A 57,120-nucleotide genomic window follows, 5' to 3' on the forward strand; every position below is an offset into this window, starting at 1 on the left:
ACTCCAGCGTCATGGACCTCATCACCGCCGGACTCCACAACAACGACGACTGACCCCGAACCATCGACCCAGCCGCACGGGCGGGTGCCGCGCACGCAGCGCGGCACCCGCCCCGCTTTCTGCCTTGACCCCGTTTTCCCAGCTCAGCAAGGTGATTTGACACCGCAGGGCGGACACTGACCGGCGCTCTCGCCGTGAGAATCAGCTCCCTTTCGAACCGGACGAACCGCCGTTTACCGGTGTTAGGGTTCGCTCCGGAAGATGTGAGGTGTGCCGGGAAGTCTGGTCGGCGTCCAGGCCGTGCTGTCCACGACAGGAGGACGCCGTGTCCAAGGCGAAACGCAACAAGCAGGTGATCTCCCAGGAGACCGCCCGCGCCTTCGACTTCGGCGCCTACCTCCGGACCGAGACGGTCGGTGGCATGCTGCTGCTGGCCGCGACCGTCGTCGCACTGGTGGCCGCCAACACCCCGCTGTCCGGCCTCTACGAGGCGGTCCGCGACTTCCACATCGGACCCGAGTCGCTGCACCTCGACCTCAGCATCGGCGAGTGGGCGAAAGACGGCCTGCTCGCGATCTTCTTCTTCGTCGCCGGTCTCGAACTCAAACGCGAACTCGTCGTCGGCGAGCTGGCCGACCGCAAGACCGCCACCCTGCCCGTGCTCGCAGCGCTGGGCGGCATGGTCGTCCCCGCCGTGCTCGCGTTGACGATCAGCTGGGGCACTCCGGGCAGCGCCGTCGCCTGGACCATCCCGGTCGCCACCGACATCGCGTTCGCCCTGGGTGTGCTGTCGCTGACCGGCTCGTGGATGCCGACTGCCGCGCGCGTGTTCCTGCTCAGCCTCGCCGTGGTCGACGACCTCGGCGGCATCCTCATCATCGCGGTCGTGTTCACCGACCACCTGAGCCTGATCGCGCTGCTGGCAGCCGTCGTGCTGTGCGCGGTGTACGCGTACAGCCAGCGCAAACGCTGGACCACCTCGTTCCTGTACGTTCCGCTGGCCGTGGGCGTGTGGGTCGCGGTCCACACCAGCGGGATCCACGCGACCATCGCCGGTGTCGCCCTCGGACTGCTCACCCGCGTCAAACGGGACCCGTACGAAATCGCCTCACCTTCGATGCGGCTCGAACACCGGCTCCAGCCCTGGTCGGCAGGCGTCGTCGTGCCGGTCTTCGCCGTGTTCGCCGCGGGCGTGCCGGTCGACGGCGAAGCGCTCGGCGAGCTCACCCACGACCGCATCGCGATCGGCATCATCGTCGGCCTGGTGGTGGGCAAGTTCCTCGGCATCTTCGGCTTCTCCTACGTGGCCGTGAAACTCGGGCTCGGTACCCGGCCGACAGGGGTCGAGTGGAGCGACGTGGCCGCACTGGCACTGCTCGGCGGGGTCGGATTCACCGTCAGCCTGCTGATCGCCGAACTCGCGCTCTCCGGGGCCACCGCGGAACGCGCCAAGGCTGCCGTGCTGATCGCTTCGGCGCTCGCCTCACTGCTGGCGGCCGGATTGCTGTTGCTCAAGTCGAAGCTCAAACAGGCCGAAGCCGGTGGGAAGACCGAGCAACAGGCCCGGTAGCGGTGTCGTGTCGTCGGCGTGTGAGGTCACTCGCCGATAACACACCGCGAGTCATTCGGTGTGGAAGTTCCGCACGTGACAGGATGCCGGTGTGAACGAGTCGGCAAACAGCGCACGGAAGAACCGCGAGGACGACCGTGACGGCGCCACCAGGTCGGCCGTCACCTCGATCCCGCTGTCCGAGGAGAGCACCACCGAGGGCAGCGATCAGTCCATCGGTGGGCTCGTCCGTGACGCCACAACCCATCTGTCCACGTTGGTCCGCGCCGAGGTCGAACTCGCGAAGACCGAGATCACCGGCGAGGTGAAGAAGGGCGTCAAAGGCAGCGTCTTCTTCATCCTGGCGCTCGCGGTGCTCGCGTTCAGCCTCTTCTTCCTCTTCTTCACCCTGGCCGAAGGGCTCGCCCAGCTCGGCCTGTGGCGCTGGGCCGCATTCGGCATCGTCTTCCTGGTGATGTTGCTGGTCGCAGGCGTGTTCGCGTTCCTCGGCTACCGGCGCGTGCGCAAGATCAGCGCTCCGAAACGCACCATGGAGTCGCTCAAGGACGCCAAGCAGATCGCCCACAGGCCGAGTCGCGACGAAGCTGTGGAAACGTCCTGAGCGACGACGCCACTTGTCCGGTGATCCCCGCAGTTCGATCGGGTCGGGGCACCGGACCCCAGCGGCACGGCTGATCGGCGTCTCTCCCCGTCCGGCACCCGGCCTCGCCCGAGTTCGCCCGGCCAGACCCAGACCTGTGCTTCCAGCTCGGCACCCCCGGACCGGCCATTTCCGGGGGCGGACCGGCCACGCCCGGAGCGGACCGGCCATTCCCGGAGCGGGGGCCGGCCATTCCCGGGCGGCACGGATGCCGACCAGGTCGGCATCAGCTGGTGCAGCTACCGGTCTCCACCGGCCGGGTCATCGTCGGGGCGGCGGCGACCTCGTCGGCCACCTCGTCGGCTGTGAGCACGAACCCGGTCGACGGGTCGTCGACGGCCGCGCCGAACACGACGCCCACCACGTTGCCTTCCGGATCGATCAGCGGGCCGCCCGAGTTGCCGCTCTGCACCTGGCCGCGAACGGTGTAAACGTCCCGGATCACGGTCGAGGAGTCGTAGATGTCCGGGCCCCGCAGGTTCAGCCGTTCCCGGATGCGTCCGGGTGAGGCCGTGTAGGGACCGTCCAGCGGGTAGCCGAGCGCGATCACGTCCTCCCCCGGCTCGGAGTCCTCGGGATCGAAGGGCATCGCCTCGGCTGTCAGTCCCGGCACCGACAGCACTGCCAGGTCGGTCCGCGGGTCGTAGTGCACGACCTCGGCAGCGAGCTGGCCCCGGCCGATCTCGATCACAACCTCGTCGGTTCCCGCGACCACGTGCGCGTTGGTCATGACCCGGTTCGGCGCGACGACGAATCCGGTTCCCTCCAGCGCGCGTGAGCACGACGTCGCGCGGCCCCGGACCTTGACCACGCTCGACCGCGAATCGCGCACCACGGGATCGGAGGCCAGCTCGTGGTTCGGCGGCCCGATCGCCGCCACGGGCGTGCGGGAGAACGGTTCCAGGGCATCGGGAAAGCCGCTGACCCCGAGCATGCGGCGCAGCTCGTCGGGCAGTTCGCGCGCCGAGTCGGGCATGGCCGAGTCGACCGTGCTGAGCACCGAGGATTTCGTGATCGCCGAGGCCAGCCCGGGTAGTGCGGCGGCAGAGGTGAACGGCAGTGCCACCAACCACGCGACCACGAACACCGCGAGGCACTGGAGTATCGCCCCCAGCACGTTGTCCACCCCGGTCAGCTTCGCCGAGGTGATGCGGTCCCGCAGCTCCCGGCCCGCCCACATGCCGAAGGTCTCGCCGAACGCGACGAGCAGCACCACGATGCCCACGCCGAAACCGATCCGGGCGGCCTCGCTGTCCATGTGCTCCAGCAGCAGCGGCGCCACCTTGAGTCCGACGATCGCACCGACGAGGACGCCGAGGAACGAGAACAGGGCCGTGACCAGTCCACTTCGTGCGCCGGAGACCGCTGCGGCCAATGCCAGCAGTACCACCAGCAGATCGACCCAGTTCACCGTTCACCTCGTCTTCGTTCGCCCGAACCATGCCCATCCAGCGGCCCCCACCGCCGGCAGGCCTTCCGACCGGCGCACACCGCCAACCGCTACAGCGGTCGGGTGAACGCCGGGATGGTCACCTAATCAGCCTGATCAGCCGAGGGACAACCTGGACGGCCGCACATCACCCCGCGGACTCCGCCGTGCCGCCGAATCCCACATCATCGGCTTCCTCCGCGGCGCGCCACGCCTCGTCGAGACCGCGCACGTCCTCCCGGTCCCAGCCGCGCGACCAGCCGGCCAGATCCAGCAGCCCGGACAGCAGACCTCCGGTGAACCCCCACACCAACATGCCGGGAACCAGGAAGGCGGGCGCGGGAAACCGGCCGGACAGCTCCACCCGAATGCGGTTGGCCGGGTCGGTCAGCCACGAGATCGGCACGCGTGCGACGGCCGCTGTCTCCCTCGGGTCGACAGCCGCGACCGGAGTCGGCTCGCGCCAGTGGGCCAGCACCGGTGTGACGCGGAAGCCGCTGTGCGGCACGTGCAGTTCGGGCAGGGTCGCGACCGGTCGAATACCCGCCGGGAGCACTCCGACCTCCTCGACGGCCTCGCGCAACGCGGCATCCACGGGGCCGTGGTCGTGGTCGTCCAGCGCGCCACCGGGGAAAGCGACCTGCCCGGGGTGCGAGTTCAGGCCGTCCGCCCGGCGGAGCAGCAGTACATCGGGACCGGAGCTTTCGTGTTCGCCGAAGAGCACCAGCACGGCTGCCGGGCGTGCCGCGGCGGGCGGCCGTGCGGTGGGCCAACCGAGGTGACCGGGGTCTATCTCGGTGGCACGCAGCACCAGCGGGCGGAGCCACTCGGGAACCTCGTCGATCCCCACCAGCAGCTCGGGGGTGTTCTCGGTCACTCGCGGCCCTCCAAGGTGTCGCGGACCGCGGCACGCACCTCGTCCGGCGAACCGAACGCGATCGGTGGATCTATCCGCCGCACCTCGCCCTCGGCGGTGACGATGAAGCTGGCCGGGAGCACGTTGGTCGCCGGGAGCGCTTCCTTGATCCTGTTCTCGCCGTCGTGCAGGTTCGGATAGTGCACGTCGAGCTCGTCGAGTAGTTCGATGCCGTCGGCTTGGCCGCTCCGCACCTGTACCCCGATCACATCGATGGCGCCCGGCTGCTCGGAGTAGGTCTGCAGCGCCGGGAGCTCCTCGCGGCACGGGGCGCACCAAGTGGCCCAGACGTTGATCAGGGCGGGCCTGCCGCCGAGCGCGTCCGCCAGCTCGGCCGTGCTGCCGTCGGCCATGCAGGTCCCGACCGCGCCGGCCAGTCCGGTCGCGCCCTGATCGCCGGGCTGGCGGCAACGCTCCAGTTCGGCCGCCGCACGTCTGGCCGGGTCGACGGGCTGCTCGGCGGCGGCCGGTGGCGGACCCTGGGCACCGGGCGAGCCGGCCTCCGGGGCGTTCGGGGCGGTGTCTCGGGGCCACAATGCCACCACCGCCAGGGTCGCGAGCACGACGACCACGACGGTCCAGCGGATCTCGTTGCGGAACTCGCCCCACTTGCCCAGCCTGTTCATCCGGCGGGCTCCCGATGCTCGGCCCGCTCCACGATGGATTCGGGAACTTCGTCGATCACTCCCGCCAACCGGAGCAGTCGCGGTGCCTCTGCGCCGCGGACGAGCTTCGCCGCCGCTTCGGGGTCGGTCGGCCCGGTCCCGTACGACGGGCAGTCCTTGGCCAGCAGGCAGGCTCCGCAGGCCGGTTTGCGGGAGTGGCAGACCCGGCGCCCGTGAAAGATCACCCAATGGGAGAGCATCGTCCACTCTTTCCGGGGAATGAGTTCGCCGACGGCGTGCTCGACCTTGACCGGATCTTCCTCCGTCGTCCAACCCCACCGCCGAACCAGGCGGCCGAAGTGGGTGTCGACCGTGATGCCCGGGACCTTGAACGCGTTGCCGAGGATCACGTTGGCGGTCTTCCGGCCGATGCCGGGCAGCTTGACCAACTGGTCGAGCCGGTTGGGCACCTGCCCGTCGTACTTCTCGACCAGCGCGGCGCCCAAGCCCATCAGGGAGCTCGCCTTGTTCCGGTAGAACCCGGTCGAGCGAATCATCTCCTCCAGCTCGGCGCGATCGGCACCGGCGTAGTCGGCAGCGGTCGGATACCGCGCGAACAGGGTGGGAGTGACCGCGTTGACCCGCTTGTCGGTGCACTGCGCGGACAGGATCGTGGCCACCGAAAGCTCCAACGGAGTGGTGAAGTCCAACTCGCAATGCGCATCGGGATAGGCTTCGGCCAAGGCACGGAGCATCCGGCGGGCACGCCGGGTGAGCCCCAATCGGGTCTCCGATGCCTTCTTGGTGTGGGCGCTTCGGGGTTCGCTTCGCGCTTGGTCCGGCACCCCACCAGGCTACGGACCGAAGCAGCCACGAAGGGTGGACCCCACCGGCTTGCGCACCCATTTCGACCCCCGGTTGCACGACCCCCGAAGGCATGAGCGAGGATTTCACCATCATGACTGCCTGGTTCGTCATCGTCGTACCGCTTGTGATCATGTTTTTCACGCTGTTCATGGAGCGCGTGGAGGCACGACTCCGGCATGTGGCGGTACAGGAGAATGAGGTGGAGGAGCTGCTGGAGAACGCCCGGCCCGATGAGGTGCGGGCGCTGTTCCGGCAGGGAATTGGACGTGCGCTGGAGTTGTTTCAGCTACGTAGGGTGGGACGCGCCGGTAGGCTACGAACTCGCCGTTCCCGCGACCAGTCTTAGACTGCTGGCAGTGATCGGCGGCACAGTCGAGCCTCCGCGTTCGCGTGGTGCTCGGCAGTAAGACAGCCGCCGCGTCTCAACATGGAGGGACGAGGTGGACGAGACCCTGGCCCGAGCCGGCATCCTCCAGGGGGTGGAACCGGCCGCGGCGGAGGCACTGACCCAGTCGCTGGAACCGTCTGAGTTCCCGCGAGGACACGTGATCTTCGCCGAGGGCGAGCCGGGTGACCGGCTCTACATTATTCAATCCGGCAAAGTGAAGCTCGGGCGCAAATCCCCGGACGGCAGGGAGAACCTGCTCGCGATCATGGGGCCGTCGGACATGTTCGGCGAGCTTTCGATCTTCGACCCGGGCCCGCGGACTTCGACGGCGACCACCGTGACCGAGGTCCGTGCGCTGACGATGGACCGTGGCGCGTTGCGGCAGTGGATCGGCAACCGCCCGGAGATCGCCGAGCAACTGCTCCGGGTGATCGCGCGCCGGCTGCGCCGTACCAACGGCATGCTGGCTGATCTGATCTTCACCGACGTTCCTGGTCGTGTCGCCAAGGCGCTGTTGCAGCTCGCGCAGCGCTTCGGCAGCCAGGAAGCAGGCCTGCTGCGGGTCACCCACGACCTGACGCAGGAAGAGATCGCGCAGTACGTCGGTGCGTCTCGGGAGACCGTCAACAAGGCGTTGGCGGACTTCGCGCACCGCGGCTGGCTCCGTCTCGAGGGCAAGAGCGTGCTCATCCTCGATCCGGAGCGGTTGGCTCGCCGCGCTCGCTGAAGCGGCGAAGCCTCTGACGCGCGTCGGCTGAAGGGTTCGGGACACTTACCCGACCCCTTCAGTCGGCGCGCGTTTGCGTTCCTGAGGTCCGGCGAGGACGGGTGCCACCCTTTTCAAGCGCGACGTCCACGAGGCGTTCAGCGGGCTCCTCAGAGGCGACAGCAGGGAAGCAGGCACCGCCTTCGCGAGGTCACGGCCTGCCGAGCCCCTGGACACGCGAAGGCCCCTGGACATGCGAAGGGACTGGGTGCCGCCCCCGAAAGCGGCAATCCAGTCCCCTCGCTGTGCGCGGCTCGTCCCCCGACCAACCACGCTCCCCGTTCCTCCGAGCCGGCCCCGAACCTGACAACGGAGGAAAGTTCTGTTGTGAACCTCGTCATCGACGATGCGTGATACAAGTCCCTCGGTTCAAGTATTTTCACCCTGTAGGACGTTCTGTCCTCGGATCGGGTTGCGTCGGTCGACGAATTTTTCCACGACATCCATCTCCCTAAGCCGCCAAGCACATCGTGCGCTCATCGCACACGGCTTCCCAGGGTCGAAAGTCCGGACATCGCTGGTGGTGAGGATCGCCGGAAAAAGACTGGTACTCCCGTACCAGTTCCCGGATACTCGCTGGCGTGTCCGCATCGCTGAACCTCTCCGACTACCGCAACGCCCTCACCACACCCGGCGCCCGCGCCCCGGTGGCGACCTCGCTGCTGGCGCGCCTGCCGATCGCCATGATCGGCCTGGCCCTCCTGCTGTACGTCCAGCGCGAGACCGGTTCGTTCGCCATCGCCGGACTCGTCTCGGCCGGTGAACTGGTGGGCGTCGCGTGCGGTTCGGTGATCCAGGGCCGGGTGATGGACCGCCTCGGTCCGAGCCTGCCGCTGCGGGTGATGTCCGGCGTGTTCGGCGCACTCGTGGTGCTGGAAATCCTGGCCATCGAGAACGGGGCACCGGCGGGACTGCTCATCGCGCTGGCGTTCCTCGCGGGCATCAGTCAGCCGAGCGTCGGCCCCGCCTCCCGCTCTCTGTGGACGCACCTCCTACCGCCCGGGACCAGCCGCGACGCCGCCTACTCGTACGAAGCGATCAGCATGGAGGTGTTCTTCATCCTCGGCCCGGGTCTGGCCGGACTGATGGTCGCCCTGCCCTGGCCCGGCACTGGTGTCGTCGTCGGATCGGTTTGCATGATCGTGGGCAGCCTCGGCTTCGCCGCCACCCGGTCGGCCCGTGCCCAGCGTCCCCGCCCCGAGGATCGCTCGAGGGCGAGCATGCTCGGCGCGATCTCCTCGCCCGGTATGCGCACCGTCGCCCTCGCGGCCCTCGGCTTCGGCACGCTCATCGGGTTCATCGAGGTCGCCGTACCCGCTGCCGCCGAACTGGCCGGACACCCCTCGGCCGGTGGGTTGCTGCTGAGCATCATGTCGATCAGTTCGGTCGTCGTCGGAGTGCTCTACGGGATGCGCCCCTGGCCACGCCCCATGCATCAGCGGCTGCCCGCACTGCTGCTGAGCTTCGCGGCACTGATCATCCTGCTGGCGTGGCCCGAGACGCTGTGGGGCCTGTGCCTGGCGCTGCTCGCGGCAGGCAGCCTGATCACCCCGCAATCGACCGCCCACTCGGTCGTGCTGGAGGTCGCCGCGCCACCCGGAACCGCGTCCGAGGCGTTCGGGTGGGTCATCACCGCGGTGACCCTCGGCGCGGCGGTCGGCCAGTCGGTCAGTGGCCAGCTCGTCGAGTACAGCGGCCCGCCGCTGTCGTTCGTCACCGCCAGCGCCATCGGTGCCGTACTGGGAACGGCGCTGTGGCTGCGCCGGGGAACGCTGATGCAGACCCCGGTGCGCATCGCCGAGCACGCCGGTTGATCAGATCTCGCGCTGTTCCCGCAGGTAGGTCAGCTGCGCGTGGACCGTAGCCTCTGCCGCGGGCCGGGCTGCCGAGTCGATGTCGGCGTAGACGACGTCGACGATCTCGCGGGCGGTGACGTCCGCTCCCCGCTCGGCGGTCACGGCGCGGATCTGATCGAGCCGCTTCTGTCGATGATCGAGGTAGCCCGAGGCGGCGGAAGCGATGTCGGGAAGCTCCGGCCCGTGCCCCGGCAGTCCCATGGTCCCGGGCGGCAGCGCGGCGAGCGTGCGCAACGAAGCCAGGTACGAACCCAGGTGACCATCGGGATGAGCGACGATGGTCGTGCCCTGCCCCAACACGCTGTCCCCGGTGAACACGGCGGGAACGCTCTCGTGCGCCACGGCGAAGCACACCGAGTCCGCCGTGTGCCCTGCGGTGGCGACGACCCGCAGCCGCACCCCGGCCGATTCGATCATCTCGCCGTCCACGAACGGCTCGGCCCGCGCGCACAAGGCCGGATCCAATGCGCGCACCGGGGCTCCCGTGCGCTCCACCAGGTCGCGGACCCCTTCGGTGTGGTCCGGGTGGTGGTGGGTCAGCAGCACGAGCGAAACCGTCCCATGGTCGGCGATCCGGCCCAGATGCTCGGCGTCGGCGGGGCCGGGGTCGATGACCATCGACTCATCGGACTCCGGCCCGCTCACCAGCCAGGTGTTCGTGCCGTGCAAGGTCATGATGTTCGGGTTCTCGGCCAGCAGCACCGAGGCGTACGGCGTCACCGGGCGGACCTGCCCGTAGGCCGGGTGCTCCATCAGTCGTCGCCCCCTTCCGCCTGCTCGCCGCCAGCGGATTCGACATAGCCGGGTTCTCCCGGCAGTACCGCCCGCCAGGCGCCATCGCGGTACATCAGCTTGGGTACGACCTTGCCGAGTGCGGGTTCCGCGTCCAACGCTTCCGCCACGTTCACGCACTCCGACAGTTCGGTCAGCGTCACCCAGGTGGGCGGCAGAAGTCCGCAGCGGCCCTCGTCCCAGTCGGTGAGCGCATCCGTGGGCGTGCGCCAGTAGGCGGTGGTCACCTCGGTGGTGACCGCGTCCGCACGTTGCCCCTCGGGCATGGCGGCGAGGAAGAACCTCGTGTCGTAGCGCTTGGGTTCGAGTTCGGGGGTCACCCAGTTCGACCACGGCCGCAGCAGGTCGGCCCGCAGCACCAGCCCCGACTCCGCCAAGAACTCGGCGAGGGAGAACTCCCTGGCGACGAGGCTTGTCCGGGCGGCCGCGTACGGGCCGGTGTCGCCGACGACGCTGGCCGGAGTCGGACCGGCCAGCAGCACCCCCGATTCCTCGAAGGTCTCGCGCACCGCCGCGCACACGAGCGCGCGGGCGAGACCGGTCGAGCAGCCGAACATCTCCGCCCACCACGACGGCTCCGGCCCCGCCCAGGCGATGGTGGCATCGGTGTCCCGCTCGTCCACTCCCCCGCCGGGGAAGACGGTCATACCACCGGCGAACGGCATGCCCTCCACCCGTCGCTGCAGGAACGCTTCGAGACACGCCGAACCATCCCGCAGCAGCACCACGGTCGCCGCGGCCTTCGGCACGGCAGGCCACTCCGGTGGCGAGGGCGGCACGAATCCCTCCGGCAGGGTCATCTTCTCCGGCAGTTGCACCATGCCGAGCACCCTAAGCCGAGAGGCCCTCCGAAAGCGCCCCCCGATTTGGACGGTTCGACCTCGCGGCGACGTGACCGGACTCGAGCGCGAAACCCGGCCGAGGTGGCCGGTTCCACCCGAAACGGCACAACACGCCGGACCCCCGTCCCAGGTTGGACGGCCTGTCCGAAGGACGATGAAGGTATGGACGGAGCACTTCGGGTCGGAATTGTGGGCGCGGGTCCCTGGGCGAACCGGATCCACGGCCCCGGACTCCACGCTCACAGCGGGACACGGGTGAGCTCGGTGTGGGCTCGCCGCACTGAGGCCGCCAGAGCGCTCGCCGAGCCGCACGGCGCCCAGGTCGCCACGAGCTTCGACGAGCTGCTCGACTCGGTCGACGCGGTGGCCTTCGCCGTGCCGCCGTCGGTTCAGGGTGAGCTCGCTCCGGTGGCCGCTCGGGCGGGCAAGCACCTGATCCTGGAGAAGCCGCTCGCCGGAGACGTCTCCGCGGCGCGCGAGGTGGCGCAGGCGGTGCGCGAATCGGGCGTGGCCGGGCTGCTGATGCTGACCCGACGATTCTCGCCCGAACTGCGGGACTGGCTCGGGAAGTGCGCCGAGTCCGACGACTGGAACGGGGGCGCCGTGCGCTGGCTCGGCGCCGGGTTGCTCGACGGCGACTACGCGACTTCGCCGTGGCGCAAGGAGCCGGACGGGGCGTTGATCGACGCCGGACCGCATGCGATCGATCTGTTGGACGCTTCGCTGGGCCGGATCAACCAGGTGCAGTTCGCGCGGCAGAATCCGGACGGCTTGTGGAACGTGATCTTCGACCACGAACCCGGTTCCACCAGCGTGCTGACGCTCTCGCTGCACGTGCCCGTCCGCCCCGCGCACGTGGACCTGTTCCTCTACGGCGCTTCCGGCTACGCGCAGCTGCCCCACAAGCGGACACCCGCCCACGAGTGCTACGGCAGGATGCTCGACGAGCTGCTCTCGATGATCCGCAGGCGGCGAACCGAGCATCCGTGCGACGTGCGCCGCGGCCTACACCTGCAGAAGGTCATCGACGCGGTCCGGCAGGCCGCCGCGCGCTGATCGAGCGGACGCCGATCGGTTCTCCGGAGCGGTGCGGTTCGCGGGCGGCATGGGCAGGCGCCGCCCGTTCACAAGCGGCGGCAGCCGCCTTCTGTGTGGGACTCAGGGTGGGCCGGTGGCGGGTTCTCGGTGTTCTTTCGCGAGGACGGCTCCGACGTGGCGTACGCCGGTATGCCACGTCGGGGATCCCGCGGTGAGAGGACGCCGGAAGTTCCGCTGGGTACCCACTACCGAACCACCGCCGAACCACGCCCTACGGCTGCTTGTTCTCGGCCGGGCTGTTCGCCGGGGCCGGGCCGGCTCCCATCGGCGGGAACCCGCCGGTTCCGGGCATCGCCGTCCAGGCTTCCTGATGCCGGTCGCCCACCTGCTCGCCCCGGTCCTGCTCGCCCCGGTCCTGCTCCCGCTGGGCGAGCTCTTCGTGCAGCTTGCGCAGCAGGTTGCGTTCCCGGTCGGTGAGCTTGGCGTCGACCGCTGCGGGCACCCGCATGTTCTTCGAGCCGTCGCCCGGATCGGATTCGCCCTCGGTCTGCCCGTCATCCGGCAGGTCGTCGTTCAGCGCCTCGGAATCGGACGGCGCCTCGACCGCACCGGAGGTCTCCTCGACCACGGGTGCCGGGTTCCGCTCGTGTTCCCCGGAGTTCTCCGCGACGTCCGCGTCCGGAACTCCGACGTCCGGTGCCGCGGCCGGGTCCGGTGCCGCGACGGGGTCCGGTGCCGCGACGGGGTCCGGTGCCGCGACAGGATCCGGTGCCGCGACAGGCCGTTGGACGTCGACGGGTCCGGGAACGTCGACGGACTCGGGCGCATCGTCGACGCCGATCGGAGAACTCACCAGGGTGGTCTCGGCGAGGTGCTCCTCGACCACCGGCTCAGGGGCCGGTTCCGCTGGTGAGCCCGCTGGTTCACTGGGCAGATCATTGCTGCCCCGGGACTCACCACCCGAACTCGCCCGTGGTGCACGCGCCCGGCTCGCGCCGTTGCGGTTCGCCGTTACCGGAGCCATGTCGAGATGCACCCGGCGCGCGGAGGACAGCGCCTTGCGGTGGTATTCGGGAAGCTCGGAGCCGCTGCTGAAAACCTCGACCGAGCAGCCGATACCTGCTCGGCGGAGGGCTTCGATGAGCTGATAACCGGCTGCGGTGATCGAACCGTCCGGGCCGATCTCGGCGAGCAGGACGCGCCGAGGCACGGCCCCGTAGGTGACGCCGGCCGGAGTGACCCGCCACGCGCACCAGATGGCGCGCAGCCCGCCGAGCCGTCCGGTGATCGGTCCGAGCGCGTCGATCAGGTCGTCGTCCGACTCCTCCTGATCGCTGAACCGGTGACGGTCGGGCGGTAGCGATTCGGCCACGTGCATTCGGTCGGCGAGGGTTCCGTCGGACCGGGCTTCGCCCAGGATCCGGCGAAGGTGGTGTTGCTCCGTCGAGTTGATCGGTATCCGTCCGGCCAGCAGGCAACCGGCGAGGAACTCGGCAGCGGCGTCGAGCTGGCCGATGCCGAGCATCTCGCGCGCCGAATCGATCGCGTCGTCGTCCACCCGACCGGTCATGGCCAGGAGCAGATTGTGCAGCCGATCCACCGGACCGGCGCTCTCCGCCACGTCAACCACGTCTGTCTCCTTAACGGATGTCATCACGCACCGCTTCAGCCGCGATGCCCGGCGAGCTCATCTGCCCCTGAACACACCAGCACCGACTCCGCCATCGCGGCGCGGTGGTAGGTGGGCGGTTCCATCTCCGGCAGCAGAACCTCGACGCACGGCTCGTGATCCCCGAGTGCGCGCAGGATGCGCTGGACTTCGCCCGTGAGTTCGACGACGTCGACCGAAGCCGTCACGACCAGTACCCGCTTGGGCCGCGAGCCCGCCGTTCGCCGCCAGGTGCTGCGGACGTCGCGAAGCCCTTGCCTGCCGCGCAGGGTGGCACCGAGGACCAGGACCTCCGAATCGCCTCGACCGTCGGTGGGCGATTCGATGCTGAAGGTGTGCGGTTCGTTGTGATCTTCGATTCGCGGCAGGATGGCATGCACCGTCGCGGGGTCGGCTCCCAGGGGGAGAAGCGCGGCCGACAGACGCTGGTGGTCAGCGTCGGACAGCGCGATCCGTTCCCGGACCAAGGTGCTCGGCAGTAGCCGGGCGACCACATCCGCGGCGTCCCCCGCCAGCCAGTCCCTGTATCGCCACAGGTGCCTGTCGGGCAACCGACCGGCAAGTCGAAGCAGCAGTTCGTGGCACAGCAGATCGGTTTCGCGGACCGCCACGTCGCCCCTCCCAGGCTCTTGAACACGTCTTTCAGCACCCGTTCAGATGAGGGTGCCCCTTGCCTTACTGGCTCAACGAAACCCTCGAGGGACCCATCATCTGGATACCCACTGGAACCGATACCACTATTTGGGTGACCACTAAAGAGCGATCTCGCCGACAATGATGTTCGTAGCGTACTGGTCAGCGCAAAGTGGTCGTGCTGGACACGACGAGAATTCGCCCGGTGCGTCCCCCTCGGGTGCGCCCGGCGCCGAGCGGGGACACCAAGAACAAGGCGTCGGCCAGGAAAAACCCGACCGACGCCTGGTTCGCCCGGTTACACACATGTGGCATACGGCACTGCGCGACACGCGGAAACCGCTAGGCGACCTCGACGATCATCTCCACCTCGACGGGCGCACCGATCGGCAGTTCAGCCACGCCGACGGCCGAGCGAGCATGCTCGCCGGCCTCACCGAACACCTCGCCGAGCAGGTCGGACGCGCCGTTGATCACCGCGGGCTGGCCCGAGAACCCCTCCGCGGAGGCTACGAAGCCGACAACCTTGACGATCCGGACGATCGAGTCCAGCCCGACCAGGGAGTCGACGGCGGCCAGCGCGTTCAGCGCGCACGTCCGCGCGTGCTGCTGCGCGTCCTCCGCACTCACCTCGGCCCCGACCTTGCCGGTCTGGCCCAGCTTGCCGTCCACGAGGGGCACCTGGCCCGACGTGTAGACGACCGATCCACTTCGCACAGCGGGCACGTACGCCGCGACCGGGGAGGGCACCGTCGGAAGCGTGATGCCCAGCTCGGCGAGTCGGTCCGTCCAGCGACCCATGCTCACTCCTTCGGACGCTTCATGTAAGCGACCATCTGCTCACCGGTCGGTCCCGGCAGGACGGCGACGAGTTCCCAGCCGTCCTCTCCCCACTGATCGAGGATCTGCTTGGTCGCGTGGCTCAACAGCGGCACGGTCGCGTACTCCCACTTAGTCATGGTCACCAGCCTATGAGGTCGCCGCGGGACGCGTTCCGAGGTGGTCACCCGACCGCCCGTGCGATCACCCACGCGACGATGCGGCACGTGGCGAATCTCGGCTGCCGAGCCGCGAGAAGATGCCGCAAAAACCACCCACTTGGCGGAGATTCGGACTATTTTTCCTGCCGTGGAAGCATGGAGAATCGCGGGAACCGTCCTGACCACCGTCGTCGGCGGGCTCTTGGTGCTCGGAAGCATGGGCAAGGTGCGCGACCGCCGCGACCGCAGGCGCGGCGACGTGGCCCGAACCGGAGTTCGCGGCCTGGTCATCGTCCTCTGCTGCGCCGCGCTGACCGCCACGGTGTTCCCGGCCAGCGTCGCGTGGGCGGTCGTCCTCGCGGGCGCGCTGATCGCCGCGATCCTCATGGTGACCGGTTGAGCGGCCCCGAGAGGGGCGTGATCCTTCCGACGCACGCTCGCGGGCAGACATCCGCGTACTGCGCACTTAGGCTGATCGCGTGACCGACTGGGACGGCGACTTGAACCGGACGCGGCTGCACGTGGTCAGCGGCAAGGGCGGCACCGGCAAGACCACGGCCGCCGCGGCGCTGGCGCTCGCGCTGGCCACCGGTGGCCGCAAGGTGCTGCTCGTCGAGGTGGAAGGCAGACAGGGCATCGCCCAGCTCTTCGACACCGCACCCCTGCCCTACTCCGAGGAGTGGATCGCGGCGGCACCGGGCGGTGGCGAGTTGCGTGCGCTGGCAATCGATTCCGAAGCCGCACTGCTCGAATACCTCTCGATGTTCTACAACCTGGGCTTCGCCGGCCGGACGCTGCGGAAGATGGGCGCGATCGAGTTCGCCACCACGCTCGCTCCCGGCCTGCGCGACGTACTGCTGACCGGCAAGATCAAGGAGTGCGTCGGCCGGACGGACGAGCGGGGACGGCACGTCTACGACGCCGTCGTGGTCGACGGGCCCCCCACCGGCCGAGTGGTGAAGTTCCTCGACGTGACGAAGGCCATGGTCGACCTGGCGAAGGTAGGACCGATCCGCGGGCACAGCGAGGGCGTCGTGCGGCTGGTGCACTCCGCCGACACCGCCGTTCATCTCGTCACGCTGCTGGAAGACCTACCCGTGCGCGAAACGCTCGAAGCCGTCGCGGAACTCGACGCTGCGGACCTGCGTCCCGGGGCCGTGCTGCTCAACCGGGTGCGCCCCGCCCGGCTACCCGCCAGGGCAACGGACGCCGCGGCAGCGGGGCGGATCGATGGCGAGCAGATCCGCGGCGGACTCGAATCGCTCGGCGTGCACCACGACGACGACATGATCGACGGGCTGGCCCGGGAGGCGATCGACCACGCGGCACGGGCCGAAACCGAGCAGTCCGCCCGCGAGCAACTCGCCGAAACCGATCTCCCGTCGACCGCACTGCCCGAACTGATCAATGGAATCGATGTCGCCGAGCTCTACGAGCTCGCCGAAGTGCTCAACGATCAGGGCATCGGAGGCAAGCGTTGAGCGAGAAGACCCGCCCGACCAAGACCGATGTCGACGCCCTGTTGGACGATCCGGCCACCAACGTGCTCGTCTGCTGCGGTTCCGGCGGAGTCGGCAAGACCACCACGGCCGCCGCGCTGGCCGTCCGGGCCGCCGAGCGGGGACGTCGGACCGTGGTCCTGACCATCGACCCCGCCAGGCGGCTCGCGCAGGCGCTGGGGATCAGCGAACTCGGCAACGAGCCCAAGCAGGTCACGCTCGAGGGCTTCGACCCCGCGGGCGACCTCAACGCGATGATGCTCGACATGCGCCGCACCTTCGATGACATGGTGCTGGCCCACGCGGGCGACGAGCGAGCCGAGCAGATCCTGTCGAACCCCTTCTACCAAACGATTTCCACCTCGTTCTCCGGAACGCAGGAATACATGGCGATGGAGCGGTTGGGCCAGTTGGCCGCCTCCGACAACTGGGATCTGATCATCGTCGATACCCCGCCGAGCCGTTCCGCGCTGGATTTCCTCGACGCGCCGCAGCGGTTGTCCACGGTGCTCGACGGGCGGCTGATCAAGATGCTCTCCAGCCCGGCGCGCGCCGGCGGCAAGGGCATCCGGAAGATCGTCGGGGCCGGATTCGGCATGTTCTCCAAGGCGGTGTCCGCGGTGATCGGCGGTCAGCTGCTCGCCGATGCCTCCGCGTTCGTGCAGGCCTTCGACTCGACCTTCGGCGGGTTCCGGGAACGCGCCGACCACACCTACCGGCTGCTGCGGTCACCGGGCACCGCGTTCCTCGTGATCGCCGCGCCCGAACCGGATGCGCTACGTGAAGCGTCGTACTTCGTGGAACGGCTGGCAGGCGAAGAGATGCCGCTGGCCGGTCTGATCGCCAACCGGACGCACCCGCTGATCGCCGACCTCGCCGGGAGCAAGGCCACCGCGTGGGCGGATGAGTTGGATGCGGACGGGAACGATCCGCTGGCGGCCGCCGTGCTTCGGGTGCACGCCGACCGCGCAGCGGTGGCCGAACGGGAAAAGCGATTGATCGCGAGGTTCACCCGCGCGCACCCGGAAATTTCCCTCGTAGGTGTTCCCGCGCTCGCTTCCGACGTGCACGACCTCGACGGATTGCGCGAGATCGGACGGCGATTGGCGGGCGAGTAAATGGCAGGGGTTGGACAATTCCTGCACCGAATTGCCCAACCACTAGCCAAAACGGGTGACGATCAACTCACCTGGTACTCGGCAATATCGGTGTAATCCTGACGGGCGGCTTCCAGCAATTCGCGCCAGTTCCGCACGTCCGGGCGACGACGCAACAACGCGCGCCGCTCCCGTTCCGTCATTCCGCCCCACACACCGAATTCGATCTTGTTGTCGAGCGCCTCTCCAAGGCACTCCGTGCGCACCGGGCAACCGAAGCAGACCATTCGCGCCTTGCGCTGCTCGGCACCACGTACAAACAACTGGTCGGGATTCTCATCTCGGCACGCAGCCTGAACCCGCCAGTCCCCCTGCTCGAACATCCCCCAGCTCCTCACTGGATCGTCGGCGACCGTTTCATCCGGAGCCCCCCGGCACCCGGCATGCCGCGGCACGTGAGTGCCGCAACAGTGCTGTCGCTGGATGTGGACGAACTGTAGAGCCCGCTGGTTCCACAGCCAAACGACGGTTGCTGGTCCGTTATCTTTGGAACTCATCACATCGGGCGGATCTGCAGCACACGACAACGGCACCGCGGCAATCAGTTTTAGTCTGTCCGGGTGCGAGTCCCGGACAGCGTGCTGAAGCTTTTCGGTCTGTGTGTGCTGGCCGGCGTGCTGGTCGCCGGCCTGTTGTTCCCCGCCGTCGGGTCACTGGGTGTGGTCTCGAACCGCGCCAGCGACGCGGTGAACAACATTTCCACAGAACTCATGACCAAGGAAGCCCCATTGGTGACCACGATCACCGATCGTGCGGGTAAACCCATCGCCTATCTGTTCGACCAGAACAGAACACCGGCGGCGCCCGATCAGATCGCGGACACCATGAAGGCCGCGATCATCGCGATCGAAGATCAACGGTTCTTCGATCACGAGGGCGTCGATTGGCCGGGCACGGTCCGGGCCGCTGCCACCAACCAGGCCAGCGGCGAGATCACCCAGGGTGGCTCGACCCTCACCCAGCAGTACGTGAAGAACTACCAGGTCCACGTGCTCGCGGCGGGCGACCAGGTCAAGCAGGCCGAGGCGACCGAGCAGACCCCGGCGCGCAAACTGCGCGAGATCCGGATCGCGCTGCAGCTGGAGCAGCGCATCGGCAAGCAGGAGATCCTCGCTCGCTACCTCAACGTGGTTCCGTTCGGAAACCAGGCCTACGGGGTCGCGGCCGCCGCGAGGACGTACTTCAACACCACTCCGGACAAGCTGAGCATCCCGCAATCAGCACTGCTCGCGGGCATGGTCAACAGCCCCAGTGCGCTGAACCCCGAAACCCACCCCGAAGAAGCGCTGGACCGCCGCAACCTCGTCATCGACGCGATGGAGATGCAGAAGCGGGTCACCCCGGAGGCTGCGGAGGAGGCGCGTCAAGCCCCGCTCGGACTGGCGGACCCGGTCACAACGCTGCCGAGCGGTTGCGTGGGTGCAGGGCCGGCGGACGGGTTCTTCTGCAAATACGTGGTCGACTACCTCAAAGCCACGGGATTCACCGAGGAACAGCTCACCACGGGCGGCTACACGATCCGCACCTCGCTGGACAAGCACGCGACCGCCGTCGCCAAGGACGCCGCCGAGAAGCACGTGCCGAAGGAGACGAAGGGCATCGCGAACGTGATGGCCATCGTCGAACCCGGGCAGGAGAAGCACCGGGTCCGAGCGCTGGTCGCGAACCGGGACTTCGGCGTGGACGCCTCGAAGGGGCAGACCGCCTACCCGCTGCCCAGCGGGGTCGCCAAGTTCGGCGCGGGCTCCATCTACAAGGTCTTCACGGCCGCCGCCGCCCTGGAGAAGGGGATGGGGATCCACAACACGATCCAGGCTCCCGCGCACTACACGTCCCAGGTGTACAGCAACGGCACCAACCCGTACACGGTCGGCAACGCCGACGGGGTCAGATCGGGTCCGCGCACTCTGCAGGAGGCACTGGCGACCTCGCCGAACACCGCATTCGTGGCACTGCAGGAACGGGCAGGCCTCGCCGAAACCGTAGACATGGCCAGCAGGTTGGGCCTGCGGCAGACGCTGCTGGAATCGAACATGGACGGCAATCCGCTGACTCCGAACGAATCCAACGGCCCGTCCCAGGCCCAGTTCATCAAGGACCGGAACATCGGTGCGTTCACCCTCGGTTTCAGCCCGACCAGCCCGCTCGAGCTGGCCAACGCGTCGGCCACCCTGTTGAGCGGTGGCAAGTGGTGCCCCCCGACTCCGATCGATCGCATCACCGATCGCGACGGCAACCCGATATCGATCACCGAGGATCCGTGCGAGCAAGCGGTCGACGAGGGACTCGCCAACGCGATGGCGGTCGGCATGAGCGATGACAACAAGTCGGGCGGCACGGCCTTCGCCGCGTCCAACGCCGCGAATTGGAACCGCCCGGTGGCGGGTAAGACCGGTACCACCGAGGCGCACATGTCCGCCGGGTTCATGGGCGCCACCCCGCAGTTCGCGGGTGCGGTGCTGACCTTCAGCGACGGGACCTCACCGCAGGGGATCTGCGACGGCACGCCACCGAGACTGTGCGGCGTCAACGGCGGGAACATCTACGGCGGCAAGGTTCCCGCCCGCACCTGGTTCGACGCGATGAAGCCGATCCACGAGGGGTTGCCCGTCGCTCCGCTGCCGCCTACGACGGATCGGTACGAGAACGGCGGCAACGAGTTCCAGGTGCCCAACGTCGTCGGCATGTCGACGAAACGAGCGACCGACAAGCTCCGCCAGTCCGGATACAAGGTGAAGGAGCGCTCGGTCAACAGCGAGCGCAAGCGGGACACCATCACCAGCCAGACCCCGCGTGGCACCGCGCTACCCGGCGAGGTGGTGACGATCTCGGTCAGCACGGGATACGTGCCGCCGCCCACGCCGGAGAAGCCACCGCCTTCGCGGGAGGAGCACCCGCAGGCCGGTCGTCCGGAACCCGACCGTCCGGAACCCGACCGTCCGGAACCCGGCCGTCCTGAACCCGGTCGTCCGGAGGAACCGGAGGATCGGCCGCGTCCTCCGGAGGAGGAGCCCGACGGGCAGCGACCGAATCCACCCGACCCGGGGACGCCACCACCGGGCCCGCCCGGCCAGTCCCCTCCATAAGCGGGCTCCTCCGCGAGGAGCTGTCGCGGCAAGCAGGACCCGTGGCGGACCGGTCGGCGGTTCGACCGGTCCCGCCGGGCACCGATGCGGTGACCGGCGGTTCCCTACACTCGCTGCGTGACGAGCATGCATACCAGGCGCGCGCGATCGAGGTACCGGCTGCTGGACGTCCGCTCGGCCGAGCAGATCACGCCGCGAATGAAACGGGTGGTGCTCGGTGGCGCGGAGTTGGCCGATTTCGTCAGCAGCGGCAGCGATCAGCGGATCAAGCTGTGCCTGCCGCGCCCGGGCCTGCCGACACCGTTGGGACGCACCCGCGCCGAGGTCTTCGCGCTCCCCGGCGACCAGCAGCCCAAGCAACGCACCTACACGGTGCGCTGGTTCGATCCCGAACGCCTCGAACTCGCGATCGACTTCGTGATCCACGACCACGTCGCCCCCGGCAGTGCCTGGGTGACGGCGGTGCGTCCCGGTGAGCAGATCGTCGCCGTGGGTCCGAGTCCGTCGTACGAACCCAGTGCGGAGGCCGATCCGCTGGTTCTAGCGGGTGACGAGACGGCGCTGCCCGCGATCGCCGCGATCGTCGAGGAGTTGCCCGCCGGGGCCCCGGTGCGGACTTTCGTCGAGGTGGCTGATGTGGACGAACAGCAGCACATCGACAGCGCGGCCGAGGTGACGTGGACGTGGCTGTACCGGGACGGCGTTCCGGCGGAGCGCAGCGGGCTCCTCCACGAGGCAGTGCGCGCCGCCGACCTCGGCCGGTTTCCGTTCGTGTGGATCGGCGCGGAGGCCTCGGTCGTGCACGAGCTGCGGGAGTACTGCCAGCAGGAGTTGGGGTTGGACCGACGCCGCCTCTACGCCCTCGCCTACTGGCGGAGCCACGCGGGGGACTGAGGCGCCAACCCGGAACCGTCGAGGACCGCTGGACGGCCGTAGGGTTGAGGTGTGAACAAGTTCGGTCGGATCCTTCTCGCCGGAGGCGCTGCCGGCGCCGCCACCCTCGGCTACGCGGCCGGTGTCGAACGCACGCACTGGACACTGCGGCGGGCCACGTTGCCCGTGCTCGCCGACGGGGCGCAGGAACTGCGCGTGTTGCACATTTCCGATCTGCACATGCTGCCCGACCAGCGGTCGAAGCAGCGGTGGGTCGCCGAACTCGCCGAGCTCGAACCGGACCTGGTGGTCAACACCGGCGACAACCTCGCCCACCCGCGGGCCGTGCCCGCGACCGTGGCCGCACTGGGCAAGTTGCTCGAGCGGCCGGGCGTGTTCGTGTTCGGCAGCAACGACTACTACGGCCCGAAGCCGAAGAACCCGGCCCGCTACCTCCTGCCGTCCGCGAGGACGAAGCGGATTCACGGCACCCCGCTACCGTGGCGGGACCTGCGGGCCGCGATGAGCGAACGCGGCTGGGTCGACGTCACCCACCGCTGGCACGACCTCACCACCGCCGGGGTCCGCGTCCACGCCGCCGGGGTGGACGACCCGCACTTGAGCCGCGACGAGCACTCGAAGATCGCGGGGACACCGCCTGCCGATGCCCACCTGCGGCTCGGCCTCACGCACTCCCCGGAGCCGAGGGCGTTGGACGCGTTCGCCGATGACGGCTACGACCTGGTGCTCGCGGGTCACACGCACGGCGGGCAGTTGCGGGTGCCGGGATACGGCGCGCTGGTGACGAACTGCGAGATCGACCGGTCGCGGGCTCGGGGAGCTTCTTCCTGGGGTGAGCGGATGCGGCTGCATGTGTCCGCCGGACTGGGTACCTCCCCGTACGCGCCCGTGCGGTTCGCCTGCCCGCCGGAGGCGACGCTGTTGACGCTGGTCCCCCGCTCGCAGGAGGCCGCGAGCGACGCGGCGGAGAAGTTGGGCGGGGCCCCCTTCGGAGCGGACACCGGCGTCCGGTAGGCTTTGATCCGACGGCGGACAGGGACCCGATAGGTTCGCCGTTGTGATCGGGGTGTGGCGCAGGTTGGGAGCGCGCTTCGTTCGGGTCGAAGAGGTCGTGGGTTCAAATCCCGCCACCCCGACAAGGTAAAGGGCCTGGTCAGGACTCCGCGAGGAGTTCCGACTAGGCCCTTTGCCTATGCCCAGGTGGGCCGCTGGGAGAAAATGGGGAGAAGATCTTGCCCCTCTCCCTCTACGGCTGGGTCTTCAGGAGCCCCAGGGCCTGGCGGCAAACCTGGCCTACAGGAGCCGGTCGCGGTGCTTGTCACACCGGCCCCCGCCAGTGGCCACGGCGCACCGGCGACCCTTGCTGATGATCGCCTGACACTGCACCGCTGGATCATGCACGTGACATAGCCCCGAGGGGCGCGGGTCGATCGTGCAAGGTTTCCCCGCCTTGGTCGTTGCCCCGCAGCTGCCGGGCTCACTCCTGCGCGCGCGGGAGTGATCGGGCTGCACCGGCTTATGGCCGCCGCTGATCGCGTTAACTGCCGGTCCCGTCCAGCGCCTGCCCTGGCGGCGGCGGACGGCTTCTTGGGCGGCGTGATCGGCCTGGGCGTTGAGGAGGTCACCATCGGCCTGGTGCGCGGGCACCCATTTGAACGTCACATCCCGCCCGGAGAGTATGCGCTGGATGCGTGCGATCAGTTCGAGGTTCTTGGATGCCCCGCTCTGCCCGATCACGACGTTCATCGCGTATTGGGAGTCGATGCGGATCTCCAGGGGGACGGCCGGGTCTGTCGAAGCCAGCAATTCGGCCACCGCAATGAGCTCGCCGACGTTGTTTGTGGCGTCCCCTAGAAACCCGGACGCACCGCGAACGGGGCGCCCCTCAGCGTCTCCCAGCTGCCACGCCCACCCTGTCGGTCCTGGATTGGGCTGGGCTGAGCCATCCGTCGCGGCGATCACGCGTTCCGTCATGGCCCGGCACGCTAATGCCACCACTGCAAGGCGTTCCACCAACGCACCAACCGAAGAAGCTGCGAGAAGCGCAAGCGCCCACGCGGGCTCGCACCTTAACACTGTGCGACAAATCACACGTCTATCTCCTGCGGCGCACTGCCGCACAACTCGGCCCGCCTCGCCCGCAAGAGCTCCTCCAGGACGGCGCATCAACCCAGTGCTGATGCGCATAGCCATGTCGGGCTAGCGGCTGATCATGGTCCGGTAGGAGTCCTGAAGCTCGCCTGCCGCTGGGAGCTTTCCGGCGCTGACGTGATTGACGACTTCGCGTACCCGCCACCAGTTGGACGGGGCCACCTGCCCGGACTCGATCGCGGTCTGAGCTGCATCGGACGCTTCGTCCAGACGGCCGTTACGCGCAGCACACAGGGCGATCGACGTGGGCGGTGGCGTAGCGGCGGGGCCAGCAGGGAGACAGCCGCCGAGCACCAACAGGTGACGGTGAGCGGCGAAGGTCTTGCGGGGTGCGTCGATGAGCTGGGAGATGTAGCCGAGGTGCTCCCGCAGGCGGGGCAAGAGGTCATGTGGGCTGCTCGCGGCTGACACCTCCGGCGGGAGGCAAGATCCAGCATGCCAGCACCAGCCACCTCCGTTCGAGGACAACGCAAGACTAGCGATCTTTCGAACTAAGGTACTAATTTCACGAGTGTCTTACCGGGACTCGACCTGCCAGTTGGGCCTGGACGCGATTGCGTGGACGTATCGCCGTTCGCTTGCGGACACCAGGGCTGCTGCGGTTGTCAGTGCGATGGCGAGAACGAGTGGTAGGTGCACCGCCGCGCCAACGGTGGCTCCGGCCAGCGCGGTTCCGGCTGAGCCGGCGGTGATTTTGAGTGCGCCGGTCCAGACGAAGACCTGACCGCGCATTTCGTCGGGAGCGTATTCGTTGCGGGCGGCGAGGGTAGCGGCGAAGAAGTAGCCGTTCGCGATGCCTGCGGCCACGTACGCCGCGGTGGCCAAGCCGAGGGAAGCCGCGAGGGCGACCATCAGGAGAGTGCTCGCGACGACGGTGGCCAGTCGCGTTATGAGCTGGTCGGCGTCGCCTTCGAGCGGGCGGATCATGACTCCGGCGGAGCCGCCGAGGTTGCCTAGTCCGTAGGCCGCGGTGAGCAGTCCCGCTGCTGCGGTGTCGACTCCGAGCAAGCCGGTGCTGGCGACTGCGGTGACGGGCAGGGCGGCGACACTGAAGGCAACGATCATGGTGAGGTACAGGGTCCGGCGCAGCGGGCCGGAGGAGAGCATCACCACGAGCGTGCGCGCGGGACGGGGCACGTCGCGCGCGTCGGCTGCCGGTTGGGAATAGGGCAGCAGCAGGACGAACCCGGCGGCGACGAAGGTGCCGACGGCAAGGACCAAGACCGCGGTGAGCGGGGAAGTCCAGGCCGAGACCGCTGCGACCACGGTCGGTCCAACCGTGCCGCCAACGCCGTAGGTGGCGACGTCCCACCCTTGTGCCCGGCGCTGGCTGGTGCGGCTGGAGCCGGCGATGGCGGGCAATCGACTGCTGATACCTCCGGTCAGCAGCGGACCAAGCAGCCCTGAGGTGATCAGCAGGGCCGCGGGCACGATCGCGTGCGTGACCGGGTAGAGCAGAGCAGCCGTCCCGAGCGTGGCACCGTGAGCGACGCTGGCCAGCGCGATCACGCGGCGTCCGTCGCGTGCGGTGTCGAGCCTGCGCGCGACGAACGGCCCGAGCAGGTGAGGAGCGGTGATGCAGGCACCGAGTGCACCGGCCAGCCATCCCGGCCCTGCGCTGGTCGTGACCAGCAGCACGATGGCAACGATCGCGCCGCCGTCGGCGGTGCGGGCCAAGGTCGCGGCCACGACGTACCGTGCCAGCGCGCCACTGGGACGATCAGTCATCGGGCACCTGCCTCCCGCAACACCTGCCGGGCCGTGGTCACCGCTGAAGACCGAGCCGCTGGACGACTTCAGCGACCTCAGCGCGGTCGTCGCTGGCCAGGCCGCGCAGGGGCCTGGGCAGGTTGGGGTGCCCGACGAGGTCGAGGATTTCGGCGATCGCGGAGACGACGCGCAGACTGCCGTGGCGGGTGAACAGCTCCCACAGCGGCTGCAGCCGTTCCGACTCCGCGGCCGCGGCGGTCTCATCTCCTGCCTGGGCCGCCCGGGTGATCGCCAAGGCGGCTTCGGGCAGGGTTCCGGCCACGACCGAGTACCAGGCGTCGCACCCGGCGTTGAGGCCGGTAGCGGCCAGCGGATCGCCACTGACCCCGACGGTCATCGACGAGGGCAGCAGCGACCGGAGGCTGGACACGCGGGCTTCGGCCTCACCGGGAGCGGCAGGCACGCCGGGGATCTTGATCGAGGCGACGTTCGGCAGCTCGGCGATGCGGGCGTGGAGGTCGTCGGTGAAGGTGAAGTGCGTGGTGCCGGGATTGTCGTAGACCACCAGCGGAACCGAGAGCACGGCACTGACGTCCTCGTAGAGGCCGAACACCTCCTCCGAGGTCAGCGCTTGGTAGGACACCGGTGCCAGCAGTACGCCCGAAGCTCCCGCGTTCTGCGCATCCTCGGCGAGTTCGAGGACATCGCGGGTGCGCAGAGCACCGATGCCGACGATCACCGGGGTGTCGCCAGAGTGCTCGACGGCCAGCCGCGCGACGCGGGCGCGTTCCTCGCGGTTGAGGTAGGGGTAGGAGCCGGTGGAACCGAGTGCAGTAATCGAGTCGACCTTCGCGGCCGCGAGTCGGTCGACGAGTCCGGCGAACGACTTCTCGTCGATTCCGTCGCCGGTGATGGGAGTGAGCGGGAACGCGCTGAGACCGGTGAACATGAATTCCTCCCGTGAGGTCAGGCCGGCAGTGCGGTGTCGAGCGCTGCACGGATGTCAGCAATGAGGTCGTTGGGTTCTTCCAGTCCGACCGCGAGCCGCAGATGCCCGTAGCGCTGGAAGGGCTCGGGGTAGTGCTCGTCGCCACCGCGGGTACCGGGCGCGACGTGCACGATCAACGTCTCGTCGTGCCCGAGTGACACAGCAGAGGTGATCACGCGCAGCGCGTTGACGAATCGGTTCTGCACGGCAGAGTCGCCGTCCAGCGCGAAGGCGAGCACCGCGCCGTGGCCGCGTAGGAGTTCGCCAGGACCAGCGGAGTGCGCAGCGCCCCGGAAGCGTCGACGGCGTTGCCTCCGTGCACGGCCCACGTTCGCTCGCCGACCGTGGCCGGATCGTGCTTGTCCGGGAGGGGCATTCAGGTTCCCTTCGTCGAATGCAGGACCGCAGCCAGGTCGGCTGCGAAGTTCTGTGCCTGCTGCGGAGTGATGATCGAGGAGGTCACGCGCAGCGCACCTGCGCTCCGGCCGGTGACCGCGAAGTCCGAGCCGCCGCGTACCGCCCACCCACGGGCAGCGAGCGCATCGACCAGGTGCTTCTCGCGTCGCCCTACAGGAATCCAGGCGTTGAGCCCGTCGCGGTCGGGCGGCAGCCGAATGCCGTGCTCGTGCAGCGCGTCGGTCAGCGAGCACAGGCGGGCGGCGTAGGAATCGCGCGCTTCCCGCAGCAACCGCGCGGTCTCGTCATCGTGCAGCAGCGTGGCCACGATGTGCTGGAGGACGTGGCTGACCCAGCTCGCGGCCGAGCTCAGGCGGGTGCTCAGCTGGGCCTCGCTGTCCTGATCCGACAGCACGAAGGCCAGCCGCAGGTCTGGGCCGAGGAACTTCGACACCGACCGCACCAAGGCCCAGCGGGGAGCGTTCGCCGGGGTGATCCGGTGGTAGGGCCGGGCCGAGATCGTGGAGAAGTGGTCGTCCTCGATCACCAGCACCTCGGGGTGCTTTGCCAGCAGCTCGCGCAGTTCCTCCGCGCGCTGCGCGGTGAGGCTCGCGCCGGTCGGATTGTGCGCGCGCGGTGTGCACACGACGGCCCGAACTCCAGCTTCCAGCGCCCTGGCCAACCCGTCCGGTGTCATCCCGTGGGCGTCCATGGCCACCGGCACGCTCCGATAGCCGTTCAACCGCATCGTGCCAATGCTGGACAAGAAGCACGGATCTTCGACTGCGACCGTGTCACCTCGGGTCAAGTGCGCGTTGAGCAGCCGCTCCACTGCATCGACCGCACCGTGAGCGAGCACCAACCCGCGCGCAGCCTCCCCGACGTCGGGAGCCATCTCGGACTCCGCCCAGGCCGCGAGTCGTTCGCTGATCGGCGGGTATCCGTACAGCGTGGGGACGTAGCCGGCAGCGAAGGCATCCCGAGGGTTGGGCAAGAACTCGATCGCCGGGTTGCCGTCAGCCAGGTTGACCAGCCCATCGGTGGCACTCCGCCCCTCACCGTCCAGCGCGGGAACACCCAACACGACCGTCCCACCACGCCGCCGGGTCTCGACCAACCCCGCCGCAGCCAGCTGCGCATAGGCGGCCGCCACTGTGTTCCGATTGACCCCCAAATCGACCGCCAGCCCACGGATCGGAGGTAAAGCCGCCCCTTCGAGAAGGCGCCCAGAGTCAATCAGACCGCGGATCGACTCAGCGATCTGCGCAGCACTGGATCCGCGTATCCCTCCGGAATGCTCTCTCCACGTCACCCGACCGACCTTAAATGTCCTAGGACATAATCACCGCGTCGAGTGTCGGGCGTCACATTCTCAATCGGCGGACGCGGTGCCCGCCATGCCCCATGCACGTCCCGGTCACTCCACCCCGCCGGGAGAAACCTGGGAGAAAAACTTCTCCCCAAGGCCAACGATCCACCACCGAGACCAACGAGGACCAACGGCTCTACCTGCGAATATGCGGAGCGATAAAGGTCGCGACCTCTTCGAATCTTCGTTCGGGTCGAAGAGGTCGTGGGTTCAAATCCCGCCACCCCGACAGGCCTGGTCAGGTCTCCGCGAGGAGGACTGACCAGGTCCTTTTTTCGTGTTCCGCCGTGCAGCCGTGCATCGCCCGGAGCGCACGTCCCCGTGGTCGCTTTGGGCTCGTGCTGGGCGTTCCTGGCGATTAGCGTGTGGACACGTGGGAACCGAGATGGATGGTTTGTGGGAGACGCTGTGGGAGCAGGTCTCCGGCCCCATCTCGCTGGTTGACGTGCGGGGACACATCGTGGCGGCCAACCCCGCGATGTGCCGGATGCTCGGATATTCGCGGGAGGAGTTGCTCGCGCTCACCCCTCCGGACGTGACCCATCCCGATGATTCGCCGCTGGACCGGGCCGCCATCGAGCGGTTCGTGGCCTCCGGAACCGACAGCTACACGTCGGAGAAGCGGCTCGTGCGCTCCGATGGCAGGGTCATCTGGGTGCTCATCAACGGTTCGCTGCTGCGAGCACCGAATGGCGATCCCCAAGTGGTGGTGACCCAGTTCCACGACATCACCACCCGCCGCGAATCCGAACAGCTCTGGCGCCAGACGCTGGTGAACGCTCCGATCGGCATGGCCCTGATCGACCTGGACGGTCGCTGGACCGAGATCAACGACCGGTTTTGCGAGCTGCTCGGCTACCGGCGCGAGCAGGTGCTGGCGCACCGCTTCTCCGAGATCGTCTACAGCGACGACGCTGCGCGGGCGGAGGCACTGTTCGCCGAACTCCGACAGGGTCACGTGGATACGGGCAGCTTGGAGATCTGCGTGCGCCACCGGGAGGGTCACCCGTTCTGGCTCCTGGTTCGTCTCAGCGTGGTGCGGCACGCCGACGAGAGTCCCGCATACCTGGTGAGCCAGTACGAATCGCTCGGGAGCGATGCGCACGTGGGTGAGGAACGCCTGGCGACGCTCACCCACATGGCGTTGCACGACCCGTTGACCGACCTGGCCAATCGCGCCCTGCTCATCGATCGGTTCGAGCAGGAGCTGGCCGGGTTGCCGGAGCGCGGCGGCGTGCTCACCGTGCTCGCGATCGACATCGACGATTTCAAGGAGGTCAACGACCGGTTCGGGCACGGCACCGGTGACCAGGTCCTGCAAGCCACGGCCAAGGACCTGTTGAGCGTCGTGCGTTCCACCGACACGGTGGCTCGGGTGGGCGGCGACGAGTTCGTGGTGCTCAGTCGGCTGGCCGACCAGTCACAGGCCGAGGAACTGCGACTGCGGGTCGAGCATCGGTTGGCCCCCGGATCCGACCCGTCCGGGCGAAGCATTCGACCGGGCGCCAGCGTGGGGATGGCCACCACCGACGATCCCTCTTCCCACTCCCGCACCTTGCTGGACTGCGCCGACCACGACATGTACGCGCGCAAGCGCGTCAAAGCCAGGAAGGAACGTCCCGGCCGGCCCCTCCCGGAGCGCACCTGAGCGGTAGATGGGACGTCCTTCCCTCCGGTGGTCTCGGCGCTCGGTACTGTGGCGCCCCGCTGTGGGGCGGTACCGTTCATCCGGTGGACGCGACGGAGCCCAACACACCCATGCCTTGGGAAGCGGTGTGGAAGCAGCTCGCCGGCCCGATCGCGATTCTCAGCCTGGACGGTGGGCACATCGACGTGAACCCGGCCATGTGCGAGATGCTCGGGTACACGCGTGAGCAGTTCCTCAGCTTTCGTCCCGCCGACGTCACGCATCCGCAGGACGAGCAGCTCAACTCGGCGACCATCGCGCGGATGATCGAGTCGGGCACGGATTCGTTGGAGGTGGAGAAGCGCCTGATCCGCTCCGACGGCAGCTTCATCGTGGTGCTCGTCAGCAGCACGCTGGTCCGCAAACCGAGCGGTGAACCGGGTTTCATCGTCTCGCAGCTCCACGACATCACCTCGCGGCGCGAGTCTCAGCTGCTGTGGAAGCGGACGCTGGAGAACGCACCGATCGGGATCGCGCTGCTGGACCTGGACGGATTCTGGACGGAGGTCAACGACCGGCTCTGCGATCTGGTGGGCTATTCCCGCGAGGAGCTGCGCACCATGCATCTGGCCGACCTCACCGGCGAGGAGGACCAGAACCGGGTGGCGGAACTGCTGGAGGACCTGCGGCTGGGGCGTCGGACTTCGGGTTCCCTGGAAGTTCTGTACCGGCATCGGGGCGGCCAGACCTTCTGGATGCTGATCCGCCTGAGCGTCATGCCGGACGCGAACGACCAGCCCGCCTACGTGATCAGCCAGTACGACGCGATCGGCGGCAACATCCGGATGAGCGCCGAACGGCTCGCCCAGCTGACCCGCATGGCCATGCACGATCCGTTGACCGGTGTGGCCAACCGCGCCCTGCTCATCGACCGGTTCGACCACGGACTCGCCGAACTGCCCGAGCACGACGGCGTGCTGGTGGTCCTGCTGATCGACCTCAACGACCTCAAACCGGTCAACGACCGGTACGGCCACGCGTTCGGGGATCAACTACTGGAAACCGCCGCCCACCAGATTTCGAGCGTAGTCCGTTCGAGCGACACCGTGGCGCGGATCGGTGGGGACGAGTTCGTCGTGCTCACCAGCGTCGATCACCTCGACGAGGCGGAGCAGCTGCGCCACCGGGTGACCCAGCGACTGAACACCGAGGTCGGCATCTTCGGTCGCACCGTTCGGATGAGCGCGAGCGTCGGGCTCGCCACCACCCGGAGCACCGCGACCTCGGCGGAAGAACTGCTGCACAACGCCGACCGGGACATGTACGCGCGCAAGGACAACCCGCGCTGACCCGATCCGCACTGACCGGCGCTCGCGCGAGCCCGGCTGCTCACACGGCCGCGTCGCGGTGCTCCCGGGTCGAGCGGTCCAGCAGGACGTAGGCGTGGTGCGAGGCGTCGAGCAATTCCTCGGTGGGAAGCCTGGTCTCGCTCATCTCGCCACGGGCGACGTCGTAGGCCTCGTGCAGCTCCACGAGGGCGGCGCGCAGTTCCTTCGGGTCGGCTTCGGAGCTGCTGAGGCCGCGCACCCGGTCCAGTGCGGCGTGCACTCGGGCGAGCCAGGCGCGATGCGGCAGCAGCCACGCCACGCCCACGGCGATGACCGCGCCGAGCAGGGTCGCCCACAGCCGGTCGGCGGCCAGCTCTCCTGGTGCCTCCGCGCTGCCGAACGAGCTCACCAGCAGGGCGAGCGGCGTCGCGAAGAGCAGCCCCAAGGCGTAGTTGGCCAGCACCGTCATTTCCGCAGCCCACTGCAGCACCGCCAGCACGATGATGATCGCCCAGAGCGCAGGCTCGGCCGAGAGCACGGCGAGCCCGATGAGGACGCCGAAGACGGTGCCGAGCATGCGCTGGACCATTCGGGGCACCGATGTCGACGTGCTGGTTGCCTGGAGCACCGACACGGCGGAGACCGCCGCCCAGTAGGCGTGCCCGATGCCGAGCAGGTTGGCCGCCGTGCCCGCCAGCAGCGCCGCCGCTCCCACCCGGAAGGCGTAGGGCACCAGCCAGGTACCGGGCTTTCCGGGACGCAGGGCGGCCACCAGCACGGAGCGGATGACCCGCCAGCGGGAGGTGGGGGCCGGGGCTTTCAGCGGCCGGGAGGTGTCCTCGCCGAGGAGCCCGCGGCAGCTCTCGTCCCGGCGAATGGCCTCGGCCGCCGCGTGGGCGTCCCCCGCGACCGCGGCCGGGTTCTCGGAACTCAGCAGCGCTTCGGATGCTTCGGTCGCGCGGACGAGTTCGAGGTGCGCGGGTGTCTCCCGGTCCTTGCGGCCTACCCGTGCGAGGTTTTCCCGTGCGGTTTCGATGGCCACCGCCGCGTGGTGCCTGGTGGTGAGGTCCGGCCTGGTTTCCAGGTGCGTCGCGACCGCGTCGAGTGCGGCCGCGACGCACCTGCGCTGTGGACGGAGCCCGATGACCGCCGCACCGGCGATGCTGATGGCCCACGCGAACGCGGCGCTGAGCGCGGCCGTGGCGATGTGCGGGGCGAGGTCGCCGGTGCCGAGCGCGAGGTGGGAGCAGGCTCCGGTGGCGAAGGTGAAGATCAGCCCGCCGGGCGGTCCGATCTTCACCGTGGTGGCGATCGCGGTGGCCACCGCGCCGACGAGGGCGGTGACGAGCAGCGCGATCGCTTCGTGCCAGGCGTGGCCGGCCGCGTACACGGCGATCAGGTCGCCGAGGGCGACGGCGAGCACCATGGTCACCGCGACGGCCGCCAGGGTGCGGGCCTGTTGCCCGCAGGGCTCGCCGCGGCAGTACACACTGGTCAGCGCTCCGAAAATGGCTCCGGCGAGAAGGTCCAGCCGATCCAGCTGGAGGAGCACCACGAGCGGGACGATCATGGACAGGAACGCTCTCGCCGCGGGCCACACCACCGGGCCACCCAAGCGCAGGCGGAACGCATCCGGAACGTTTCGGCTGAGTACTGTGGGCGGCACGTCTTGCAATGCTACACACTTATTTCACTAGTGAAACGGTAGTGAGATGAAGCAAACACCTGACCTCATCGAAGCGGCCAGGGCCCAATGGTCGGAAGTCCTGCCCGAGGTGAACACCGAAACCATCGACGTGATCGGGCGAGTGCTGCGCGCCGCCGCCATCCTCCGGCAGCGCTTGGACGCGACGATCGCCGACGAGGGGCTCAACCGGGCCGAGTTCGACCTGCTCTGCGCACTCCGTCGCACAGGCGCCCCCGTGACCCCGGGGCGCCTCAACAACCTGACGGTCTCCTCCGGGGCGGCCACCACCAAGCGCATCCACCAGCTCGCCGAACGGGGCCTGCTGGAACGCACCACCGACGAGCGCGATCGGCGCAGCGCCCGCGTACTGCTCACCGAGCACGGCCGGAAAGTGATCGACCGCGCCTTCACCCGCAACATCGAAGTCGAACGCAGCCTGCTGTCCACGCTGCCCGCTCGCCAGCGCGAGTCGATCGCCGGTGGGCTCGCCACCCTTCTGCACTCGCTGGAAGGCCCGCCGGACCCGTCGCTTCCCACTCCCTGACGGCAAGCACCCGGCCCCGGTTCTTGATCAAACGACGAACCGGCGCTCCGGCGGGCACGATGTACCCATGACCGACAGGCAGGAGCGGTTGGCCCGACGGAACCGGCTCTACGGCGAGAACGACCTGAGCAGGCTGGAGCTGTTCGCCGGCGGATACCTCAACTTCGGCTACTGGCGGGACGTGCGGACGGACAATCCCAGCACCGAGGACCGGATCGCCAGCCAGCAAGCGATGTACCACCGGGTGGTCCGCGAGCTGGGAACCGAGGACGACGACCGTCTGCTCGAGGTCGGCTGCGGACTCGGCCTGGGCGCGGCACTGGTCGCGAACCAATACCCGGTCCGCGAGATCAGCGGGGTCGACGTGCTACCGGTGCAGATCGACCGCGCGAAGAACGTCAACGCCTCGGCCATCGCAGCAATGCCGGGACGGCTGCACTACATCGTCGGGTCCGCCTCGGACCTCCCGCTCATCGACCGATCGGTCCACAAGGTTTTCTCGATCGAGGCCGCTCAGCACTTCGAGGACATGCCCGGCTTCGCCGCCGAGTGCTACCGGGTCCTGACCCACGCGGGCCGGATTGCGCTGGCCACGTTCTTCTCCTCGGATCGCGACGACGCCGACCCGCTCGCACAACGGCTCGAGACCTTCGCCGAAGGCATCGACCTGGCAACCCCCGTCGACGCGGTGGTCGACGCGCTCGGGGGAGCCGGCTTCACCGAGGTGGGCGTACGCAGCATCGGCGACGACGTCTGGCACGGCTTCGACCGGTGGCTCGCCCATACCTCCTACGCCGAGGCATGGCCTCGCGAGTGGCTCCGCGCCCACCAGGACGGACTGCTCGACTACTACTTGATCACCGCCCGCAAACCCTGAGCGCCTACCGCGGAGTCCGGAGTCGTCATCTGCGCCCCTCCACCCGCGCCCACCGACCCCGACCTCCACGCGCGGGCCCGCCGGGCGCGAACCGCGCACCACCCCGTCGTGGCCGACCACCCGCAACGCAGCGTTCGGCGCGGGCACGAGCCGTGGCAGTATCGGCGACGTGAGCACCTACCCAGACGCCAGAATCCCGGAGCAGCTCTTCGACGACCCGGAGAGGGAGCAGCGATGGCGGACGCGGTTCAGCGCTCCTCGAGTGTCGCTGCCGAGCTGGGCCAGGGATGCCCCCCAGCGCAGCCTCTATGTGTCGAACGTCAGCGGCACTTGGGAGATCTACGCGTGGGATCGCTCCACCGACGCGCATCGGCAGGTCACCGACCGCCCCAGCGGCACGTTCCACGGCACGCTCTCAGCCGACGGCGAGCACATCTGGTGGTTCGACGACACCGACGGCGACGAGTTCGGCAGCTGGAAGGCAGAACCGTTCGGGCAGGACGGTGACCCGGTTCCGGGGCTGCCCGGCACCCACGCCGGCTACCCCGCCGGTCTCGAACTCGGCTCCAGCGTGATCGGCATCGGCATGTCGACCGATGACGGCGTGACCGTGTGGTTGGCCAAGAACGGCGGCGCCCCGGAAGTCGTCTACCAGCACGAGCAGGACGGCGGCCTGTCCGCGATGTCGTGGGACGAATCGCTCGTGGTGCTGTCGCACTCCGAGCACGGCGACAGCAGGCACCCGGCGCTGCGGGTGCTGCGCGTGGCCGACGGCTCGACGGTCGCCGAGAAGTGGGACGGGCCGGGCAAGGGCCTCGACGCGCTGGATTTCGCGCCGGTCACCGGTGATCAGCGGCTGCTCGTGCTGCACGAGCGGCACGGCCGCGAAGAGCTGCTGATCTGGGACGTGGGGACCGACGCCGAGCACGAGATCCACCTCGATCTCCCGGGCGAGGTCTCGGCCGACTGGTACCAGGACGGCACGGCGCTGTTGATCGCCCACACCCACCAGGCGCGCACCACGATGCATCGGTACGACCTCGAATCGGGCAAGCTCACCGACCTGCCCACCCCTCCGGGCACGGTCGGCAACGCCTCCGTCCGGCCGGACAACGCCGTGGAGTACTCCTGGTCGTCGGCGGCCACCCCGTCACTGGTGCGGGTGTTGACCGCAGATGGCGCCGATCGGGTGTTGCTGGTGCCGCCGGGTGAGCGCGCGCCCGAATCGTTGCCGGTCGAGGATGTTTTCGTGGAGGTCCCCAACGGACCGAACCCGACGGTGCACGCACTGGTTTCGAGGCCGACGGGGGCGGGCGGGGAACCGCTACCGACGGTGTTCAACCTGCACGGTGGACCGCATGCCGCCGACGAAGACCGATTCTCGTCGTACCGGGCGACCTGGCTGGAGGCCGGGTTCGCGGTGGTCGAGATCAACTACCGGGGATCGACCGGGTACGGATCGGCCTGGCGTGACTCGATCGAGGGGCGGCCCGGCCTCACTGAGCTGGAGGACGTCGCGCTCGTGCACGACTGGGCGATCGCCGAGGGGTTGACCACACCGGCGTTGAGCGTGGTCGCGGGCGCTTCCTGGGGCGGTTACCTGACCCTGCTGGCGCTGGGTGCGCAGCCGCACCGCTGGGCGGGCGGTGTCGCGGGTGTTCCGGTCGCCGACTACGTCTCCGCGTTCGCCGACGAGATGGAACCGTTGCGGGCCTACGACCGGGCGCTGTTCGGCGGCTCCCCCGAGGAGATCCCCGAGGTCTACCGGGAGTGCTCGCCGATCACCTACATCGACGAGGTGCGGGCGCCAGTGCTGGTCCTGGCGGGCGACAACGATCCGCGCTGCCCGATCCAGCAGATCCTCAACTACCTGGACGGGCTGGCGCAGCGGGACATCCCGTTCGAGTTCTACCGCTACGACGCGGGGCACGGTTCGCTGGTGATCTCCGAAACCCTGCGCCAGGTCGCCGCCGAGATCGACTTCGCCCGGCGCGCAGTCGGCGCTGGCTGAAGTTGCCGGTCCCGTGTGAGAGCCGCGGCTCTCACACGGGACCGGCAACCGGATCGGCGGTCAGAGCGCTTCGGCACGCACCACGTCGAGGTTGTGGAACGTGGGCTCCTGATCGCAGAGGGACCGCATCCGCTGGGCCAGCGCATCCGTCTCCGGCAACTTCGAGTTGCGCATCGCCGCCTCGTACGACGGGAATTCGACGAACTCGTAGTAGGCCTGCGGCGAATCGTGGTCGACGGTCAGCACCGCGCGCGTGGCGGTGCGCTTGCCGCCGGTGGCTTCCTCCCACTCGTCCAGCAACTCGTCGAGTTGTTCCTTCTTGCTCGTGTGGAACTCGATGAGCTGCACGAAACGCAGGTCGCCTGCACCGCCGCCTGCGGTCTCGTCCTCGAGGAGTCCCCGGAGCCGCTCGCGGAGCTCCGGAGTGTCGTCGTGTCCGTGTGCCGACACCGCGTGCTCTGCCGCCACCCGCAGCACTTCATCTGCCTCGCCCGAGATCGTCAACGTGCAGTTCGCTTCACTCGGATACTTGCGGCAGTCCGCCACTTTCCTGGGCATGACACCCTCCTGTTCACGAAGTCAGTTCAGAAGTCAGTTCACGTGCCTCGGAGCCAGCCGAGTTCACGCTCGTACCGGAAGTCGGGATGGACGGCGACGCCTTGGACGGCCGGCTCGTTCAGCAGACTGGTCGGCCAGAACCAGTCGACCGCGCGAGTCACCAGTCCGGCCCGGCGCACCGCGGCCTGCACGTCGGTGCCGGAACGGCATCGGCCTCGCCATGACGCCTCCGCACCGAGCACCTGGCGGACATCGCCGAGAAGCCCCGGTGACCGGTTGTGTTCCAGGAACACCACGCGCCCGGAGGGCCGCAGCACCCGTCCGATCTCCCGAAGTGCGGCTTCCGGCCGGGCCGTTGTACACAGCGAGAACGAGCACACGACCACGTCGAAGGCGGCCTTCGGATACGGCAGCCGGTCGAGCGACGCGTCGACGTGCACGTCGTCCTCGACACCGCTGCCCGGGCTCCCGACCCTGGCCAGGAACCGCACGTGCGGGTGTGGCACTGCCTCGGCGAGATCGTGCACACCCGCGAGCAGCACGCTTCCGGTCACGTTCCGTTCCAACAGGTGGCGGTAACGCTCCCGGCACGTTCTCCGAATCGCGGATTCACCGAACCGGCAACGCCCGGAAGCGGTAGTGCCGATACCCGCCTCGGACCGGATTCCCGACTTCACCATGCGAGCATGGGCCCACCACGAGATCCCCTGAAGAGCCTTCCGACCCGCGAGGGGCGAGGCGTTCCCGCGAGCGGGCGAGCCCATCTGCCGGGTGACGTTCGAAAAGCCCGGGCAGGATCCTCATCGCCGATGCGGCACGAGCGCCTAATCCGCCCGGTTCTTCGGGCGGACGGAGGCGACGAACTCCTGGAACCCGGCCACGACGGAGTCGAACACGTCCGCGGTCGCGGTGAGCACCAGCCGGACGACCGCACGCCTACCGGGATCGTCCACATCCGGCATGGAGAGGTACACCTGACACTGGACCAGGTCGAGCGTGTTCTCCCCGCTGGGGGCCGAAACCTTCAACACCTGGGTGAGGCCGGGTGCCTCGACCGAGCCGAACTCCGAACGTTGCGACAACGACACCGTCCGCGACACCTGGTGCAGGTTGTTGACCGACTCGTCGGCGATCGTGGCCAACGACGCGTCGTCCGAACGCTGCTCACCGTCGACCGTGATGTTCGTGGTGAACCCCGGGCGGTTGGTGGCCGGGTGCAGGGCGACGAATGCCGCTCCGGGCGCGCCTACCTCCTCGGGCGGTGCTGGTTGCCATCCCGCGGGTAGCCGGAACTCGACCGGCACGGGCATCGACGTGGCCAATTGCTCCTCATCTCCGTTCCAGCTGCAAGGCGGTCTCTCGGTCGTCTCGACAAGTTTGTTCCCGAGCCCGGATGAGCAGCACGCGAGCTTCCTCCCGGGGCTTCTCCCCCGGGTCGGTGAACGGCACGGCAGTCGATCCCCGCTAGCCGGCCTCCGCCGGAGCCCCTTCGTGCTCCTCCGCAGCTCGCGTCGCTTTCCGCTTCGCCATTTTCCCAGAGCTCGATCGCGGTTTCCGCGGACTCACAGTTCCGTACCAGCATTTCGATACCCATCTCGAAGGCCGAAACCGGAACCACCCTCGACCGCCTCCGGAAGTTCGCCGACGTTCACCTTACGGACGGATTCTCGAATGTCGGCAGCAGCCCTTCGCAAGCAGTCGACGTCAACGTCGACCCATTAGCGTCGCACTCTCCAACCTCGTCAAGGCTTCCCGAAAACGACACCGCGCCAGGTCCAGCCGGCACTGGTCACGACCTCCCGGAGGACCGGTTTGAATTCGCCCGTCGGAAAGCTCTGGTCGGACTCGGTTACCATCTTTCCTTCGGAGTTCCGCCCGAAAGTAATCCTGCGGGATGATTTGTTGATCTGTCCGCGACCGTACTCTCGGACCGGGGAGAGTTCTGGTACACCGTTGTGCCACACCACCGACCATTCCTGATCGAGCGCCCGGACCTCATTCTTCTCCAAGTCCAACCGCATCAAGGTCTGATTAGCCTTCTGCACACGCGCCCGGACAAAGAAGTCGTACCAGGCAAAATCGACGATCCGCCACTCCGCGACCAAGTCCACCCCTTCCGGAGTTCCGTCGCGAATGACGAACGGAGCATCCTCCCGGTTCGCTGCCAGCAACGCCGCGTGAACAGCACCGGGGGACTGGGCCACAACTCCTCGTTCGGGCCGCGTGGTTCCGGTGAACCAGTCGAACATACCCATGGTCGCGCGCCTTTCTCGGAGTCGACGCTGCGACGCACGCTAGCAGTCGATATCGACCCGCCCGACTTGGTCGACTTCAGCACGACCACCGTCATGATCGAATTCGGCGAAACGGGACAATCGAGTGCGAGCCGGACACCTCCCCGCAGGGAGTCGGCTCCACGAGGAATTCCACGCACCCATCGAGTTCTCGGCCTCCGCCGCTACGGCGAACCGAAGGCGATCGGGCGGAGTCCGCCATGTGAGACGTCCGGACGCTCGGAATAATCCGCGATCACGTTCGGTCGATACCGCACGTGAGTCAACTATTCGAACCGATCAAGATCCGTGACGCCGCGATCCGGAACCGGGTCTGGGTGGCACCGATGTGCCAGTACTCGGCGACGAACGGGGTACCCGACGACTGGCATCTGGTGCATCTCGGCCAATTCGCGACCGGAGGTGCGGGACTGGTCATCGCCGAAGCCACCGCCGTATCCCCGGAAGGACGCATCAGCCCCGCCGACACCGGTCTGTGGAACGACGAGCAGGTGGCGGCCTGGAGCCGCATCACCGGCTTCCTCCACGAGCAGGGCGCCACCGCCGGGGTTCAGCTCGCACACGCCGGGCGCAAGGCCTCGACCGCTCCCCCGTGGGACGGCGACGCGAGCCTGACCGAGGCGGAAGGCGGATGGGAGACGGTCAGCTCCACGAACGCTCCGTTCGGGAGCCTGACCGCCCCTCGTCCGCTCGACGAGGACGAGGTCGCCGCGTTTCCGGAGCGGTTCGCGGCTGCCGCTCGCCGCGCCACCGACGCCGGGTTCGACGTGATCGAACTGCACTTCGCCCACGGCTACCTCGCGCACCAGTTCTACTCGCCGCTGGTCAACGACCGCACCGACCGATACGGCGGGGAGTTCGACAACCGCGTCCGCCTGCTCTTGGAGATCACGGACGCGGTGCGCGAGGTGTGGCCCGAAGGTCGTCCGCTGTTCGCGCGCATCTCGGCGACCGACTGGGTCGAAGGTGGCTGGACGGGCGATGACTCGGTCCGCCTGGCCGGCTTGCTCGCCGATCGCGGCGTGGACCTGATCGACGCCTCGACGGGCGGCGCGGTGCCGGACGCGTCGATCCCGGTCGGGCCCGGTTACCAGGTTCCGTTCGCCCGTCGGATCCGTGCGGAGACAGGCGTGCCGACCGGCGCGGTGGGCATGATCACCGCGCCGGAGCAGGCCGAGGAGGTCGTGGCCTCCGGTTCGGCGGACGCCGTGTTGCTGGCACGGGAGCTGCTGCGGGATCCGCACTGGCCGTTGCACGCCGCCGACCGGCTCCGGGCCGACAGCCTGTGGCCGCGCCAGTACGAACGCGCGCGCCGGGCGTGAACTCGACCGGGCGCGTCGATCCCTCGACGGATCGGCGTGCCCGGCCGGTGCTGCTAAGCGGCGCCCGTCATGACTCGACGGTCTGCGCCTGCCACATCCAGTGCGACTTCTCCAGCTCCGAGGAGATGGTGATCAGCAGGTCCTGGGTGACCAGGTCGGTCTTGTCCGTCTCGTCGATGCGCGACCGCAGACGCCGGATCAGCTCCCCCAGCGCGGACACGATGGCTTCGATGACCTCCCGGTCGTTCTTCCACCCCTTGCCCATGTCCGGAATCCCCGAGCCTTCCGCCACGGTGGAGGACCTGCCGTCCGGGGAGGCTCCTATGGTGGCGATCCGCTCGGCGACGTCATCGGCGAAGTTCCGGGCGGCGGTGACGAGCTCGTCGAGCTGCAAGTGGACGTCCCGGAACTGCTTGCCGACGACGTTCCAGTGCGCCTGCTTGGCCATGAGGTGCAGATCCACCAGATCGAGCAGGGTGCCCTGCAGTGTCTTGGCGGTGACGTCGCGATCGGAGTTCGTCAAGGGACTGTTGATCGGAGCCTTCTGGCTCATGGTCTTCCCCGCTTTCGTCGACCGTTGATCTCGCTCCCCGATGTGTACCCAGCGGGGCGGAGAACCATGCACGCGCGGGGCGCGGTGCTCCTCGGCGGTGACTTCAGACCCGGCTGTTGGCGAAGTCCACGACCTGGCGGCCGATGGTGCGCAGGGTTTGCTCCGTCTTGGGGTCTTCGCAGGTGCCACCTGGTCCGAACCGGGTTTCGGCCGAGTTGACGGTGCCACCGAGCGGTGTGGGCCAACCGCGCAGCGCGTGCACGACCGAGCGGAGCGCTTGCATGGTGGTCACGGACGCCTGCCAGCCGTAGGCGAGTCCGATACATCCGACGGCCCGACCGTCGAAGTAGGTGTTCTCGTCGCCCCGGAGGTCCTCGACGTAGTCCAGCGCGTTCTTGATCAGCCCGGAGATCGTGCCGTGGTAGCCGGGCGAAGCGAGGATGATGCCGTCGGCGGTGCGCAACGCGTCAATGAGCTCCACAGCGACGTTGCTGCGGTGGGTCACTTCCGGGTCGTAGAACGGCAGCACTCCGAGCCTGCTCCCGGCTATCCCGTGGACTTTGGCGCCCGCTTCCTGCGCGCCCGCCAGGGCCATCTGCATCGCGCGCTCGGATTGCGAGTCCGGACGCACGGACCCTCCGATTCCCACCACGGTCACCGTCATGCGTCGATCCTTTCATTTTGGTGCGCACCGCGACCCTCGTGTCCGCGCTCGTCCGTTTCAGCTGCGCACGCACCAGGAAGACACGTTATGACTTCGAGTTTGGTGGAGGTCAATACGCGGGGCGGGGCCTCGCGCCACAACCTACCAACAAGTAACCTCGAGGTAATTGTCGTCACTCCCGCGGAGGTTCCCGCTCATGTCGCCAGCTTTCGAGCTGCCACCACAGGTCAAGAACGGCGCGCAGGCCACCGCGCTCCGCGCGATGTTCGCGCTCCCCCAGCCCGTCCGGCGGGCGATTGCGGGTCGACCCATCCAGCTCGACGGTCAGGAACTCGCGCTCGACGCGCAGCTGCTGCTCAAGATGCAACACCTCACCGGCAAGACGAGCCTGGCCGCGTCCACCGCCGAGCTGGCCAGGGCGGGCATGCGGGAGGCCACCGCCCTCGTCGACGCCAAACCGATCCCCGGCATCTCGATCGGCAACCGGCGCATCCCCACCTCGTCCGGAGAGCTCGCCGCCCGCCTGTACCGGCCGCAGGAACTCACCGGGACCAGCGAACTGCTCGTCTTCTACCACGGCGGCGGCTGGGTCATCGGCGACCTGGACAGCCACGACGACCTGTGCCGGTTCCTGGCCAAGCACGCCGGTGTGCGCGTGCTGTCGGTCGATTACCGGCTGGCTCCGGAGAGTCCCTTCCCCGCCGGGTTCGAGGACGCGGTCGACGCCTACCGGTTCGCCGTGGACAACGCCGTCGACCTGGGCACCCGTCCAGAACTGGTCGCGGTGGGCGGGGACAGCGCGGGCGGCAACTTCGCCGCCAGCGTCGCGCACCAGGCCGTGCGCGAGGGGACGACCACACCGCTGTTCCAGCTGCTGCTCTACCCCGCTGTGGACGCCACGGAGCGACGTCGCTCGCGGGAACTGTTCAGCGACGGATTCCTGCTCACCGATGGGGACATGGACTGGTTCATGGACCACTACGTCCCCGACCCCGACGTCCGCTACGACCCCCGGGTGTCGGTCGCGCTCTCCGACGACCTCAGCGGTCTTCCGCCCGCGCACGTGGTCACGGCCGGGTTCGACCCGCTCCGGGACGAGGGCGAAACGTTCGCCGAGCTGCTGGAGAAGGCCGGTGTCCCGGTCGTCGCCCGCCGGTTCCCGGACCTGATCCACGGTTTCGCCAACCTGCGACAGGCCGGAACCCGGTTCCACGAAGCGCTGCTGGAGGTCGCGGGCGCGCTGCGCGCCGGGCTGTCCCTGGCCGCCGGTCCACGGCAAGCCGCCGACGAGAAGCCGACCGGACGCGGTGCCACCGCCAAGAAGGCCAAGAACGGTTCGAAGAGCATCTCCACCAAGACCAAGCGCACCGCCAAGAACGGTTCGGCGAAGCAGCCCACCGCCTCCGCATCGGCAGCCGAAACCGGTTCCGACGCGACGGCGGCCCATGCCGACTCCGGTTCCACCGCACCGACCGAGCTCACCGACCGCGGCTGATCACACCGCCGGCCGACCACACCCCTGTCCGGGTGGTGATCACCTGGACAGGGGTTTCCGGGCAGGAGGTGTCCGGATAGGGGTGTCCGGAACGGGTGTGTGGCGGGAACGGGCAGTCGGCGCGCCGGGTCAGTCGCGTCCGAGGATCTCGCGCAGGCGGGTGAGCAGTTCCTCCCGGGTCGTGCTGCCGAGGCGCTGCTTGATGCGGCCGATGTGGTGCTCGACGGTCTTGGCCGAGATGAACAGCCGCTTGCCGACCTGCTTGTAGGTGAGCCCGGAGAGCACCAGCTCGGCGACTTCCTTCTCCCGTTCGCTGAGCACCTCGGAGAGCCCCGCGGAGTCCGGCCGCCCGGCCCCGCCCGCGATCGACCGCGGACGGGGCGGCTTGCCCTGCAACGCCCGCGCGCACTCCAGCAGCGCCATCATCGCCCGCCGGTCACTGGTTCGAAGCGCGGCCTGACCCGCCAGCCGAGCTCCGTCCCAGGCCAACCCGGCCGCGTCCAGCGCACGAGCCGCCTGCTCGGTCTCGGCCTGCTCGACTTCACCAGCGAGGATCCGCTGCCACACCGCGGCCGCCGAGGCAGTCGCGGCTGACAGCGGGTTGTGCCAGGCCATCCGTTCCAGCTCCGCGGTGCGTTGCCGGACGCCGTCCAGGTCGTCGAGCACGACCGCGGCCTGCAAGCACTTCCACCGCAGCAGCGAACTCCACAGTGGCGGGTCGCCGAGGTTGGCGAGCAGGGCGAACGCCGCGTCCACGTGCGGCCTCAGCCACTCCTGATCACGGAGCCGAGCCGCACCGACCACCAACTCGCCCAGCGGCAGCAGCGCGAACAGGTCCACCGGGTGTTCGGCGACGGCCTGTCTCGCGTGCCCCCGCACAGCGGTCAGCGCGGTCGTGTCGTTCTCCCGGTCGGCGATGCCGGACTCGATCGCCGTGGCCAGCATCCGGTCCCGAACCTGCAGTTCGGAATGGTCACCGACGGCTTCGACGAGTTGTTCGCGAGCCGCGCTGGTGTCCCCGCGCATGAGCGGGAGCCAGGCGGCCAGCAATCGGTGCCGGGTCCGCAGCAATGGACCGCCCGCTCCGGCGGCGACCGATTTGTCCAGCATGGACTTCGCGACGTCGGATTCGCCGCACTGCAGCGCGACCACAGCCGCCAGCGAAGCGGGCGCGTCGGGCACGAGCATCTCACCGGCCAACGGTTCCGACAGCGAGGCGGCACGGACCAGGGTGGACATCGAGTCGGCCGAGGTACCGACCACCGAAGTGCGGATCCCGTCCGCGAGCTGACCGGCGACCCCGGACATCGCGGTGGGCGGTCCCGCCTCCCGAGGGACGTTCATGATCTCTTCGGCCTCGTCCATGCGGCCGGTCCCGATCAGCCCGACCGCCGCATACGCGGAATCGCCGGGCCACCGCAGGTTCCACACCGACCACTGGCACAGCTCGGCCGAACGTTCGAGCAGCCCGCGGTGCGCCAGCACGCTCGCCGCGACCTGCACGCCCAACTGCCGGTCCGGTACCGATTCGTCCACGATGGCCTGATCGGCCAGCCGGAGGGCCTCGTCCAGGTCGCCGGACACGGCGGCGGCACGTGCTCGCCTGGCGAGCACCGTCGCAGGCGGCGCTCCGGCCGAGACGGCGGCCGCGAACAGCTTCGAGGCGAGCCCGGACTGCTCCTGCAGTGCTTCGTCCGCGCCCTTCTCGAACGCGGTCGCCAACGTGGATTCGGGGGCCAGCGCCACTTCCGCGTCCACCAGCGGACGCACCAGCGGCAGGACCCTGCCGTTGCGCGCGAGGCGGGTTTCGATCAGGCAGCGCACGAGTTCGAGTCGGCGTTCGGACGGTGTCAGCATGAGCACCGCTCGCCGCGCCACCGGCGGTAGGCCGTCCTCGGAGTCGACCAGCCCGCTCGCCCGGATCTGGCTCATCGCGGCGACGACTTCATCCGGTTCCCGAACGAGCAGGGAGGCGAGCACGTCCGGATGCGGGGTCGCGCCGACCGCCATCGCGGTGACGCAGTCCCGAGCGGTGGCTCCGAGCCGGTCCAGGTCGTGGTGGAACTGTTCGAGCACGATCTGCGGGAACTGCCGCCTGCCCACGTCCGCGGGCCCGAGCGCGGTCAACACGCGCTCCACGTAGCGGGGGACTCCACCGGTCTGCTCCAGGAGCCAGTCCAGCCAGTCCTCGGACGGGGTCACCGCGAGCCTGCGTTCGACCCGCTCGGCCAGTTCCTCCTCCCCGAGACTGCCGAGGAGCACGGGAGGTGAGGTACGTCCGAGCACGGAGATGAGTTCGCTCAGCGCCTCGGGACGCGGCCACGGGCGGTAGGCGACGATCAGCCGGGCACCTCGGAACTCGGCCAGTGCCCGCAGGTCGCGGAGGACCGAGTCGGAGCACTCGTGCGCGTCGTCGATCAGCACCGCCTTGTCCACGGCGTCGTCACTCCCGGCGTCGGCGGTCACCCGCACGCCTGCGGCGCGATAGGTCTCGGCGAGCTGACCGAGCAACGTGGTCTTGCCGTGACCACCGACGCCCTGGATGCCGACGACCACGGGTGCGGTGGGCTCCGTTGCGATCGCGGCCCGCAACCGCTCCGCGTTCGCTCCCGCCGCCAAGGCGGGGTGTCCCACTGTCGGGTGATTCACGGGTCGTCCTTGTCCAAGCTGGGTCATCGGATGAGGCGGGATGCGTCGGTGCGGGGCCGAGCGGTTCGATCCGGAGTCCGGCCCGCCGTCCGGAAAACCGGCGGTGCCTCTTGTAGGTACGAGATCGCTCCCTCGATGTCGAGGGTTCGTGCGTCACGTCCGTGATGTTTCACTTCTGCACGACTCCCATCGGCGTGGAGGCCCCGCCCCCGTCGAACCCTTGAACGATCGTCAGGACCAAACCGCCCAGGATCAACAGGGCGGCCAGCGTGAGTTTCAGGATTTTCAGCTTTCGTTCCCGAGCCTCGTCCGGCGGTTCGATGTACATCGGATCCACGTCGATCGAGGGACGCGGAGCCTCCAACGGGACGTCGTCATCGTCGTCGAAGTTGCCGTACCCGGCCGTGTCCGAGTTCTCGAGGCGCATCAGGACGCTGGTCTCGGCGACCGAGGCCTTGTTGTCCGAATCGGTGGACACCGCGCTGACCGCGGATAGCGCCGCGCCGCGCGCCGCGACCAGTTCTGGTGCGGCGTCGGCCAGTGGCAGCTGGTCCATCCGCTGGCCCACGAGCTGCTTGAGCAGCGGGGTGCGGCCGACACCGCCCGCCAGGACGATCGCGTCGAGGTCCTCAGTGGCGAGGTTGGCCGACTGGGCGGCCTGCAACAGCAGTTCCGGAACGCGTTCCAGGTGAGCGCGGACGAGCTGTTCGTACCGCGCCCGCGACAGGCCCAGCTCGGTTCTGCCCTGCGGCAGTTCGATGCGCAGCGTGGTGCCCGGGTGGTGCGAGAGCGCCTCCCGGCCCCTGGCGCATTCGGCGCGAAGCTGGGCGAGCGCGGCACGAGCGTTGATGTCCGAGGGATCCAGTCCGGCCAGGCGGTCTCCGAGTTCGCCGCGCACGTGTGCGAAGACCTCGTCGTCGAGTTGCTGTCCGCTCGGCTCGGACGAGTCCAGCGGCTGGCCGATCACCTCGAAGCCGGGTGCGTGGCGGCGCAGCAGCGTGGCGTCGAACCCGCTGCCGCCGAGGTTGCCGACCGCGAGGGTGGCGTTGTCCTCGACGTGCTGCTTGCTCGCGTAGTCCCGGGCCACCGAAACCGGTTCGGGCACCAACGTCACGGCGGGCAATCCGATCCGCGACACGGCCTGGCGCACCAGGTGGGTCCGGTAGGGCCCCCAGCCCGCGGTGTGGGCGACCGCGATGTGTTCCGGCGGGTGCCCGAGGCGGTGTGCCACGACATCGGCGACCCACTCGATCATCGCGGCGACCAGCTGCTGAGCCGGGGTGAACTCGCTGCCGACCAACAATGGGGCGTCGTCTCCGACGTGCCGGATGAAGTCCCGCACCACCCACTCGTGGTGGGTCAGTTCCTGTTGGCGGGCGGGCTCGCCCGCTACGAACGAACCGTCCTGGACCTTGCAGAGGACCGTCGGAACGGTGGGACTCGCCTGCCCGAGCGGAATGGGCGCTGCCGGTCCCCACCGGCTGCTCTCCCGGCGGGATACGGCGGCGGAAGTCGCGGTGGCTCCCAGGTGGATCCCCAGGACGTAAGGCATGCAACCCCTTCCCGTGTCACCCGTCCGACGTCGAAAAAATCTCATTCGACCGTGGCATCGACCCGGGGGCGACGCCACGGGCCGGACACAATTTAGCGCGTGCTCGACTACGGAGAGCCGTCGCATCCCCCCAGCAACCCCCTAACAGGGCACCTCCCTTATCCCCTAACAGAGTTTTCCCCGACTAGGAGTCCGACCCGATTCCGACAGCGCCTGCTCGCCCTAGAGTGATCTTCGGGAGTGAGGGAGAAGCCAACGCCTCACTCGGTAACACGTAACCGAGTTCAGCTGAGTGGAGGAGTAAGTGATGCCGAACTCTCAGCAAGAGGGCGACCTTTCAGGTCACGCGGACACCCGCACTTCCGACCCCGGGACGGGCTCCGCCCCCGGGCTGTCCGACGAACCGACGCTCTACGAGTTCCTCACACGACTCTCGAGCAACCCGGACGCTCGGGCGGCTTTCGAGGCCGATCCACGTGCCTCACTGGATCAGGCCGGACTCGGGGACATGACCGCGACAGACGTGCTGCACGCCACGTCACTGGTCTTCGACTACGCGCCGGTCGAGGTCGTGGAGAACAACGGACGTGTGCTGCAGGACAGCGCCGACAAGTTCGCCACGAGCAGCCAGTACGCCGCGATCAACCATTTGCATCCCGCACATCCACACGAGCAGGAAGTTACGGAACTCAGCATGCTGAACAACACCCCGGAATCCAACCCCGACTTCTCCGACGGCGGGGACGCTGACGAGCAGACTCCTGCTCCGAACAACAACGTCGAGCACGGCGACACCAACGTCGAGATCGAGCACACCGACTCGCACAACCTCATCAGCGTGCACGACGTGGTCAGCGACAACAACGTCGCCAACGTCGCGGCCGTGGGCAACACCGTGGGTGGCGGCGCAGTGAACGAGGTCACCAACACGGTCGACAACACCGTTTCCAGCGTCGGCGACCTGACCGCCAACGTCGGCGACGTTGCCAGTGTCGCGGGTGGCGTGTCCGGCATCGCGGGCGACGTGACCGGCGTGGCCGGCGACGCCAACGCCGTCGGTGGCGTGACCAACACGGTCGGCGGCACCCTCGACACCGCCACCGAGCCGGTCGGCGGCGTGCTGGACACCGCCACCGCCCCGGTCGAGCCGGTTGTGGACACCGCCACCGCCCCGGTCGAGCCGGTGCTGGACACCGCCACCGCCCCGGTCGGCGAGGCCGTGCCCGCCCCGAGCGACCTGCCGATCGTCGGCGACGTCGCCGGTGGCGCAGTGGAGAACGTGGCCGGCGGCCTGCCGGTGGACGGCCTGCTCTGATCTGATCAGCGCCCGGAATGCCGGGTCCGCGAGAACACCTCGCGGACCCGGCATTCTGCATTACCACACCCTTCTACGGCGAAGACTTCCCCCGATCAGGTTTCTCTTCTGCCTCCGGCGCGCGACAATCATTCGCGTGATCGAGACGGCTATGGTGGAACTGATCGATCGCGCGACTGCCGAATGTGCCGAGCAGCGCCGCGCTGATCTGCACAATCGACTCCGGCAGATCCGAACGCGCGTCCTCGACCCCGCACAGCTCGTACTGGTCGTGGGCGAGTCGAAACAGGGCAAAAGCGAACTGGTCAACGCGATGGTGAACGCGCCGGTGTGCAACGCCGGCGACGAGACCAGCACAGTGGTCCCCACCATTGTCCGCCATTCGGACCAACCTTCGGCGGTTCTCGTGGAGCACGAGCCCGCACACGGCCCGGCCGCGCTCGAACGACAGCCCGTCCCCATCGAAGAGGTCCGCGAACGCATCCAGCACGCGGTCACCATCGGACGCCCCCTCATGCGCGGTGAGGTCGGTCTCCCCCGCGCGGTCCTCAAAGACGGACTCGTCCTGATGGACACCCCCGGTGTCGGAGGCGTGTCCGCGTCCCTGACCTCCACGACGATGGCGGTGGTCAACGAGGCCGACGCGCTGCTGATGGTCTCCGACTCCACACAGGAACTGACCACCAACGAAATCAGTTTCCTCAAGCAGGTCACCAAGTTGTGCCCCAACGTGGCGCTCGTGCAACCGAAGACGGACATCTCGCCGAACTGGCGCAAGGTCCTTGAGGTCAACCGCAAGCACCTGACCAACGCGGGCATCAACGCCCAGGTATTCCCGGTTTCCTCGCCGATCAGGACACGCGGGATGCAGGCGCGGGACACCGACCTCAACACCGAGTCCGGTTTCCCGCCGCTGATCGAGTTCCTCCGCAACGAGGCCGTCGGCAAGCACGACCAGCTCACCCGGCGACTGGTGGCCCACAACGTCGCCGACGCCGTCGACCAGATCACCACCGCATTGCGCTCCGAGCTAGCCGGTCAGAACCCGCGAACCGCCGCCGAGACGCTCGTGGAGCTGGAAACCGCTCAACGCAAGTCCGAAGACCTGCGGCGGATCACCACTCGGTGGCAGAAAACTCTCTCCGACGGCATCGCGGAACTGTTCACCGACATCGAGTTCGACTTCCGCGAACGCACCTGGGCCATCCTGCACGAAGCCAACGAGACCTTCGACGAAGCCGACCCCAAGCTCGTGTGGGACGACTTCTCGGAATGGCTCGCGGATCGGCTCACCGACGCGATCGACGAAACGTTCGGCTGGCTCGAACAACGCCGCGAACGGCTCCTGGATCAGGTTTCCGACGAGCTGCTGAGCGAACACGCGGCCGTTCTGCCGCACATGGAGGAGATCCGCAGGCCCGAACCGCTGGACAAAGTCCCCGAGCTGAAGACGCCCAAGGGCGAGTACAAGCGGGGAGACCAGATTCTGACCGGTCTGCGCGGCTCCTACGGCGGTGTCCTGATGTTCGGTCTCATCACGAGCATGGCCGGGCTCCCGCTGATGAACGTGGTGTCCATTTCGGCCGGTCTGGTGCTGGGCAGCAAGAGCCTCAACGAGGAGAAGGACTCCCGGTTGCAACGCCGCCAGGCCGAAGCACGCGCCTCGGCGCAGCGATACGTCGAACAGGTGGTGTTCCAGGTCAACAAGGAAGCCAAGGACACCATCCGCGGCGTTCACCGCACACTGCACGAGCACTTCACCAAGATCACCGAGGACGCCCAGATGGAGATCAGCCAAGCCATCCAGGACATCAAGCGCTCCGCCGAGCGCAGTGCCGTCGACCGCGATCAGCGCGCTCGGGAGATCAAGCAGAAGCTCGAAGAGCTGGCGGTCCTGCGCAAGCGGGTCTCGCTGTTGGCCAACAACCGCCTCACCGCCGCATGAACGCTCCGCAGAGCGCCGAAGGTCCACCGAGCCTGCTGGAACGTGCGCGCGGCCTGCTGATCCGCGCCATGACCTTCTACCGGGACGATCCCCGCACCGCCAGCTGGCTGCGGGAACGCCTGGAACGGCTCGACCAACCGCTGCGGATCGCGGTGACCGGGCGGGTCAAGTCCGGCAAGTCCACGCTGATCAACGCCCTGGTCGGCGGCGAGCTCGCCCCGACCGACGCGGAGGAGCGGACACAGGTCAACACGTTCTTCCAGTACGGACCGGAACCGAAGATCACCGTGCACACCCCGCACGGCACGGTGCAGAACGTGCCGGTGACCACACTGGACATCGGCACGATCCGCGATCTGCAGCGCTGGCGTCCCGACGAGGTGGCCAAGCTCGTGATCGAAGCTCCCGTGCCGGGTCTGCAGGCGATCACGCTCATCGAAACGCCGGGGGTGTCCTCCTCCGCCGTGCAGGAGACCGGCCGTTCGGCGCTGGCGCAGATCCTGTCCGAGGCCGACGCCGTCCTCTACCTCACCCGGTATCCACACCAGACGGACATCCAGTTCCTGCAGTCCGTGCACGAGCTCCAGGTGGCGCGCTGCGCGCCGATCAACACCATCGTCGCGTTCTCCAGGGCCGATGAGACCGCCAGCGGTGGCGGCGATGCGCTGCCGGCCGCGGGCCGGATCGCCGAGCGATACCGCAACGACCCGACGGTGCAGTCCTTCGCCCAGCACGTCGTCCCGGTCGCCGGGCTGCTCGGGCACGCGGCCGCGTCGCTGACCACCGACGAATTCACCGCGCTCCGCACCCTCGCCGAGCTGCCCCGCGACGTGCTCGAAGCGCTGATGCTCTCGGCCGACCGGTTCGCGAACAACCCGAAGCCCGAGTCCGTTCCGCCCGCCACCCGGCAGCAACTGCTGCAACGGCTCGGCAGGTACGGCGTGGACTTCGCCCTCAGCAGTCTGCTGGAGGGGACCGCGGATCCGAAGCAGCTCAAATCCGCGTTGCTCGAAGCCAGTTGTTTGGCGGATCTGCAGGAAGCGCTGCACCAGCAGTTCATCGAACGGCAGGAAGCGCTACGGGCCCGCTCGATCCTGTTGGCCGTCGAGATGGTGATGCGCGCGAACCCGCGCCAGGGGATGCAGCAGTTGCGCGGCGAGTTCGAGCGCCTCGTGGCCAATGCGCCGGAATGGGACGAGATGCGGCTGCTCTCGGCGCTGAGCTCGGGCCAGGTCCGGTTTCCGCGCGCGCTGCAGGGCGAAGCGCAGCGCCTGCTCGGCGCGCACGGCGACGAGCCGCACCACAAGCTCGGGCAGGTCCCGGACGTGCTCGAATCGGACATGGCCGATGAGGCCGGCGCTGCCCTGGCCCGCTGGCGGGACCAGTTGGTGAATCCGATGCTCGACCGCAAGCACCGCGACGCGGTCCGGATCGTGCTGCGCAGCTGCGAACGGCTCATCGCCCAGCAACTCCAGCGCTGACCCGGCCGCGTTTCGGTCCGCCGGACACTTCGTCCCACCGCACCCCCGGAAAGGGCGCGGAACACCGCGAGCCCCGGAAGCGGGGGCGGATCCGAGCGGTCGTTGCAACACGCTGCTCGTTGCTGCTGACAGCTAGGAGGTTTCCAGCCGAGCGTTTGCGTGGCGGCTGTTGAGTTCGGCAGCGACGTCGTCCAGGTGCTCGCGGCTGTGGCGGGTCAAATCGGTGCTTTTCGGGAGGTATCGGCGTAGCAGGCCGCTACGGTTCTCGTTCGAGCCGCGCTGCCAGGGGTTGGCCGGATCGCCGAAGAAGACGGGGATGTCGGTGGCGATAGTGAAGGCCCCGTGAGCGGCCATCTCGGAGCCTTGGTCCCGAATCAGGGACTTGCGCAGGTGCGGTGGCAGGGTCCGACGACCACCTGACGGTCACTACAGAGTGTTGTCGGGTTTCTGGATGGCTGCTTCGATTCGCATACCGCTTCCCAGTACGGCAAGCAGGATCGCCAACAGATTGGGCCACTGGTCGTAGCCAGTGCCCACGGCCTGTAAGGCGACGATGACGAACGCGGCGAGCAGGGCCACAGTTCCCAGCGTGGCCCTGCCCGTCGCCGCGGTACGGTAGTTCGGTTTCGTGGTCATGGTCGTCGATTATGTCCTAAAGACCTGCGTGGCCTTCTGCAGCGCGGGAGGCGCGCCGGAGGAGTAGCTCAACGCGAACCCTGCGACGCTGATCCCGAAGCTCCAGCCTCCGCCGCCGTCCTGGTTGTGCTCGAAGTAGTAGCGCGCCTGCAACGGTTGGCCATCGCAGCCTGCGGACTGCCGTTTGAAGCTGATCGTGTGGCTGCCGTTGTCCGTCAGCATCTTGAAGTTGGAGGTAGCGTCCTCGACTGCGTACACGCTCGCGGTGAGGCCAGCGTTCTGCAGAAGCAGGGGCCCACCATAGCTGTTGCCCTGGTAGTCGAATGCGCGGATCCACTCACCGTCGTTGACCCAGCAGTTCGGGACGTCGGCTGCGATACCGCTGGCATCTCGGGGGGCGCTGCCGTTGACGTAGTTGTCGCGGAAGTTCCAGGTGCCGGTCGCGTTCCACCACTCGCCGTACTGGTCTTGGATGTGGTACCAACTGCCGCTGACGTTGAAGGCATCCGCGGGCACATCGAATGGTTCGACGTCGCCGGAGCTCTCCGCTGCGGCGGCTTCGTCGTACAGCTCCTGTGCTTCGTGCGCCGAGACGCCGCCGTGTCCGTCGACGGCGATTGTCACGCTGTCACCACCAGCTTCGATAATCGCGCCTTCCAGACCCTCGTAATCGTGAGGGTGCTGGGCCGCGTATTCAGCGGCCACTCTGGCAACCCGCTCGTTTGCAGGCTCCCGCTCCTGCGGTGCCGGTGCCGGTGCCGCGATACCGGCAGTGGAGAGGCTGACGCTCATCGCAATAACGGCGCAGCACAGCAATGCCTTTCGCGCTTTCGATCGCATGGATACCTTCCCAGCGTCCCCAGTCGTCACGAGAACTGCCGTGACGGGTCAACGGTCGCAGCGGACGCTATACGGCACCGATAGGCAATCCTGACCGCCGTTTGGATGAAACAGGAAAATTGTCCACAATGCCCGACTGTGGCGTCGGCCCGTCGAGACGCCACACGGCTCCTGCTCGGCAGCAACCGGCCACCCGTCCGCGCACCGGCCACAGTCGATCCATGACCTACTGCCGCCGTCCGCCCCAGGGGTGGACACCCGCGCCCCCATGGGGCGCCTTCGTGTCGTGTGATGCCCGAATGACTACCCGCGTGGCAAACGGATGGCTTGTACTGCTGCGCCCCGCCCCCACCTGGCGGATTCGAGGGGGCGTTGCAGCGCCGGGTTCTGGCTGATCTTTCCTGGCTTCGGGCAGGGTCGTCGATCCTTGGCCCGCCGGTGCGCAGAATGAGGGCGGTACGCCCATCGACGCTGATCTCCCCGCAGTGGCATGCCGTTCCGGCGCCCCTCGCGGCTGACTGTTGACGGAGCACGGCCCAGTTCACGGGTGATGGCGCGGATAGACGCCTTCTCCGGAAGCCGGTCGACGATGTGAATGCGGTCGTCTTCTCGCAAATTACAGGACGGACCGGCAGAAGCCGGTACCTCCGCGTGGATAGGAGGTACCGGCTTACGGCCGTTGGGGGCGAGTGCCATCCGTTGCGCCAGCGCTTGCCGGTCCGGCGGTTGATGCCCACGATCCGACAGGCTTCTGTGCTGCTATAGCCCTACGCATGAGCCGGAAGCATGCCTCCCGCTCACGAGCCAGACGGCGCCCCTTTCCCGGTCCGGCCCCCGCAGATCTCGAAATCCATCGCACCCCCTGGTCAGGGGTGTTGCGACGACCACTCGAACCCAAGGTGCTTCCGGGGATCGCGGTCGTGGTGGTCGCCGCGGTCAGTCGGCGTCCGTCGGGCTTCGGGTCAGCCCTGGACCTTTTCGGCGATCTTGTCGCCGGCGTCCTTGTCGACGCTGCGCCAGTAGTTCAGCGCACGGTCCAGGACCGGCTGCTGCACACCGCCGGAAAGGTGCCCGGACACGTTGTCGATGAAGCGCGCACGCTCCTCATCGCTGAACACGTTGCGCACCATGTTGCCCGGCTGGGTGAAGTCGTCGTCCTCGGCGTGCAGCTGGTATGCCGAGCGGATGACCTCTTCCTCGACGCCGGTGGCGACGTCCTCGGAGCCGCGCGCGGCGCTGGCGTGCGGACCGCCGTAGGAGTTCGGCGCGTACACCGGGTCCTGCGGGTTGCTGAACCGCATCGGACCGTCCTTGGCGTAGCTGTTGAGCTCCGCGACGGGGCGGTTGACCGGGAGCTCCATGTAGTTGGGGCCGATCCGGTAGCGGTGCGCGTCCGGGTAGGAGAACAGCCGACCCTGCAGCATCTTGTCCGGCGAGGTGCCGATACCCGGAACGAGGTTCGAGGGTTCGAACGCGGCCTGCTCGATCTGCGCGAAGTAGTTCTCCGGGTTCCGGTTGAGCACGAACCGGCCGACCTTGATCAGCGGGTAGTCGCTGTGCGGCCACACCTTGGTCAGGTCGAACGGGTTGAACCGGTAGTCCGCCGCGTCTTCGAACGGCATGACCTGCACGTACAGCTGCCAGCTCGGGTGGTTGCCACCCTCGATGGAGTTCCACAGGTCGCGGATGTGGTGGTCGCCATCGGCGCCGGCGAGGCGGTCGGCCTCGGCCTGGGGCAGGAAGTCGTGGCCCTGGTCGGTCTTGAAGTGGTACTTGACCCAGAACTTCTCGCCGCCCGCGTTCTCCCACAGGTAGGTGTGCGAACCGTAGAGGTTCATGTTCCGCCAGGTCTTCGGCAGCCCGCGGTCACCCATCAACCAGGTCACCTGGTGCGCCGATTCCGGGCACTGGGTCCAGAAGTCCCACTGCATGTTGTGGTCGCGCAGGTGGTTGTCGGCGCGGCGCTTCTGCGAGCGGATGAAGTCCGGGAACTTGATCGCGTCGCGGATGAAGAACACCGGGGTGTTGTTACCGACGAGGTCGTAGTTGCCCTCGCTGGTGTAGAACTTGATCGCGGTGCCGCGCGGGTCGCGCCAGGTGTCGGGGGACCCCAGCTCACCGGCCACCGAAGAGAAGCGGATCAGCGTCTCGGTCGTGGTTCCGGGCTGGAAGACAGCGGCCTTCGTGTACTGGCTGACGTCCTCGGTGACCTCGAAGAAACCGAACGCGCCACCACCCTTGGCGTGCACGACGCGCTCCGGCACGCGCTCCCGGTTGAACTGGGCGTTCTTCTCGATCAGGTAGTGGTCCTGCAGCAGGACCGGCCCGTTGGTGCCCGCGGTCAGCGAGTGGTCGTCGCTGGCCACCGGGATGCCGGCGTTGGTGGTCGTAGGCCGTGGCGTCACGGTCGTCCCTCCTCGTGGTGGTGACGTTGATGCTGTTCGGTGCTCTCCGGCTGGTTCGCCGAGGACCGGCAGGCGGGGCACAGGCCCCAGAAAACGATCTCCGCTTCGTCCACCGTGAACCCCGCGGTGGACGACGGCTCGAGACACGGGGCCGAGCCGTGGACGCAGTCCACGTCGTCGGCCCGGCCGCACTGGCGGCAGACCACGTGGTGGTGGTTGTCGGCGGTACGGGTCTCGAACCGCGCGGGATGTCCGGCAGGCTCGATCCGCCGGAGGAGCCCGGCGTCGGTGCACGCGTTCAACACGTCGTACACGGCCTGCGTGGACACCGAACCCAGTTCGTCCCGCACCGCACGGGTGACCTGGTCGGCCGTGGAGTGCGGGTGTCGCCCCAACCAGTCGAGCGCGGCGAGTCTCGGCTTGGTGACACGCAACCCCGTCGACCGCAGCTGGACGCTCAGGTCGTGTGCGTCGCTACCGCGTTCGGCACCGGATGTCGCGCGTACAGCCATAACGTCCGCAAGTATGCCATCTTTCTGGAATAGGTCAAGAAAAAGCCCCGACCGTGTCGGCGCACCCCACGGTCGACGCGGCAACCCGACGCCACGCCGCCCGGGCAAGGGGCGTGAACCGCACCGGTCCGCGATCCTCTCCCAACATCGGCCTCGCTACCGGGTGAGATCGCGCAGTGCCGAGTGCAGCGCCCCCACCGCCGGGCGGCGCCGGGCCAGCACCTCGACCGCCTCCGGCACCGGACTCACCGTCCGGCCGGGACGCAACAGGGAGCCCGCCTCCGCCAGCGAATCCAGCTCCCCCACCGCCCGCCAACCGAGCAACACCGCCCCGAGCCCCGAGCCACCGGTGCCCTCCGCCAGCCGCAGATCCAGCTCCAGCGCCGATGCGATCGCGTCCGCCCACACCCGGCTACGGAAACCACCGCCGGTCGCACGCACCTCCCGCACCTCGGCACCAGCGTCGTCCACGGCCTCCCGCACCAGGGCCAGCTGCTGGGCCACCCCCTCGACCAACGCCCGCGTGATCTCCGCTCGTCCGTGCACCCGGCGCAACCCGATCAGGGCACCGGTCAAGCCCGGCT

At 68.4% G+C, this 57,120-nt stretch carries 54 protein-coding genes, 1 tRNA gene and 1 pseudogene (1 of these 56 only partly in view); 23 read left to right on the forward strand and 33 right to left on the reverse strand.

Annotated elements, in window-relative coordinates; all coding sequences use genetic code 11:
- Positions 1 to 325 precede the first annotated feature (325 nt).
- Both nhaA and ACYVAN_RS05650 read left to right on the forward strand, forming a co-directional pair.
- The gene (nhaA, locus tag ACYVAN_RS05645; RefSeq protein ID WP_460956388.1) at positions 326 to 1,570 is read left to right on the forward strand and encodes a Na+/H+ antiporter NhaA; all 1,245 of its coding nucleotides are present in this window, start codon (positions 326 to 328) and stop codon (positions 1,568 to 1,570) included.
- 91 nt (positions 1,571 to 1,661) lie between these two features.
- Positions 1,662 to 2,171, forward strand: a complete 510-nt coding sequence (locus ACYVAN_RS05650; RefSeq protein ID WP_460956390.1) for a phage holin family protein — start codon at positions 1,662 to 1,664, stop codon at positions 2,169 to 2,171.
- A 265-nt stretch (positions 2,172 to 2,436) separates the two neighbouring features.
- On the opposite strand, the gene ACYVAN_RS05655 is transcribed toward ACYVAN_RS05650, so the two are convergent.
- From ACYVAN_RS05655 to nth, 4 genes are all read right to left on the reverse strand, one after another.
- Entirely contained in the window at positions 2,437 to 3,621 is a 1,185-nt protein-coding gene (locus ACYVAN_RS05655) for a MarP family serine protease (protein ID WP_460956392.1), read from the reverse strand.
- A 166-nt stretch (positions 3,622 to 3,787) separates the two neighbouring features.
- Positions 3,788 to 4,516, reverse strand: a complete 729-nt coding sequence (locus ACYVAN_RS05660) for an NUDIX hydrolase (RefSeq protein WP_460956394.1) — start codon at positions 4,514 to 4,516, stop codon at positions 3,788 to 3,790.
- On the reverse strand, positions 4,513 to 5,181 hold the full coding sequence (locus ACYVAN_RS05665) for a TlpA family protein disulfide reductase (protein WP_460956396.1): 669 nt from the start codon (positions 5,179 to 5,181) through the stop codon (positions 4,513 to 4,515). The genes ACYVAN_RS05660 and ACYVAN_RS05665 overlap by 4 nt, the downstream gene beginning before the upstream one ends.
- A complete protein-coding gene (nth, locus tag ACYVAN_RS05670; protein WP_460956397.1) occupies positions 5,178 to 6,005 on the reverse strand; it encodes an endonuclease III in 828 nt (275 codons plus the stop codon). The genes ACYVAN_RS05665 and nth overlap by 4 nt, the downstream gene beginning before the upstream one ends.
- Positions 6,006 to 6,097: 92 nt before the next feature.
- Here nth and ACYVAN_RS05675 point away from each other — a divergent pair, with 92 nt between their 5' ends.
- The 3 genes from ACYVAN_RS05675 to ACYVAN_RS05685 all read left to right on the forward strand — a co-directional run bounded on the left by ACYVAN_RS05675 (position 6,098) and on the right by ACYVAN_RS05685 (position 8,995).
- A complete protein-coding gene (locus ACYVAN_RS05675) occupies positions 6,098 to 6,373 on the forward strand; it encodes a hypothetical protein (RefSeq protein ID WP_460956400.1) in 276 nt (91 codons plus the stop codon).
- Positions 6,374 to 6,467: 94 nt separating this feature from the next.
- Positions 6,468 to 7,142 carry a Crp/Fnr family transcriptional regulator gene (locus ACYVAN_RS05680; protein ID WP_460956402.1) on the forward strand — a complete coding sequence of 225 codons (675 nt, stop codon included), beginning with the start codon at positions 6,468 to 6,470 and terminating at the stop codon, positions 7,140 to 7,142.
- A gap of 620 nt (positions 7,143 to 7,762) precedes the next feature.
- Positions 7,763 to 8,995: an MFS transporter gene (locus ACYVAN_RS05685; protein ID WP_460956404.1), complete on the forward strand. Its 1,233-nt coding sequence runs from the start codon at positions 7,763 to 7,765 to the stop codon at positions 8,993 to 8,995.
- Here the strand turns inward: ACYVAN_RS05685 and ACYVAN_RS05690 are convergent, their stop codons facing one another.
- Positions 8,996 to 9,790: an MBL fold metallo-hydrolase gene (locus tag ACYVAN_RS05690; protein WP_460956406.1), complete on the reverse strand. Its 795-nt coding sequence runs from the start codon at positions 9,788 to 9,790 to the stop codon at positions 8,996 to 8,998.
- The gene (locus ACYVAN_RS05695; protein WP_460956408.1) at positions 9,790 to 10,650 is read right to left on the reverse strand and encodes an NUDIX hydrolase; all 861 of its coding nucleotides are present in this window, start codon (positions 10,648 to 10,650) and stop codon (positions 9,790 to 9,792) included. Before ACYVAN_RS05695 ends, ACYVAN_RS05690 begins: the two co-directional genes overlap by 1 nt.
- Positions 10,651 to 10,833: 183 nt before the next feature.
- Here ACYVAN_RS05695 and ACYVAN_RS05700 point away from each other — a divergent pair, with 183 nt between their 5' ends.
- Positions 10,834 to 11,727, forward strand: a complete 894-nt coding sequence (locus ACYVAN_RS05700; RefSeq protein ID WP_460956410.1) for a Gfo/Idh/MocA family protein — start codon at positions 10,834 to 10,836, stop codon at positions 11,725 to 11,727.
- Between the two features lie 253 nt (positions 11,728 to 11,980).
- Here ACYVAN_RS05700 and ACYVAN_RS05705 read toward each other — a convergent pair whose 3' ends face one another.
- From ACYVAN_RS05705 to ACYVAN_RS05720, 4 genes are all read right to left on the reverse strand, one after another.
- On the reverse strand, positions 11,981 to 13,339 hold the full coding sequence (locus ACYVAN_RS05705) for a hypothetical protein (protein WP_460956412.1): 1,359 nt from the start codon (positions 13,337 to 13,339) through the stop codon (positions 11,981 to 11,983).
- A gap of 35 nt (positions 13,340 to 13,374) precedes the next feature.
- Positions 13,375 to 13,989 carry a hypothetical protein gene (locus tag ACYVAN_RS05710; RefSeq protein WP_460956414.1) on the reverse strand — a complete coding sequence of 205 codons (615 nt, stop codon included), beginning with the start codon at positions 13,987 to 13,989 and terminating at the stop codon, positions 13,375 to 13,377.
- Positions 13,990 to 14,353: 364 nt separating this feature from the next.
- The gene (locus ACYVAN_RS05715; RefSeq protein WP_460956416.1) at positions 14,354 to 14,812 is read right to left on the reverse strand and encodes a RidA family protein; all 459 of its coding nucleotides are present in this window, start codon (positions 14,810 to 14,812) and stop codon (positions 14,354 to 14,356) included.
- A gap of 2 nt (positions 14,813 to 14,814) precedes the next feature.
- Positions 14,815 to 14,970: a DUF4177 domain-containing protein gene (locus ACYVAN_RS05720; protein ID WP_460956418.1), complete on the reverse strand. Its 156-nt coding sequence runs from the start codon at positions 14,968 to 14,970 to the stop codon at positions 14,815 to 14,817.
- 169 nt (positions 14,971 to 15,139) lie between these two features.
- Between ACYVAN_RS05720 and ACYVAN_RS05725 the strand changes: the two genes are divergently transcribed.
- From ACYVAN_RS05725 to ACYVAN_RS05735, 3 genes are all read left to right on the forward strand, one after another.
- The gene (locus ACYVAN_RS05725) at positions 15,140 to 15,391 is read left to right on the forward strand and encodes a hypothetical protein (protein WP_460956420.1); all 252 of its coding nucleotides are present in this window, start codon (positions 15,140 to 15,142) and stop codon (positions 15,389 to 15,391) included.
- A 79-nt stretch (positions 15,392 to 15,470) separates the two neighbouring features.
- Positions 15,471 to 16,472, forward strand: a complete 1,002-nt coding sequence (locus ACYVAN_RS05730) for an ArsA-related P-loop ATPase (protein WP_460956422.1) — start codon at positions 15,471 to 15,473, stop codon at positions 16,470 to 16,472.
- Positions 16,469 to 17,608: an ArsA family ATPase gene (locus ACYVAN_RS05735; RefSeq protein ID WP_460956424.1), complete on the forward strand. Its 1,140-nt coding sequence runs from the start codon at positions 16,469 to 16,471 to the stop codon at positions 17,606 to 17,608. Before ACYVAN_RS05730 ends, ACYVAN_RS05735 begins: the two co-directional genes overlap by 4 nt.
- 62 nt (positions 17,609 to 17,670) lie before the next feature.
- Here ACYVAN_RS05735 and ACYVAN_RS05740 read toward each other — a convergent pair whose 3' ends face one another.
- Entirely contained in the window at positions 17,671 to 17,970 is a 300-nt protein-coding gene (locus tag ACYVAN_RS05740; RefSeq protein WP_460956426.1) for a WhiB family transcriptional regulator, read from the reverse strand.
- Positions 17,971 to 18,207: 237 nt separating this feature from the next.
- Here ACYVAN_RS05740 and ACYVAN_RS05745 point away from each other — a divergent pair, with 237 nt between their 5' ends.
- The 4 genes from ACYVAN_RS05745 (at position 18,208) to ACYVAN_RS05760 (ending at position 22,763) form a co-directional block, all read left to right on the forward strand.
- A complete protein-coding gene (locus ACYVAN_RS05745) occupies positions 18,208 to 20,733 on the forward strand; it encodes a penicillin-binding protein (protein ID WP_460956428.1) in 2,526 nt (841 codons plus the stop codon).
- A 126-nt stretch (positions 20,734 to 20,859) separates the two neighbouring features.
- Positions 20,860 to 21,627: a siderophore-interacting protein gene (locus ACYVAN_RS05750; RefSeq protein ID WP_460956546.1), complete on the forward strand. Its 768-nt coding sequence runs from the start codon at positions 20,860 to 20,862 to the stop codon at positions 21,625 to 21,627.
- 51 nt (positions 21,628 to 21,678) lie between these two features.
- Positions 21,679 to 22,641 (forward strand): metallophosphoesterase, encoded by a 963-nt coding sequence (locus tag ACYVAN_RS05755; protein ID WP_460956430.1) that lies wholly within the window; start codon positions 21,679 to 21,681, stop codon positions 22,639 to 22,641.
- A 48-nt stretch (positions 22,642 to 22,689) separates the two neighbouring features.
- Positions 22,690 to 22,763 (forward strand) — tRNA-Pro (locus ACYVAN_RS05760).
- A gap of 157 nt (positions 22,764 to 22,920) precedes the next feature.
- Here ACYVAN_RS05760 and ACYVAN_RS05765 read toward each other — a convergent pair.
- From ACYVAN_RS05765 to ACYVAN_RS05790, 6 genes are all read right to left on the reverse strand, one after another.
- Complete coding sequence (locus tag ACYVAN_RS05765) at positions 22,921 to 23,820, reverse strand: RNase H family protein (RefSeq protein WP_460956432.1); 900 nt, start codon at positions 23,818 to 23,820, stop codon at positions 22,921 to 22,923.
- A gap of 6 nt (positions 23,821 to 23,826) precedes the next feature.
- Positions 23,827 to 24,159 (reverse strand): hypothetical protein, encoded by a 333-nt coding sequence (locus ACYVAN_RS05770; RefSeq protein ID WP_460956433.1) that lies wholly within the window; start codon positions 24,157 to 24,159, stop codon positions 23,827 to 23,829.
- A 135-nt stretch (positions 24,160 to 24,294) separates the two neighbouring features.
- Positions 24,295 to 25,506, reverse strand: a complete 1,212-nt coding sequence (locus ACYVAN_RS05775; RefSeq protein ID WP_460956435.1) for an MFS transporter — start codon at positions 25,504 to 25,506, stop codon at positions 24,295 to 24,297.
- 37 nt (positions 25,507 to 25,543) lie between these two features.
- A complete protein-coding gene (locus tag ACYVAN_RS05780; RefSeq protein ID WP_460956437.1) occupies positions 25,544 to 26,437 on the reverse strand; it encodes a dihydrodipicolinate synthase family protein in 894 nt (297 codons plus the stop codon).
- Positions 26,438 to 26,454: 17 nt separating this feature from the next.
- Complete coding sequence (locus tag ACYVAN_RS05785) at positions 26,455 to 26,805, reverse strand: PLP-dependent transferase (RefSeq protein ID WP_460956439.1); 351 nt, start codon at positions 26,803 to 26,805, stop codon at positions 26,455 to 26,457.
- A gap of 47 nt (positions 26,806 to 26,852) precedes the next feature.
- Positions 26,853 to 28,184 (reverse strand): aminotransferase class I/II-fold pyridoxal phosphate-dependent enzyme, encoded by a 1,332-nt coding sequence (locus tag ACYVAN_RS05790; RefSeq protein WP_460956441.1) that lies wholly within the window; start codon positions 28,182 to 28,184, stop codon positions 26,853 to 26,855.
- A 430-nt stretch (positions 28,185 to 28,614) separates the two neighbouring features.
- Between ACYVAN_RS05790 and ACYVAN_RS05795 the strand changes: the two genes are divergently transcribed.
- Positions 28,615 to 29,889, forward strand: a complete 1,275-nt coding sequence (locus ACYVAN_RS05795) for a PAS domain S-box protein (RefSeq protein WP_460956443.1) — start codon at positions 28,615 to 28,617, stop codon at positions 29,887 to 29,889.
- An 83-nt stretch (positions 29,890 to 29,972) separates the two neighbouring features.
- Positions 29,973 to 31,217 (forward strand): PAS domain S-box protein, encoded by a 1,245-nt coding sequence (locus ACYVAN_RS05800; protein WP_460956445.1) that lies wholly within the window; start codon positions 29,973 to 29,975, stop codon positions 31,215 to 31,217.
- A gap of 40 nt (positions 31,218 to 31,257) precedes the next feature.
- On the opposite strand, the gene ACYVAN_RS05805 is transcribed toward ACYVAN_RS05800, so the two are convergent.
- Positions 31,258 to 32,862 carry an FUSC family protein gene (locus tag ACYVAN_RS05805; RefSeq protein ID WP_460956447.1) on the reverse strand — a complete coding sequence of 535 codons (1,605 nt, stop codon included), beginning with the start codon at positions 32,860 to 32,862 and terminating at the stop codon, positions 31,258 to 31,260.
- A 46-nt stretch (positions 32,863 to 32,908) separates the two neighbouring features.
- On the opposite strand from ACYVAN_RS05805, the gene ACYVAN_RS05810 reads away from it, so the two are divergent.
- The 3 genes from ACYVAN_RS05810 to ACYVAN_RS05820 all read left to right on the forward strand — a co-directional run bounded on the left by ACYVAN_RS05810 (position 32,909) and on the right by ACYVAN_RS05820 (position 36,315).
- Positions 32,909 to 33,427 (forward strand): MarR family winged helix-turn-helix transcriptional regulator, encoded by a 519-nt coding sequence (locus ACYVAN_RS05810; RefSeq protein WP_460956449.1) that lies wholly within the window; start codon positions 32,909 to 32,911, stop codon positions 33,425 to 33,427.
- A 67-nt stretch (positions 33,428 to 33,494) separates the two neighbouring features.
- Positions 33,495 to 34,304 (forward strand): class I SAM-dependent methyltransferase, encoded by an 810-nt coding sequence (locus tag ACYVAN_RS05815; RefSeq protein WP_460956451.1) that lies wholly within the window; start codon positions 33,495 to 33,497, stop codon positions 34,302 to 34,304.
- Between the two features lie 169 nt (positions 34,305 to 34,473).
- Positions 34,474 to 36,315 (forward strand): alpha/beta hydrolase family protein, encoded by a 1,842-nt coding sequence (locus ACYVAN_RS05820; RefSeq protein ID WP_460956453.1) that lies wholly within the window; start codon positions 34,474 to 34,476, stop codon positions 36,313 to 36,315.
- A 60-nt stretch (positions 36,316 to 36,375) separates the two neighbouring features.
- Here ACYVAN_RS05820 and ACYVAN_RS05825 read toward each other — a convergent pair whose 3' ends face one another.
- The 4 genes from ACYVAN_RS05825 to ACYVAN_RS05840 all read right to left on the reverse strand — a co-directional run bounded on the left by ACYVAN_RS05825 (position 36,376) and on the right by ACYVAN_RS05840 (position 39,128).
- Positions 36,376 to 36,873: a DUF1059 domain-containing protein gene (locus tag ACYVAN_RS05825; protein ID WP_460956455.1), complete on the reverse strand. Its 498-nt coding sequence runs from the start codon at positions 36,871 to 36,873 to the stop codon at positions 36,376 to 36,378.
- 38 nt (positions 36,874 to 36,911) lie between these two features.
- Positions 36,912 to 37,427 (reverse strand): class I SAM-dependent methyltransferase, encoded by a 516-nt coding sequence (locus tag ACYVAN_RS05830; protein WP_460956457.1) that lies wholly within the window; start codon positions 37,425 to 37,427, stop codon positions 36,912 to 36,914.
- A 270-nt stretch (positions 37,428 to 37,697) separates the two neighbouring features.
- Entirely contained in the window at positions 37,698 to 38,195 is a 498-nt protein-coding gene (locus ACYVAN_RS05835) for a hypothetical protein (protein ID WP_460956459.1), read from the reverse strand.
- Positions 38,196 to 38,615: 420 nt separating this feature from the next.
- The gene (locus ACYVAN_RS05840; RefSeq protein ID WP_460956461.1) at positions 38,616 to 39,128 is read right to left on the reverse strand and encodes a hypothetical protein; all 513 of its coding nucleotides are present in this window, start codon (positions 39,126 to 39,128) and stop codon (positions 38,616 to 38,618) included.
- 296 nt (positions 39,129 to 39,424) lie between these two features.
- Here ACYVAN_RS05840 and ACYVAN_RS05845 point away from each other — a divergent pair, with 296 nt between their 5' ends.
- Entirely contained in the window at positions 39,425 to 40,489 is a 1,065-nt protein-coding gene (locus tag ACYVAN_RS05845; RefSeq protein WP_460956463.1) for an NADH:flavin oxidoreductase/NADH oxidase, read from the forward strand.
- A 67-nt stretch (positions 40,490 to 40,556) separates the two neighbouring features.
- On the opposite strand, the gene ACYVAN_RS05850 is transcribed toward ACYVAN_RS05845, so the two are convergent.
- Both ACYVAN_RS05850 and ACYVAN_RS05855 read right to left on the reverse strand, forming a co-directional pair.
- Positions 40,557 to 41,042, reverse strand: coding sequence for a Dps family protein (locus tag ACYVAN_RS05850; RefSeq protein WP_460956465.1), 486 nt, complete (start codon positions 41,040 to 41,042; stop codon positions 40,557 to 40,559).
- A 103-nt stretch (positions 41,043 to 41,145) separates the two neighbouring features.
- Entirely contained in the window at positions 41,146 to 41,706 is a 561-nt protein-coding gene (locus tag ACYVAN_RS05855) for an NADPH-dependent FMN reductase (RefSeq protein WP_460956467.1), read from the reverse strand.
- A 196-nt stretch (positions 41,707 to 41,902) separates the two neighbouring features.
- Between ACYVAN_RS05855 and ACYVAN_RS05860 the strand changes: the two genes are divergently transcribed.
- The gene (locus ACYVAN_RS05860; protein WP_460956469.1) at positions 41,903 to 43,201 is read left to right on the forward strand and encodes an alpha/beta hydrolase; all 1,299 of its coding nucleotides are present in this window, start codon (positions 41,903 to 41,905) and stop codon (positions 43,199 to 43,201) included.
- Between the two features lie 129 nt (positions 43,202 to 43,330).
- Here the strand turns inward: ACYVAN_RS05860 and ACYVAN_RS05865 are convergent, their stop codons facing one another.
- Together ACYVAN_RS05865 and ACYVAN_RS05870 are read right to left on the reverse strand one after the other, a co-directional pair.
- A complete protein-coding gene (locus ACYVAN_RS05865) occupies positions 43,331 to 45,850 on the reverse strand; it encodes a helix-turn-helix transcriptional regulator (protein WP_460956471.1) in 2,520 nt (839 codons plus the stop codon).
- 169 nt (positions 45,851 to 46,019) lie between these two features.
- Positions 46,020 to 47,402, reverse strand: a complete 1,383-nt coding sequence (locus ACYVAN_RS05870) for an Hsp70 family protein (protein WP_460956473.1) — start codon at positions 47,400 to 47,402, stop codon at positions 46,020 to 46,022.
- A 307-nt stretch (positions 47,403 to 47,709) separates the two neighbouring features.
- Here ACYVAN_RS05870 and ACYVAN_RS05875 point away from each other — a divergent pair, with 307 nt between their 5' ends.
- The 3 genes from ACYVAN_RS05875 (at position 47,710) to ACYVAN_RS05885 (ending at position 52,143) form a co-directional block, all read left to right on the forward strand.
- On the forward strand, positions 47,710 to 48,717 hold the full coding sequence (locus ACYVAN_RS05875) for an IniB N-terminal domain-containing protein (protein ID WP_460956475.1): 1,008 nt from the start codon (positions 47,710 to 47,712) through the stop codon (positions 48,715 to 48,717).
- A gap of 136 nt (positions 48,718 to 48,853) precedes the next feature.
- The gene (locus ACYVAN_RS05880; RefSeq protein WP_460956477.1) at positions 48,854 to 50,662 is read left to right on the forward strand and encodes a dynamin family protein; all 1,809 of its coding nucleotides are present in this window, start codon (positions 48,854 to 48,856) and stop codon (positions 50,660 to 50,662) included.
- On the forward strand, positions 50,659 to 52,143 hold the full coding sequence (locus ACYVAN_RS05885; RefSeq protein ID WP_460956479.1) for a dynamin family protein: 1,485 nt from the start codon (positions 50,659 to 50,661) through the stop codon (positions 52,141 to 52,143). Before ACYVAN_RS05880 ends, ACYVAN_RS05885 begins: the two co-directional genes overlap by 4 nt.
- Before the next feature lie 131 nt (positions 52,144 to 52,274).
- Here the strand turns inward: ACYVAN_RS05885 and ACYVAN_RS05890 are convergent.
- The 7 genes and pseudogenes from ACYVAN_RS05890 to ACYVAN_RS05920 all read right to left on the reverse strand — a co-directional run.
- Positions 52,275 to 52,551 (reverse strand): annotated as a pseudogene (locus ACYVAN_RS05890) (IS30 family transposase); the annotation flags it as partial.
- Between the two features lie 18 nt (positions 52,552 to 52,569).
- Positions 52,570 to 52,779, reverse strand: coding sequence for a hypothetical protein (locus ACYVAN_RS05895; protein ID WP_460956481.1), 210 nt, complete (start codon positions 52,777 to 52,779; stop codon positions 52,570 to 52,572).
- A 9-nt stretch (positions 52,780 to 52,788) separates the two neighbouring features.
- Entirely contained in the window at positions 52,789 to 53,571 is a 783-nt protein-coding gene (locus ACYVAN_RS05900; protein ID WP_460956483.1) for a hypothetical protein, read from the reverse strand.
- Positions 53,572 to 53,922: 351 nt separating this feature from the next.
- Positions 53,923 to 54,315, reverse strand: coding sequence for a helix-turn-helix domain-containing protein (locus ACYVAN_RS05905; protein WP_460956485.1), 393 nt, complete (start codon positions 54,313 to 54,315; stop codon positions 53,923 to 53,925).
- Between the two features lie 266 nt (positions 54,316 to 54,581).
- Positions 54,582 to 56,024: a catalase gene (locus tag ACYVAN_RS05910; RefSeq protein WP_460956487.1), complete on the reverse strand. Its 1,443-nt coding sequence runs from the start codon at positions 56,022 to 56,024 to the stop codon at positions 54,582 to 54,584.
- Positions 56,021 to 56,536: a Fur family transcriptional regulator gene (locus ACYVAN_RS05915; protein ID WP_460956489.1), complete on the reverse strand. Its 516-nt coding sequence runs from the start codon at positions 56,534 to 56,536 to the stop codon at positions 56,021 to 56,023. The genes ACYVAN_RS05910 and ACYVAN_RS05915 overlap by 4 nt, the downstream gene beginning before the upstream one ends.
- A 156-nt stretch (positions 56,537 to 56,692) precedes the next feature.
- Positions 56,693 to 57,120, reverse strand: the end of a protein-coding gene (locus ACYVAN_RS05920) for a gluconokinase (protein ID WP_460956491.1). It continues 1,045 nt past the right edge of the window; only the last 428 of its 1,473 coding nucleotides appear in the window; its start codon lies off the right edge, out of view; its stop codon occupies positions 56,693 to 56,695.

The organism is Parasphingorhabdus pacifica, from assembly GCF_054779195.1.

Bases quoted from the DNA above. Each gene is read 5' to 3' on its own strand.
- ACYVAN_RS05665 (WP_460956396.1), bottom strand. From the start codon at position 5,181: ATGAACAGGCTGGGCAAGTGGGGCGAGTTCCGCAACGAGATCCGCTGG.
- ACYVAN_RS05855 (WP_460956467.1), bottom strand. From the start codon at position 41,706: ATGACGGTGACCGTGGTGGGAATCGGAGGGTCCGTGCGTCCGGACTCG.
- ACYVAN_RS05740 (WP_460956426.1), bottom strand. From the start codon at position 17,970: ATGTTCGAGCAGGGGGACTGGCGGGTTCAGGCTGCGTGCCGAGATGAG.
- ACYVAN_RS05840 (WP_460956461.1), bottom strand. From the start codon at position 39,128: ATGGGTATGTTCGACTGGTTCACCGGAACCACGCGGCCCGAACGAGGA.
- ACYVAN_RS05700 (WP_460956410.1), top strand. From the start codon at position 10,834: ATGGACGGAGCACTTCGGGTCGGAATTGTGGGCGCGGGTCCCTGGGCG.
- ACYVAN_RS05720 (WP_460956418.1), bottom strand. From the start codon at position 14,970: ATGACTAAGTGGGAGTACGCGACCGTGCCGCTGTTGAGCCACGCGACC.
- ACYVAN_RS05715 (WP_460956416.1), bottom strand. From the start codon at position 14,812: ATGGGTCGCTGGACGGACCGACTCGCCGAGCTGGGCATCACGCTTCCG.
- ACYVAN_RS05895 (WP_460956481.1), bottom strand. From the start codon at position 52,779: ATGACCACGAAACCGAACTACCGTACCGCGGCGACGGGCAGGGCCACG.
- ACYVAN_RS05850 (WP_460956465.1), bottom strand. From the start codon at position 41,042: ATGAGCCAGAAGGCTCCGATCAACAGTCCCTTGACGAACTCCGATCGC.
- ACYVAN_RS05875 (WP_460956475.1), top strand. From the start codon at position 47,710: ATGCCGAACTCTCAGCAAGAGGGCGACCTTTCAGGTCACGCGGACACC.
- ACYVAN_RS05765 (WP_460956432.1), bottom strand. From the start codon at position 23,820: ATGGCTATGCGCATCAGCACTGGGTTGATGCGCCGTCCTGGAGGAGCT.
- ACYVAN_RS05860 (WP_460956469.1), top strand. From the start codon at position 41,903: ATGTCGCCAGCTTTCGAGCTGCCACCACAGGTCAAGAACGGCGCGCAG.
- ACYVAN_RS05675 (WP_460956400.1), top strand. From the start codon at position 6,098: ATGAGCGAGGATTTCACCATCATGACTGCCTGGTTCGTCATCGTCGTA.
- ACYVAN_RS05690 (WP_460956406.1), bottom strand. From the start codon at position 9,790: ATGGAGCACCCGGCCTACGGGCAGGTCCGCCCGGTGACGCCGTACGCC.
- ACYVAN_RS05810 (WP_460956449.1), top strand. From the start codon at position 32,909: ATGAAGCAAACACCTGACCTCATCGAAGCGGCCAGGGCCCAATGGTCG.
- ACYVAN_RS05775 (WP_460956435.1), bottom strand. From the start codon at position 25,506: ATGACTGATCGTCCCAGTGGCGCGCTGGCACGGTACGTCGTGGCCGCG.
- ACYVAN_RS05695 (WP_460956408.1), bottom strand. From the start codon at position 10,650: ATGGTGCAACTGCCGGAGAAGATGACCCTGCCGGAGGGATTCGTGCCG.
- ACYVAN_RS05870 (WP_460956473.1), bottom strand. From the start codon at position 47,402: ATGCCTTACGTCCTGGGGATCCACCTGGGAGCCACCGCGACTTCCGCC.
- ACYVAN_RS05750 (WP_460956546.1), top strand. From the start codon at position 20,860: ATGCATACCAGGCGCGCGCGATCGAGGTACCGGCTGCTGGACGTCCGC.
- ACYVAN_RS05915 (WP_460956489.1), bottom strand. From the start codon at position 56,536: ATGGCTGTACGCGCGACATCCGGTGCCGAACGCGGTAGCGACGCACAC.
- ACYVAN_RS05780 (WP_460956437.1), bottom strand. From the start codon at position 26,437: ATGTTCACCGGTCTCAGCGCGTTCCCGCTCACTCCCATCACCGGCGAC.
- ACYVAN_RS05815 (WP_460956451.1), top strand. From the start codon at position 33,495: ATGACCGACAGGCAGGAGCGGTTGGCCCGACGGAACCGGCTCTACGGC.
- ACYVAN_RS05885 (WP_460956479.1), top strand. From the start codon at position 50,659: ATGAACGCTCCGCAGAGCGCCGAAGGTCCACCGAGCCTGCTGGAACGT.
- ACYVAN_RS05905 (WP_460956485.1), bottom strand. From the start codon at position 54,315: ATGGCACTCGCCCCCAACGGCCGTAAGCCGGTACCTCCTATCCACGCG.
- ACYVAN_RS05900 (WP_460956483.1), bottom strand. From the start codon at position 53,571: ATGAGCGTCAGCCTCTCCACTGCCGGTATCGCGGCACCGGCACCGGCA.
- ACYVAN_RS05825 (WP_460956455.1), bottom strand. From the start codon at position 36,873: ATGCCCAGGAAAGTGGCGGACTGCCGCAAGTATCCGAGTGAAGCGAAC.